This window comes from Methyloversatilis sp. XJ19-49 (assembly GCF_024580145.1).
Lineage (GTDB): Bacteria > Pseudomonadota > Gammaproteobacteria > Burkholderiales > Rhodocyclaceae > Methyloversatilis.
On the sequence record NZ_JANINI010000001.1, the window covers coordinates 445803 to 503322 of the forward strand.

The following is a 57520-nucleotide window of genomic DNA, read 5'->3' on the forward strand; positions in this document are numbered from 1 at the left end:
CGGGCGCCCGTTGCGCCACATTCCTGCAGCCGAGCTGGCCACGCTGCGCGCGGTGCACGCCCAGCACCAGCGCAGCGATCTCGACTACACCGCGCAGCAGGTGGTCGCCCTCGGCCGCTTCCCGCATCACGGCGGCCGGCCGGGTGCCGACGACCGCGCCATCGCGCGTGCCGCGATGGCGCTGACCGGCTGCGAGGTGATGGCCGATCGGCTGTGCAGCACATTGTCCGGCGGCGAGCAGGCGCGCGTGCATCTGGCGCGCGCACTGGCACAGATCTGGCGCGGCACGCCCGGCGAACATTTCCTGCTGCTCGATGAACCGGTCGCCGCCCTGGACATCGCCTGGCAGCACCGCGTGCTGGCCTGCGCGCGCGATCGCGCGCACAGCCGCATGACCGGCGTGCTGGCCATCGTGCACGACCTCAATTTCGCCGCCCGTTATGCCGACCGTCTGGTATTGCTGGCCGACGGCCGCATCCGGGCCGACGGTGCGCCGTTCGAAGTGCTGCAGTCGGCCGCGCTGGCGGACGCCTTCGGACTCGATTGCCGCGTCTGGATCGACCCGCAGACCTCACGCCCGCTGCTGATGGCCGAGCCGGCCGCCTGACGCGCACTCAGCGGCGTGACGCGCGCCCCGGGCACTGACGGCAGCCATGGCAGCCGTCATCTCCTCCATCGCCGGCCGAGTCTGCATCCGGATTGCTTTCCGACTCGGCAGGCGGACTCAGCCGCGCCCGGGCGACGCGCATCACCTTCCACGCGGCCAGACCGACGATCACCAGCGCCAGCAGATCGGTCACGGAAAGGATCATGGGCAGCAGGCCAGCGCGATGCGGTAGGTGACGAACGAGGCCGCATACGCCAGCGCGAACAGATAGCCGGCCATCAGGAGCGGCGCGCTCCAGCCGCCGGTTTCGCGCCGTACCGTGGCGAGCGTGGACAGGCACTGCGGCGCGAACACATACCAGGCGAGCAGCGACAGCGCGGTCGGCAGACTCCAGCCGGCGACGATCAACGGCACCAGGGCCTGCGCGGTATCGTCGGCCGTGGCCGACAGCGCATAGACGGTGCCGAGCGCACTGACGGCGACTTCACGCGCCGCCATGCCGGGCACCAGCGCCACCGCGATCTGCCAGTTGAAGCCGATCGGCTCGAACAGCGGCAGCAGGAAATGGCCGAGCCGGCCCGCGAAGCTGTATTCGATCGGCGCACCTGCGAAGTCAGCCGGCGCGCCCGGAAAGCTGGCCAGAAACCACAGCAGCACGGTGAGCGCGAGAATGATGCCGCCAACCCGCTGCAGGAATATGAGCACGCGCTGCCACAGGCCGATCGCCAGATTGCGCAGCGACGGCCAGTGGTAGTCCGGCAGTTCCATCAGCAGCGTGTGCTGCCGGTCTTTCGAGCCAAGCCGCTTGAGCAGCCAGGCCACCAACACGGCCGACACGATGCCCGCGAGATAGAGCGCGAACAGCACCAGCCCCTGCAGTTCGAGTCCGCCGGCCACGCGGCGCGCCGGAATGAAGGCGCCGATCAGCAGCGCATACACCGGCAGCCGGGCGGAGCAGGTCATCAGCGGCGCAATCATGATGGTCACCCAGCGGTCACGCGGATTCTGGATGGTGCGCGTGGCCATGATGCCGGGAATGGCGCAGGCAAAGCTCGACAGCAACGGAATGAAGGCTCGCCCGGACAAGCCGACACCGCCCATCAGCCGATCGAGCAGGAAGGCGGCGCGCGGCAGGTAGCCGGACTCCTCCAGCACCAGGATGAAGAAGAACAGGATGACGATCTGCGGCAGGAACACCAGCACGCCGCCCAGTCCGGCAATCAGTCCGTCGGCCAGCAGGCTGCGCAGCAGGCCGTCCGGCAGCACACGGCCGACGGCATCGCCGAGGAGTGCCGTGGCCGATTCGATCCAGCCCATCGGCGCTTCGGCCCACGCGAACACGGCCTGGAAGATCAGGAACAGCAGCGCGAACAGCAGCAGCGGACCGACCAGTGGATGCAGCAGCACACGGTCGGCGCGATCGGTGAAGGCGTGCGCCGGCACGCGATCGAGGCCCAGCGTCGTCAGGATGTCCTTCACCTGCCGGTAGTCATCAGCCACGCTGCCGGCGGAGGCTGCGGGCGGCGCCGAAGGCAGCGCCGCATCGAGCAAGCTGAACAGCGCATCGGCACCGCCGCCGCGTACCGCGACGGTCGATACGACCGGGACGCCAAGTGCGCGCGACAGCGCCTCGACATCGACATCGACACCGCGCGCCCGTGCGATGTCGGTCATGTTGAGCACGACGACCAGCGGCAGACCGAGCCGTCGCAGGCCCAGCACGAGCCGGAGCTGGCGCGCCAGCTGGGTCGCATCGACCACCGCCAGCACCAGATCGGGGCGACGCTCACCCGGCAGCCGGCCGGCGAGCACATCGCAGGTCACCTGTTCATCCGGTGAATTCGGCGCCAGGCTGTAGGTGCCGGGCAGGTCGAGCACCGCCAGGCGTCTGCCGGCCGGCGTACGCAGCCAGCCTTCCTTGCGCTCGACCGTGACGCCGGCGTAATTGGCCACCTTCTGGTGACTGCCGGTCAGCAGATTGAACAGCGCCGTCTTGCCGCAATTCGGATTTCCCACCAGCGCCAGCATGGGCGGTGCCAGGCGGCTACTGTCGATGGGCAGTGCGCTCATCACGCACCGTGCCTGGCGGCGACGCGTACGCAGGCGGCTTCGATGCGGCGCAGTGCAAAGGTCGATGCGCCGATGCGCACGGCCAGCGGCTCGCCCCCCGGTTGCCCCCGGCGCAGCACGCACACCGGTTCTCCCTCCATGAAGCCCAGCTCGCGCAGGCGCGTCTGCAGATCCGGCAGTCCGGCACGGTCGTCCAGACCGATCACCACCATCGGCGCGCCGGTCTCGGCATCGCTCAGGCGCAGTTCATTCTCAGGCAGGGTCATTCAGGGCATCCGGATCCGGGCGCAGACGACATGCGCAGGTTGCACAGTGTGCGGCGAAGCGCACCATTCTGGCGCGTTTCGGGCGCCCCCTGGCGAATGACGCAAACGGGAGACCCGGATGGATGGCGGCCGCGCCGCCGACGCCGATCGGTGAAGTGTTGCGCTCACGCACCAGATGATTACAACGCTAATTGTAACAAGAATCATTCTCGATTATAGTCCGCTCCGCGTCGCTGCCGGGTGTTTTCACCGGACAGACCGCGGACCAGCCAGCCCCTCTGCAAGCCAGTCCCGACAACTTCACTCCAGGACTGACTCAGATGACCCGCACTCCCCCGCAGCAGCCGCTGTCGCTGGCGGCCGCCATGCTGATGGCGCTGTCGACCGGCAATGTCGCCCAGGCACAACAGACGACCCCCGTACTGCCAGAAGTTCAGGTAAGCGACACGCGTGAACGCCCGAATTCGCCAAACAACGGATACCAGTCGGGCATCGTCCGCTCGGCCAGGACGAATCAGCTGTCCAAGGACATTCCGCAGGCGATCACCACCGTGACCGAACAGCTCATGCTGGACAGCAACTCCGACACGATGAAGAACGCGCTGCGCCATGTGGCCGGCCTCACCTTCAATTCGGGCGAAGGCGGCCGCATCGGCGACAACATCATGCTGCGCGGCTTCTATTCCTTCGGCGACCTCTATCTGGACGGCATCCGCGACGTCGCCCAGTACAACCGCGAAGTGTTTCACGTCGAGCAGATCGATGTGCTGCGCGGCTCGGCCGCGATGCTGTTCGGCCGCGGTCAGGCCGGCGGCGTCATCAACCGCGTCAGCAAGCAGCCGGGGCTGGTCGATCGCACCGAAGTGTCGGCCACAGTCGGCAGCTACGAGTACGGTCGTGTCACGGCGGATGTGAACAAGGTGCTCGGTGAAAACATGGCATTTCGCATCAGCGCGATGAAGACCGATGCCGAAAGCTCGCGCAATGGCGTCGAATCGGACCGCGAAGGCATCGCGCCGACGCTGCGCTGGGGTATCGGCACCGCCAACGAATTCTCGATCGGTCACCTCTACTACACGACGAAGAACGTGCCCGACTACGGCGTACCTTTCGTCGCCCGTCCGGGCACCCTCACCCGCTCGCAGGTCACCCGCTCGCCACTCGATGTTTCGGCCAGCCGCTTCTACGGCACGTCGTCCGATTACGAGCAGAACGACACCAACATCACCACCGGCATCTGGACGCACCGTTTTTCGTCCGACACCGAACTGCGCACCGTTGCCCGCTACGCGGACTACAAGCGCGATCTTTGGGGCGTTGCGCCACGCCTCGCCGGCGGCACGACCACCGCCACACTGAACGACGCCACAGTCATCAACCGCGGTCGTCAGGCGCGCGGCGGAGAGGAAAACACCTACACGCTGCAGAGCGACCTGACGACAAAGTTCGAGCTGGCAGGCATGAAGCACGAAGCCCTTCTCGGACTCGAACTGCTGCGCGAAAAGGCGAATCGCTGGTCTTACACCTCGGTCAACGTCACCGCGCCTGCCACGACGGTCGGCAACCCCGACCCGGATGTGGCGGTGCCGGCCGCCTACGGCAACCGCGTCCGGTTCAATCCTGCGGGTTATGAAGGCGACTCCATCGGCGTCTATGCGCAGGACCAGATCGAATTCATTCCGAACTGGAAGCTGTTGCTCGGACTGCGTCATGACCACATGGACGCCGATTACCACACGTTGAATTCGACGACGCTGGCGTCGACCGCCTTCAACCTGAAGTACAGCGAATGGAGCTATCGCAGCGGCCTGCTGTTCCAGCCGAGCGATGTCGAAACCTACTACTTTGCGTGGAGCGATTCGTTCAACCCGACGGCCGACCTGTACCAGCTGAACAACGGCATCCGCTATGACGCCGAGCGCAGCCGCACGGTGGAACTGGGCACCAAGTGGGAACTGCTCGACGGTGCGCTGTCGCTGCGTACCGCGCTGTACCGCGCCACCAAGTTCAACGAACGCAACACCGACCTCGAACAGGCGAACACCGCCGTGCTGTCGAAGGAGCGCCACACCGACGGCTTCGAGATCGAGGCGGCCGGCCGCATCACGCCGCAGTGGGACGTGTTTGGCGGCATTGCATTGATGCGGGCGGAAATCGACGAAGTGTTCGCGGCGAACAACCCGAACATCCTGGGCCTGCGCCCGCGCAACACACCGCGCTATACCGGCAATCTGTGGACCACCTACCGCATCACCCCAGCCTGGCGTGTCGGCGGCGGCATCGAGGCCAAGGGCAACCGTCTTGCCTACGGCACCGGCGGCACCGCCCCGGTCGCCATCGCACAAGCGCCGAGCTTCGTGCGCGCCGACCTGATGCTGGCCTACGAACAGCGGCGCTACGATGTTCGTCTGAACGTGCTCAACGTCTTCAACAAGCGCTATTACGAGGCGCTGTACGAAAACGGCGGCTTCGCCGTGCCGGGCACCGAACGTGCCATTCAGCTGACGGTTGCCGTGAGGTACTGAGCTGCCGGGAACAGTGAAGCCGGGGCGGTGGTCTGCGGACTGCCGGCCCGGCTTTTTTTCGTTCAGCGACCGCTCAACCTGCGCCAGCCCGCCAGCGTCCGTTCAACCAACGCCCATCCGGAGCCGCTCTCGCACAATCCATAGCGGAATGGCAGGCTGTCGCGCCCGGGTGTCTCGAAGCGCAGGTCGCGAAAGCTGACGCAGGCGCCATCTGCTGAGCCACCGACACTGTCAAGCACCGGAAACATCGCAAACCAGCGGAAGACCGCGAAGTCCGGCGCTGACCAGACGGCGCGCACCTGTTCCCGCAGTTCGCCCTGTCCGCCATTTCCGAAACGTTCGCGCACCTGCCACTGCGCCATCGCCACCGGCCGGTAATGCGACGAGAAGCGACGGATGAGGTTGTCGTCCGGCCCGGCTTCCAGGGTTTCAGTGCGCCGTGTATTGATGTGTGCGATGTGGAAGCGCTCGCCGTCGTCGATCACCGCGGTCCAGTTGAAAGGCGAAGCCGGACGGGGAATCGCGTCGATCGCGACCGCGGCGATGCCCTGCTCCGCAGCATGGCGCCGCGCGGCGTCGATGGCTTCCGACTTTCCGACTGCGCCGACGCCGATCCATGCGCACACCGCCACCAGCCCGAATGCGGCCGGTGCGCGGCTGCGCCGCCACAGCGCGCTCGCGGCCAGACCGGCAATCAGCAGCCCGGTCAGCGGCAGATCGATGATGAAGGTGGTGCCCCAGCCGAAACGTCGGTCGGAGAAGGGGGCCAGAATCATCGTGCCGAACTGCGTGATCAGGTCGCCCAGAATGTGGATGCCGATGCCGGCACACACCACGGCGTAGAAGGACCGCCAGTCGATGCCCGGCGCGCGCATTTTCGGCACCCGCGCAAGCAGCCAGGCGATCAGCAGCCCCCACAGCGGCAGCAGCACGATGGAGTGGGTCACACCGCGATGGCCGCGCAGATAGGTGAGCTCCGACACATAGCCGAGCACGAAATCGAGATCGGGAAAGGTCGCGGCCGCGGCGCCGGCGACGACCATCTGCCACGGTTTCGGCCCCCGATGTGCCGGGTCGGGCGGGCGGGCAATCAAGCGTCCGAGCAGTGCGCCGGACAGGGCGTGCGTGAGCGTATCCAAGAGTCGTCCTGAACAGGAGGTGATGTGGCGGACCGGCGAAAGTTCTGTCCGGGCAGGAATGCGGACTGCCGGTGGACGGTTATCGGCGCATATCGTTTCCGGTCTGGCGCAGTGCACAACCGGCGGACGTATAATGCCTCCCCGAACCTCTACACGGCTTGTTGATGGAATCCGCCACCGCGCTCATCGATTTGCAAGCTTCGCGCGAACCTACCCGACTGCGCGAAATACCGTACAACTACACCTCGCTGTCCGATCGCGAAATCGTCATCCGGCTGCTGGGGGCGCCCCTGTGGGACACCCTGGCCAGCCTGCGCGGCGAACGTCTGACCGGCCGCTCCGCGCGCATGCTGTACGAGGTGCTGGGCGACATCTGGGTCGTGCAGCGCAACCCGTATCTCGAAGACGACCTGCTCGACAATCCGAAGCGGCAGGCTGCGCTGGTCGGTGCAATGCACCATCGACTGGGCGAAATCGAACAGCGCCGCCAGCGCAGCGGTGATGCGGCAGCGCTGGAACGCGATCGCAAGGTGGGCGAGTTGCTGGTGGCCGCGCGCGCCGCAGTGGACGCCTTCGCGGCGCATTTCGCCACCGTGCGCGAACTGCGCCGGCGCATCGTCAAGGTGCTCGGCCGCCACACGCGCGAAGCGAACATCGCCTTCGACGGTCTGGCCCGCGTGTCGCACGTGACCGACGCCACCGACTGGCGGGTCGAATATCCGATGGTCGTGCTGTATCCGGATACCGAAGATGAAATCGCGCCGCTGGTACGTGGCTGCATCGAACTCGGGCTGACCATCATCCCGCGCGGCGGCGGCACGGGCTACACCGGCAGCGCGGTGCCGCTGACCGCGACGTCGGCGGTCATCAACACCGAAAAGCTGATCGATATCGGAGCGGTCGAATCGACCGTACTTCCCGGTCTGGCTACGCCCTACGCCACCATCCGCACCGGCGCCGGCGTGGTCACGCGACGCGTGATGGACGCAGCGGAACACGCCGGACTGGTATTCGCCTGCGATCCGACATCGGCCGACGCCTCGTGCATCGGCGGCAACATCGCGACCAATGCGGGCGGCAAGAAGGCCGTTCTGTGGGGTACCGCGCTCGACAACCTCGCGAGCTGGCGCATGGTCGATGCCGATGGCTTTCCGCTCGAAGTGACGCGGCTCGATCACAACCTCGGGAAGATCCATGACGCGGCGCGCGTGCGCTTCGCCATCCAGCACTTCGAGGCGGACGGCAGAACGCCGCGCGGCGACGCCGAAACGCTCGAAGTGCCGGGCGCGCGCTTTCGCAAGGAAGGGCTGGGCAAGGACGTCACCGACAAATTCCTGTCCGGCCTGCCCGGTGTGCAGAAGGAAGGGTGCGACGGCCTGATCACCAGCGCGCGCTGGATCCTGCACAAGCTGCCGCCGGTCACCCGCACCGTCTGTCTGGAATTCTTCGGTCAGGTGCGCGAGGCGGTGCCGGCGATCGTCGAAATCAAGGATTACCTCGACGCCCTGCCCAAGGCCGGCAAGGCGCGCGTGCTGCTCGCCGGCCTGGAACACCTGGACGAGCGCTACGTGCGCGCGGTCGGCTATGCGACCAAGGCGCGCCGACACGGCCGGCCGAAGATGGTGCTGATCGGCGACATCGTCGGCGACGACGAAACGACGGTCATGGCCGCCGCGTCGGAAGTCGTGCGCCTGTGCAATCAGCGTGGTGCCGAAGGCTTCATCGCGGTGTCGGCCGAATCGCGCAAGACCTTCTGGCTCGACCGCGCTCGCACCGCTGCCATCGCACGCCACACCAACGCGTTCAAGATCAACGAAGACGTCGTGATTCCGCTGCCGCGCATGGGTGACTACTGCGACGGCATCGAACGCATCAACATCGAACTGTCGATCGCCAGCAAGCTGCGCTTCTGCGATGCGCTGGTGACGCTGCTGCGCGGCGAGCTGCCGCTGCACGCGGGTGATGCCAACATCGACGCCGACCAGCTGCTCGGCGACCGCCGCACGCAGGCGCTGCAGCAGGTGGCCGCGGTGCGCGGACGCTGGCAGTGGCTGCGCGACAACCTCGACATGCCGCTGGAGCGGGCCGAAGCGATCATTCTTTCGCTCGGCGTCGAAGTCGGTCCGCTGCTCAACCGGGCGGCGTCGCCGACGCTGTTCCACCGGCTGCAGGACTATTCGGTGCGCGTGTCGTGGAAGCGCGAATTGAAGCCGCTGCTGGAAGAGATTTTCGACGGTGCGATGTACCGGCCCATCCTGGAACGCATCGAGGCGGAGCAGAAAGCGGTGCTGCGCAGCCGGGTGTTCGTCGCGCTGCACATGCATGCCGGCGACGGCAATGTGCACACCAACATCCCGGTGAATTCCGACAACTACGACATGCTGCAGGAAGCCAATGCGGCGGTCGCCCGCATCATGGCGCTGGCGCGTTCGCTCGGCGGCGTCATTTCGGGCGAGCACGGCATCGGCATCACCAAGCTGGAATTCCTGACCGACGACGAACTGGCACCCTTCATCGACTACAAGCGGCGCGTCGATCCGGATGGCCATTTCAACGCCGGCAAACTGCTGCCCGGCGGCGACCTCACACGCGCCTACACGCCGTCATTCTCGCTGCTCGGCACCGAATCGCTGATCATGGAAATGAGCGACGTCGGCCAGATCGCCACGTCGATCAAGGACTGCCTGCGCTGCGGCAAGTGCAAGCCGGTGTGTTCGACCCATGTGCCGCGCGCCAACCTGCTGTACTCGCCGCGCAACAAGATTCTCGCCACCTCGCTGCTGATCGAAGCCTTCCTGTATGAGGAACAGACGCGGCGCGGCGTGTCGCTACGTCACTTCGACGAATTCAGCGACGTCGCCGACCACTGCACCGTGTGTCACAAGTGCGCCAATCCCTGTCCGGTCGACATCGACTTCGGCGACGTGTCGATCGCCATGCGCAACGCCTTGCGCAAGCAGGGCAAGCGCAAGTTCAATCCGGGCACGGCCGCGTCGATGGCCTTCCTGAACGCCACCGATCCGGCCACCATCAAGGCGCTGCGCGTGGCGATGATGGGCGTCGGCTACAAGGCGCAGCGACTCGGCCACACGGTCGGCAAGGCGCTCGGCCTGATCGACCGGCAGACGAAGAATCCGCCGCCGACACTCGGTCGACCGCCGATCAAGGCGCAGGTGATCCACTTCATCAACAAGCCGATGCCGGGCAAGTTGCCGAAACGCACCTCGCGCGCGCTGCTCGACATCGAGGACGCGGCCATCGTGCCGGTCATCCGAAATCCGAAGCGTGCGTCGGAAGAGCAGGAAGCGGTGTTCTACTTCCCGGGCTGCGGTTCGGAGCGGCTGTTTTCGCAGGTCGGGCTGGCCACACAGGCCATGCTCTACCACGTCGGTGCGCAGACCGTGCTGCCGCCGGGCTATCTGTGCTGCGGCTATCCGCAGACCGCCGGCGGCGAAGCCGAAAAGGGCCAGCAGATCAGCACGTCGAATCGCGTGCTGTTCCACCGTGTGGCCAACACGCTGAATTATCTCGACATCAAGACGGTCATCGTGTCCTGCGGCACCTGCATGGATCAGTTGCAGAAGTACGAATTCGACAAGATCTTCCCCGGCTGCCGGCTGCTCGACATCCATGAATACCTGATGGAAAAGGGCCTGAAGCTCGAAGGCGTCGAAGGCGTGCGCTACATGTATCACGACCCCTGCCACACGCCGATGAAGACGCATGCGCCACTGAAGGTGGTCAATCAGCTCATCGGTACGGCGGACGGTTCGAAGGTGACGCTGAACGACCGCTGCTGCGGCGAGAGCGGCACGCTGGCGGTCAGCCGGCCGGACATTTCCACCCAGGTGCGCTTCCGCAAGGAAGAAGAGATGCGCAAGGGTGCAGACGTGCAGCGCGCGGACGGTTTCAAGGGGGACGTGAAGATCCTGACGTCCTGCCCGTCCTGCCTGCAGGGCCTGTCACGCTACGACAACGACAGCGGCACGCAGGCCGACTACATCGTGGTCGAGATGGCGCGCCACCTGCTCGGCGCCGACTGGGCGGAGCGCTACATCGAGCAGGCCAACAACGGCGGCATCGAGCGCGTGCTGCTGTAACGCCGCCGGTCGGCCGTCACCGGCGTCGCGCCGGTGACGCGTCGCGCCGGTTCAGGTCCTGCATGAAGGCTTCCAGCGCCTGTTCGTCGCGCGGGCCGGCGGGCGCCATTTCGAGCTTCATGGTGCCGCTGCCCCCCGGCTGATCGGCAGAACAGACGCGGTGGGCGAGCATGCCGCCATGCCGTTCCGGGCGCCCTTCTCGATCCAGGTAGATGTTCTGCACGCGGTAGGCTTCGCGCTCGGAACGCAGCGTGGCGACGCAGTCCTGCTGATACGCGGCGCCCGTGTGGCGCGCTTCGAGCACATGGACAAACTCGTGCACCAGAAAGGAATTGTCGGCCGCGTCCTGCAGGTCGAGATCGGAACTCATCAGCACCTGATGACGTTCGCGATCGTAAAGCGCGACCAGCTTCTCGCAGTCCGACGGCGCGTCCGGGCAGACTTCCTCGACCAGCGCCGCGGGCGTCAGCAGCCTCAGCAGCGGTCGATCCGGTTCGGCTATCGCCGGGTAGCCCGAGAGGGCTGCCGCCACGCTGAAGAGGTGGGCGATGATTGCGCTGTCAACCATGTGTGCATCCTTCGGGGCTCGCGGGGTGCCCGATGCGGGCAGTCAGCGCCATGTGTGGAAAGATATCCGCGCAATTCGACAGCGCCGCGAGAAATCGTTCCGCTCCGCACGAACTCGGGCACGGCGCCCGTGTCGGAATGTGCGGTCATTGCCAGAATGCGCCATCCAGCCCGTCCCTCACACACCCCGCACCGGAGTCCGTCATGCCTTCACCTTCCCTGAAGCTCGTCTGCCTGCTGTCCTTCGGCCTGCTTGCCGCGCAGACCGCCCTGGCCGTCCCGGCCGATGCCGAGCGCGCAGCATCGCCGGTGCCGCAGCTCACCGGTGCATGGAGCTGGACAGATCCGGCGCAGTGCAGCGAAACGTACGAGTACCGCCTGGACGGCAGCGGTTCGGTGCAGAGTGGCGAAGAGCGCAGCGAAATGGCCTATGTATTCGATCCGAAGGGATCGGACACGGGCTTCTACAAGCTGGAGGCAACCATCCTGAAGGACCACGGCGGCACCGACTGCGCCGGCTCGAAGGAGGACGACACGAACCGGCTCTATACCGTTTACGTGAAGTTCAACCCCGAAGGCGACCAGCACATCGTGTGTGTGGCGCCGGAGGTGAAGCAATGCTTCGGGCCGCTGCGCCGCACCGGCGCAGCGCGCTGACGCTCAGCGCAGCAGCAGGTCGACGCGGTCGAACTCTTCCGGCGTGGCGACCAGCTTGACGACTTCACGCAGGTCGGCCTGATCGATGAAGTGATGCGCGCGACGCGCCACGATGTCACGCCGCACGACACCGCCGAATCCGATTACCGTCGCACCGGCGTCGCCGGCTTCCAGATCGGTGATGCCGTCGCCCACCATGACGACGCTGTCCACCTCGCCCAGCACCGCCCTGCACACTTCGGCCTTGCCGCCGCTGCGCGCCAGCGGAGATGAGCGGTCGAAGCCGGCATAGGCACCGGCGTCGTCGAACTGCAGGTCGACCGCATGCACGCGCTCGTCCGGTACGCCGAGGTGGCGCGCCAGCGCCAGCACCGCCTGCCGGATGCCGCCACTGACCACATGCACCTGCCAGCCCAGCGCACGCAGTGCGGCGACCGCCTTGCACGCACCCGCCACCCGCGTATCGATGTAGCGCTGGCCGAGCGCCTCGATGGCCGCAGCGTCCGGCCGTATCAGATCAAGCCGCGCCGCGTAGGCGTCTTCGAGTTTCAGCCGGCCGTCCATCGCCGCGGTGGTCAGCGGCACGACCTGATCGACCACGCCGGCCTGTTCGGCCAGCACGTCGATGCCTTCAATCGTCGACAGCGTGCTGTCGCAGTCGAACAGGATGGCGCGGTTCATTCGGAGGATTCCTGCTTCACGGTTTCATAGGCCCAATCCAGCCAGGGCGTCAGGGCGACGACATCGGCGGCGTCAACGGTGGCGCCGCACCAGATGCGGAAGCCGGGTGGCGCATCGCGGTAGGCCGCAACGTCGAAGGCGGCCTCTTCCTGCTCGAGCAGCGCGCACATGCGGCGCACCCGCGCCCACTGCGTAGCCTGTGGCTGCGCGGTGAACCACGGATCGACAATCTTCAGACAGACCGAAGTATTCGAGCGGGTCGCCGGGTCCTCGGCCAGGAAGGCCGCCCAGTGACTGCGATCGATCCAGCGCGCGAGCACGTCGAAGCTGGCCATGCTGCGCGCAATCAGGCCGGGCAGACCGCCGATGGACACCGCCCAGCGCAGCGCATCGATCTGGTCCTCGACACACAGCATCGACGGCGTATTGATCGTGCTGCCGGCAAACAGGTCTTCGATCAGGCCCGCCTTGTTGGTCATTCGGAACAGCTTCGGCAGCGGCCATGCAGGTGCATGGCGTTCGAGCCGTTCAACGGCGCGCGGGCTGAGCACGATCATGCCGTGCGCGGCCTCGCCGCCGAGCACCTTCTGCCATGACCAGGTGGTCACGTCGAGTTTCGGCCACGGCAATTCCATCGCGAAGGCGGCCGACGTGGCATCGCAGATCGACAGGCCGCTGCGGTCGTCGGCGATCCAGTCACCGTCCGGCACGCGCACACCGCCCGTCGTGCCGTTCCAGGTAAACACCACATCGTGCGTCCAGCTGACGGCGCTCAGGTCAGGCAGGCAGCCGAACGGCGCTGCAAAAATGCGGGCACCGGCCAGTTTGAGCACACTGTCGACGTCGATCACCCAACTGTGACCGAAGGTCTCCCAGGCAAGACAATCGACGTCGCGCTCGCCGAGCAGCGACCAAAGCGCCATTTCGACCGCCCCGGTATCCGAGCCTGGCACGATGGCAATACGGTAGTCATCGGGCACGCCGAGCACAGCGCGGCTGAGGTCGATGACCGCTTTCAGCCTGGCCAGGCCCTGCGGTGCGCGGTGCGATCGGCCGATGAATGCGTCGCCCAGCGCCGCCAGCGTCCAGCCGGGGCGCTTCACGCACGGTCCGGAAGAAAAAGACGGCCGCAACGGACGGATCAGGGGCTTATCGGCGGTCATGGCGTGACGGTAACTGTTCATTGAATGAAAAACCGGCACCGACACGTGAGCCGGCCCGGTGCCTGGATGCGCCGGACGCGCGCAAATCGCGGCGAAGTATAGCGGCAGCGATGCTGTGGCGCAGAACGGACCGGGCAGGCGCAACGTGCAATGCCGACGGCGTGTGCGAGCATGCGCTGCATGCAGGGGCCTGGTGCGCCTCAAGGTGCGCCGGAAGGCCGGTTGTAACAATAATTGGCATTCCCGGAGGCCTGCATGAAAAAGGCTGTGACAGGTGTCATGCCTGTCGGCAGACACATAACCTAGGTTGTATTACATAATCGCTCTGAAACGCAGTCATGGCGCAGTAACGCATGCGTCCGATGCTGCAGGACTTCGCTCTATCCGGACATCACAATCATGAAAATCACACTTTCGACCTTGCTGGCGACGGCCTTGGCGGCACCGCTTGCCGCCTTCGCCGTCGACCTGGCCCCTGCACTGCCTGGAAGCTATGGCACGGGTGGCGGCTCGGATGCGCTGTTCGTCAAGATCGATGACAACTGGCAGGGCAGCACCGTGCTGTGGGATGAAGCCACGCAGACTTTCGGCAGCGGGCAACCGGTCTCCACCTTCGCATGGGGCACCGGCATATGGGGCATCTCCGACTGGCATGCGCTGATCGACCAGCCGGTCGGACAGTCCGCTGTCATCGAGCGCTGGACCGGTATCGCGAGCCAGGTGAATTTCGGCAACGCGCTCTACAACGACATGTATTCGTCCCAGTGGGGCAGCACATTGCCGCTGCCGCTGAGCGAGTCAGAGACCAACTGGCTGTCGCGCTTCGACGGCTACATCCGCATCACGGAGAAGAGCCACTACAACTTCGGCGTACTGTATGACGACGGCTTCTTCTTCAACCTGTACGGCGCTGATGGCGCGATGCTGTCGCTGGTCAAGGACGGCGTGAACCCGCGTGACCGACTCGGCTTCGAACAGGACATCCTGCTCGACGTCGGCCTGTACCGCTTCCAGCTTGGCGCCTACAACCGGCTGGAAGCCGGTGTCGTCGACCTGCGCTGGTCGCGCGAGGGCGCCACCGACTGGACGCTAGTGCCGACCGAAAACCTGCTCAGCCTGACACAGCCGCTGCCGGTACCCGAGCCGGCGACCTGGTGGATGCTGCTGGGCGGGCTGGGTCTGATTGCCGTTGCCGCCCGGCGACGTGCCTGATGCGCCGTGAGCCGCTGCGCGGCGCGGGTCAGCGACTGATGCATGTCGTCGTCGTCGCCGCTGGGTGGTTCCTGTTCGGCTGGGCCTGGCTGCTGGTCGGTCGCGACCTGCCTGACTACGGCGTACTGGCCTGGATGATCGTTGCCACACTGATCATCAGCCCGGCGGTGACGCTGTACTGGGTGCTGCACAATCTGGCGATTTTCAAGCTCAAGGGCCCCCGGCGCCAGTTGCCGGACACGAAGGCCGAATACCTGCACGACTGGGCCGGGCGCCCGGTGGTGGCCGACTGGGACATGCTCCGCACCGCGCCCATCACCGTGATCGGCATCGTCGATTCCCGAAAGCTGTACCGCTGTCTCGCGCCGCGCAGCGTCGATCCAGGAGTGTCGCGACTGTTCGGCAAGGGCTGACCCGCAGTCATGCAAGCGCTTGAAGGCCTGCTGATCAGCTTTCAGTACACCGGGACCTATTCGGTGGCGCTGTTCTTCTTTGCTGCCTACCCCATCATTTCCAGCCTGGTGTGGATCACCACCTCGCTGTTCTTCGTGTTCCGCTGGGAACGTGACGAGCCGGGAGCGGCGGCGCCCGACCGCAGCTTCGCCCCCCCGGTCAGCATCCTCATTCCGGCGCACAACGAAGATGCGGTGATCGCGCGCTCGCTGGTCGCGGTGTGCGCCGTCGATTATCCGGACTACGAAATCGTGGTTGTGAATGACGGCTCCAGCGACGGCACGGTGCGCCAGGTGCTGCCCTTCGTGCAGACGGGCCGGGTGCGCCTGATCGACAAGCGCATCAACGAGGGCAAGGCGATGGCGCTGAACGACGCGCTGCCGATGCTGCGCGGCGACATCGTGCTCATCATGGATGCCGATGCGGAGCCCGAGCCCGACATCCTGTGGCATCTGGTCCCGCACTTCCAGAGTGCCCGCGTCGCTGCGGTCACCGGCAACCCGCGGGTGCGCAACGCCGACAACTTCCTGAGCCGGCTGCAGGCGATCGAATTCACGTCCATCGTCAGCCTGCTGCGGCGCTCGCAGCGCATCTGGGGCCGCATCGTGACGGTGTCGGGTGTGGTGGCCGCCTTCCGCAAGAGCGCCGTGCAGTCGGTCGGCGGCTTTTCACCCGACATGCCGACCGAAGACATCGAACTGACCTGGAAGCTGCAGCGCCACTTTCACGACATCCGCTACGAGCCGCACGCCATCGTATGGATGACCGTGCCGACGCACTTCCGGGCGCTGTTCCGGCAGCGGCTGCGCTGGGCACGCGGCCTGATGCAGGTGCTGCGCCGCCATCGCGACGTCATCCTGCACTGGCGTTACCGCCGCATGTGGCCGATGTTGATCGAATCGGTGCTGTCGATCTGCTGGGCCATCGTATTCGTCGCGATGACTGCCCTGTGGATCGCGTCGTGGGCGATCGGCTTCCCGCCGGTCGGCGCTTCCCCATTGCCCAATCTGTGGGGCATGGCGATCGCTACCCTGTGCCTGATACAGCTCGCCCTCGGTACGCTGATCGACCACCGGTATGACCGTGGAATCTGGCGCTACTTTCCGTATGCCGTGTTCTATCCGCTTGTTTACTGGGCCTTCCTTGCGATCACCACCTGCATGTCGCTGCACCACCTGTTTGTTGCGCCTGCGCGACAGTCGATCACGTGGAACACGCCGCGCACCGGGCGCGAGGCCTGATACTTTTGTTATACGACTCGCCCGCAACATCCCGCTCCATGACGCGCGCACTGCCTGCCCTGACGCTCGCCCTGACCCTGATGCTTTTGCTGACCGCAGCAAAGCCCGCCGTCGCCGCTCACCCGCAGCGGGAGGAAGCGCGCAGGCTGGTCGACGCGCGCGAGTACGCACCGGCGATCGAGCTCTACCGCGGGCTGGTGAGCCAGTTTCCGGAAGACACCGATCTGCTCATCGAAGCTGCCAGGGTCGAAGGATTTGCCGACCGGAACGAGGCCGCCGCCGACCTGTATGAACGCGCCCTGCGCGTGGCACCCGCCCGGCAGGCTGACATCCTCCCTTCACTCGCCTGGCAGTCGCTCTGGGCGGGTCGCTTCGAACGCGCCGCAGCGCTGTTCCAGCAGCGGATGAATGGCTGGTCCGATGCAGCCTCGGTCAGCGACAGCCGGCGCGGCCTGATCGAATCCCTGCTCGGTCTGGCACGTTCGCGCACCGAAGCGCAGGACTACGCCGGTGCGCTCGACATCTATGCACGACTGGCACAGGTCGACCGCGCGGATGCAGCACGCACGGCGGAGGTCGCGCGCGTGCTGGGTTATGCCGACCGCAACGCCGAGTCGGCACTCGCCTGGCGACAGGCGCTTCAACTGGCGCCGGAGCGGCGTGCCGACTGGTTGCTGCCGCTGGCCTGGCAGACCTTGTGGTCAGGCGATGCCGCAGGGGCCCGTACGCTGTTCTCGGAAGCGCACGCCGAAGGAATCGGCTTGCCTGAAACCTGGCGCGGCCTCGCGCAGGCCTGCACAGCGCTGGACCGTCACCCCTGTGCGGCCGAGGCGTGGCGCAAGCTGCTCGCCGCCCGGCCGGACGACCGCACGGCGCAACGCGGCCTGGCGCGCGCCTTGCTGTGGTCGGACGATCCGGCCGGTGCGAGCGCGATCTACGCCGCCCTGCTGCAGACCGATCCGGACGACGCCGATGCACAGCTCGGTCTGGCGCAGGCGGAGAACTTCTCAGGTCGGCATCGCGCCGCAGTTGGTGAGTTCGACCGGCTGGGCACCTCTGCGGATCCCGGTCTGAACGTCGCCAGGGCGCGCGCACTGTACTGGGCCGGATACGCCGACGAGGCGATGCCGCTGCTGGCCGACATCACCGACGAAGGCGCACTGTGGCTGCGCGATTACCGCATCCGGCGCGATACGCAGCACTACGCTTCGGCCGGCATCGACTGGTCGGACGACGCCGACCGGTTGCGCATCGTCACGCCATTCGCGCTGGCCGGCTGGCGACGTTCGCCGACAGAACTGTTCGAGGTCGGCGTGCGTCTGCCGCAGATCAGCGGCTACGAAACCGGAACACGTTCGCCGCGCCGCACGGTCAGCGGCAGCGAAATCAGCGCAACCTGGGGATTGCGTCTGGGCGAGGTGCGAGGCAGCCGCGGCACGCTGTGGCCCAGCTTCACGCTCGGCCGACGCGATTACGACGGCTGGCAGAGCACCGTATGGCGAGCGCGCCTGCGCTACGTCCCCGCGGATCTGTGGCGCATCGACGCAGAAACCGGCAGCGGCATCATCGACACCATCAGCGCACTGCGCAACGAAGTGAGTTTCCGCGACGTGTCGATCGGTGCGACCTATACGCCTGCGCCGCGCTGGAGCTTCGCCGGCAGCGTCGCGCGGCTCGAATTCGACGACGACAACCAGCGCACCCGCATCGCCTGGCGCGGCGACTACGCGCTGTGGACGCGTCCGCAGATCCGGCTGGGCATCGAAGGTAACCGGTTCGAAAACAGCCGGCCGTGGGACGTCAACCGTGCCAATCGCGGTTACTACAACCCGGACCGCTACCTCGAATACCGGGCCTTCATGTCGATCTACGACGACGTCCGCCCGTGGAGCTATTACGCCAAGGCTGCGTTCGGTCGCTACGACGAGACCGATGGCGACGGCAACGGCGCGTCCGGTCGCAACTACCTGCTCGAAGGCTGGGTCGCCTACGACCTTGGGCCCGGCTGGCAACTGCGCGCCGCAGCCGGCATTTCCGACAGCGAGGCCGGATCGCCGGGCGGCGGCAGTGGCTACTGGCGCCGTTTCGGCAGCATCACACTGAACGCCTGGTTCTGACCCGCCCCGGCCCGATCGGAACGCGAGGTTCGCGTGTTCTACTGGATCGCAAGGATGGCAGCACGCGTTCGTCAGTGGGCCGCTGCCTCGCCCGGTGTCGAATGACGCTCACCCAGAGATCGAATCACCGACGACCAGCACGTCGCAGTCGGACTCCGACAGTACATGTCGGGTCACGCTGCCCAGCAGCATTTCCTTGATGCGGTTGCGACCGTGCTTGCCAAGCGCGATCAGATCGCAGTGCTCCTGCTGCTGCACCTCGCGGATCAGCGAGCACGCATCACCATGGCGAACGATGCTGCGCGATTGGTCGGCAATGCCGGCGCTTGCCTGCAGTGCCTCCATCTGCTGGAAAGCCGAGCTGCGCTCGGCAATCCGCAGCGCATGTATTGCCGCGTCGTCGATGCCTGCGTAGCGCAGCTTGCCTTCGAACGGCAGTTCGAAGCCGTGCAGCAATATGATCTCAGCGTGCGGAGCGAATGCGCGAACAGCCTGCAGCGACGGCTCCGACGCCATCGAGAAATCAACCGGCACGAGCACGCGCCGGTACGCTGCATGAGGCTGCTGGCGTACCACCAGCACCGGCCTCTTCATCACGCCGAGCATGCGCTCTGCCGTTGAGCCCAGCATCACGTGGCGCATGAAACCCTCACCGCGCGCGCCCACCACCAGCAGATCGGCATCGAGCTGATCGGTCTGGTCAACGATTTCCTGCACGACCGCACCGGTCAATACGCGCACTGCGGCGGATACTCCGTGCGTCTGCCCCAGTTCGTCGGCGAGCTCACGCAGTGTTTTGCAGGCATCATCGACGATGCGCTGTTCGACCGTCGGCGCGCCGGTGCCGAGCATTTCATGCAACGCCGCCATCACGCCGATGCTCACTGCATGCATCAGGGTCAGCTGCGCGCCCGTTTCCGAAGCGAGCTGAAATGCGCGTGCAAGCGCCTCCCGGGCCGGCGCCGACAGATCGGTTGCCGCGAGAATGTTACGGATTGGCTTCATGTCGCTCCTCCCTCTTGCGTATCAGATCGAACAGGTGGTCCACAACGTAGTCCACCGCGTTGCGGAACGGATACAGCACGATCGGAGCACCCGCGCGCTTGAGCTGCTCACCCTGCACATCATCACGGGCCACGATCGCCACCTCACCGGGAAAGTTGCGCGACCTCAGCGCCGCCAGCCACTCGCGGTTCGACTCGAAGTCAGGCAGGGTACTGATGGCCCACTGGACCATATCGAGCGGCAGGCTGTCGAGGAAGTGCGGATCCTGGGCATCGCCGAAATCCACCTGCACTCCGCGCCCGCGCAGCTCGATCACAACTTCCGGATCGAAATCGATGCCGCGCACGGTCAAGCCGGCGTCGGCAAGCTGCATTGCGAGCCGTTTGCCGTAGCGCCCAAGCCCGAACACCATCACGTCGGTCGCACCGGAACGCTCGACCCCGCTCTCCACCGTCTCCTCGCGGTGCGGATGCATGCGCTCGAACATCGACAGCCAGGGCGACAGCCTCTCGAACAGCGGCTGTGAATGAATGATCATGTAAGTGGACAGCGCAATGGTGACGAGTCCGACCAGCGTCGTCAGCCCCAGCGCCTCGCGGCCGATGTGGCCCAGCGTAATGCCCATGGCAACGAACACGATGGAGAATTCGCTGATCTGCGCGACGGTCAGGCCGGCGAGAAAGCCCGTGCGCTTGCGATAGCCCATATACCCCATGATGGCCATCACGATCAGCGGGTTGCCGATCAGAACGAAGGCGCTGAGCACAATCGCCGGCACGACTTCATCACTCAGCGTCGACAGATCGAGTCGGGCGCCGAGATCGATGAAGAAGAACAGCAGCAGGAAGTCACGCACGCCGGTCAGGCGGGCGCTCATGGCTTCACGGTAAGGGGTCGACGCCAGCGAAAAACCCGCCACGAAGGCGCCGGCTTCCTTCGAGAAGCCGGCCCCTTCGCCCAGTGCGGCAAGGCCGGTTCCCCAGGCAATCGCAAACAGCAGCAGCAGTTCCTGCGAGCGGGCCATGGTGCGCACCAGCGGCGGCAGGATGTAGCGCATCAGCACGAAGATGAGCAGCGCGGCGCCCGACACCCGCGCGAGCAGCGACAGAACGACTTCCATGGCGCCCGCATCGCCCGCGCCGCGCAGTGCACTCATCGCCATCATGGCAAGCACGACGGCAATGTCCTGCACGATCAGGAAACCGACCGCGATGCGTCCGTGCAGCGAATCGAGCTCGTGCTTGTCGGACAGCAGCTTGACTATGATGATGGTGCTGGAGAAGGTCAGCGCTACCGCGACATAAAGCGCTTCCATCGCGCCCCGGCCGAGCAGCAGCACCAGGACGAAACCGAACAGTATCGTGAAGCACAGCTGGCCCAGACCGGTTGCCAGTGCAACGGGTCCGATGCGCCGGACATGCGAAAGATCCAGCTTGAGTCCGACCACGAACAGCAGCACCGCGACGCCGATCTGCGCCAGCAGGTCGATCTGGTCATGCGCCTGGACAAAGCCGAATGCCGCCGGCCCGGCCAGTATGCCGACCACGATGTAGGCGATCAGCACCGGCTGGCGCAGACGAACGGCCAGCGCACCGGCGGCCGTGGTCATGCCGAGCAGCAGTGCCATTTCGGAGAACACGCCGGTCTGCATGCCTTCAGTCACCATGAAGCGCTCTTCTCACTATCCTTGCCTTCCTGCCGATTCCGCATCCTGCACAGGGGATCGCCGACGGAAACGGCCGCCGTCGGCCCGCCGCGACGACGCATGCATGCCGCCTACTCTGCAATCAGGTGCATCCGGCTTTCATCCGGACTCATCGCATCGTCATTCATTTCGATCCGGTGCAGCAGTTGCAGCACCTTCCCGGCCTGCTCCGCAGCAAGACGCATCGCGCGCGCCCGCTCCAGCAGTGCATCCATGCGCGCGATGTCCAGTGCGTCGGCAGCGGCGGCACGCAGAATTGCGTCCTTCAGGGCGGCATACGCGGCAACGAGCGCATCGGGCAACACTGCGGCAGCGGGCAGACCTGGCGCATCCCCGGCCGGCAGCACCGACTCGATCCAATCGCGAACGTGCGTGCGAAATCGCGTCTCGCAGCTCACCACGTCATCCGGAAGCGGTCCCGAAGGAACCGGTTCAGCCATCAGGGATGCCATACGGGCGACCGTTTCGTAGTACCGCAACTCGCGCAGGACGCGCGGCAGGCGCTCACCGCTGGCGGCACTCATCGTACTGCGGTGGATGCTGACGACGAATCCGGCGACTGCCCGCGTGAGCCGGTCGAACGAATCACGCTGATGGGCGATCGACGCGGGTGCAGCGCCATCCCCCTGCCCATCGCGCCGACCCGGCGCGCCTCCAGCGCCAGTGCATCCAGTGCCAGCGTAGGCACCGAAAGCACGTTCGCGTCGAGGTGCTGCGGACGTCCGGCGTCTTCGTCTGGAGTAACGAAGCGCGCCGACAGGGCTCGCTCCAGCCGCATGGACAGGGGCCACATCAGCAGCACGCCGAGCACATTGAACGTCGTGTGAAACGTCGCGAGAACGGTGGTCGCCGTCGGCTCGAGTTCCAGCACCTCCGTCATCCACGCGACCAGCGCAAGCAAGACCGGCAGGCTCAGCAGCGCAACAAGCGCGGTGATCAGATTGAACGCCACGTGTGCGGCGGCCGTGCGTCGGGCATTCGGTGTTGCACCCAGCGCAGCGATGATCGCCGTGACGGTGGTGCCGAGGTTGACACCTATCACGCCAGCGGCGGCCACCGACAAGGGCACCACGCCACCGGCCACTGCGGTCAGCACGACGGCCATGGCGGCACTCGACGACTGCATGAGCGTGGTCAATACGATGCCCACGAGCACCGCCGACAGCACGCTGCCTGCTCCGCCGCCCGCCCAGGCGTCGAAACTGACAGCGCTTCCGATCCCTCCGAATGCCTCCCGCAGCACATCGATGCCCAGGAACAGCGCACCGAAGCCGGCGATCGTCATGCCGATCGCCCCGCGGCGCGACCCTTCGCCGGTCAGACGCAGCAGCATGCCGACACCGATGAGCGGCAACGCGAACAGCTCGATAGGCATCTTGAAGCCGACCAAGGCCACCAGCCAACCGGTCATCGTGGTGCCCACATTGCTGCCGAAGATCACCCACATCGACTGACCGAGTGTCAGCAGGCCCGCATTGACGAAGCCGATGGTGGCGACCGTCACCGCACTCGACGATTGCACCAGACCGGTCACCAGCACGCCGGACAGCAGTGCGCGCAGCCGGGTGCGTGTCCATTCGGCCAAGATGCGCTCCAGCGCGGGGCCGGCTGCCAGTTTGAGTCCGTCCGTCATGAACCCCATGCCGAGCAGGAACAGGCCGAGCCCGCCAAGAAGGTGAAAGAGCGATTCCATGAGGTCAGCCGCTCTGCCGCCCGCGGCGTGCCCAGGAGCGCACCGCCAGTTTCTCGAGTTCGATGATGACCATCAGCAGTGCGCCGAACACCAGGACCGGCCACCAGTCGTTCGTCTGCGGCGGCGCAGTGCCGAAAAGCATCTGCGCCGCCGGCAGATAGTTGAACAGCCCCTGCAGCACCAGCAGCACCAGAATCGCGAGCAGCACATAACGGTTGCCCGTGACCCCTTCGAAAGTCAGCGAGCTTGCGGTGAGGTGGCGCACATTGAACAGATACACGATCTCGCCGAACACCAGCGTATTCACGACGACCGTGCGCGCCAGTTCGAGCGATCCACCCTCATCGAGGATTCGCAGGAACAGGAACAGACCGCCGGTCACCAGCAGCAGCGACACGAACACGATGCGCCACAGCAGGAAACGGGTCAGCAGCGGTTCATCCGGATCTCTCGGCGGGCGGCGCATGATGTCCGCTTCCGGTGTTTCGAATGCGAGCGCGAGCGACAGGGTGACGGCGGTCACCATGTTCACCCACAGGATCTGCGCCGGCGTGATCGGCAGCGTCAGGCCGAGCAGGATGGCCGCGACCAGGATGCCGGCTTCGCCGCCGCCGGTCGGCAGGATGAAGATGACCGACTTGCGGATATTGTCGAACACTGTGCGGCCCTCTTCCACCGCGGCGGCAATCGACGCGAAATTGTCGTCGGCCAGCACCATCTCTGCCGCCTCCTTGGCGGCTTCCGTACCCTTGTCACCCATGGCCACGCCGACATCTGCGCGCTTCAGGGCAGGCGCGTCATTGACGCCGTCGCCGGTCATCGCCACGACGTCGCCGTTCGCCTGCAGCGCCTGAACGATGCGCAGCTTGTGTTCCGGGCTGGCACGGGCAAATATTTCGGTGCCACCGACCGCGGCGCGCAGTTGGCCGTCATCCATCTGTTCGATCTGCGGGCCGGAGAGCACGCGCACCGTGTCGCCCAGACCCAGCTGTTCGCCGATCGCACGGGCCGTGACGGCATGATCGCCGGTGATCATTCGCACGGCGATGCCGGCACCGCGACAGCGCGCCACCGCGGCGACGGCCTCCTCGCGCGGCGGATCCGCGAGCCCGAGCAGCGCAAGCAATGTGAAGCCGCCCGATTCGACATCGGCAAATGTCAGCGTGCGCACCGACGCATCCATCGGCTTGACGGCCAGCGCGATCAGGCGCATGCCCTCGCCTGCAATGGCTTCGCTGCAGGCATGCCAGTAGCCCGGATGTAGCGGCTTGGCATCGCCGTCCTCGCGTTGTTCGCGGCAAAGTTCGAACACGCGCTCGGGCGCGCCCTTCAGCAGCATGAAGGCATGCCCCTGATGATCGTGATGCAGGGTCGCCATGAATCGGTGTTCCGATTCGAACGGAATGGTGTCGATGCGCGGCAGCCTGTCCGATTCGCGGCGCGCATCAAGGCCGGACTTGAGTGCCAGCGTGATCAGCGCACCTTCGGTCGGATCGCCTGCAAGTACCCATCTGCCCTCCCCATCCGGGTTCAGCGCGGCGTCATTGCAGAGCAGCGCGGTGCGGCCGATCTCGACCAGTTCGGGACAGTCGGTCAGTTCGCATTCGCCGTCGCCGCGCGCAAACCCGCCTTGCGGCGCGTAGCCCGCACCACTCACCCGGAAGGTGTCGCGCGCCGTGACCACACGCTGCACAGTCATTTCATTGCGCGTCAGCGTGCCCGTCTTGTCCGAACAGATGACCGTGACCGATCCCAGCGCCTCGACCGCCGGCAGGCGCCGGATGATGGCGTGACGCTTCGCCATGCGCTGGACGCCGATGGCCAGCGTGACGGTCATGATCGCGGGCAGCCCCTCCGGAATGGCCGCCACGGCCAGACCGACCGCGGCGAGAAACATGTCCGCCACCGAATAGTCACGGACGAGTATGCCGAAGCCGAAGGCCAGTGCGGCAACCCCGAGGATGGTCCAGGTCAGCCATGCACTGAAGGCTGCCATCCTGCGCGTCAGCGGTGTGGCCAGTTCCTGCACACCCGCGAGAAGCGTGCTGATGTGGCCGATCTGGGTACTTGCGCCGGTCGCGACGACAACCCCCGTCCCCTGACCATAGGTCACCAGCGTGCCCGAAAAAGCCATCGATCGGCGATCGCCGAGCGCCGCGTCATCCGCGCACACCTCGGTGTGCTTGTCGACCGCCACCGACTCACCGGTCAGCGCAGACTCGTCGATGCGCAGGTTGCGCCCGTCGAGCAGTCTCAGATCGGCGGGAACCCGGTCGCCGGACGCGAGAAACACGATGTCGCCGCGGACCAGTTCCGCGGCGGGCAGATCGATCCGGCGACCGCCGCGCAGCACCTGCGCGCGCGGCGAAAGCATCTTCCGGATGGCATCGAGCGCTGCTTCGGCCTTGCCCTCCTGCAGAAAGCCGATCAATGCATTGATGAGCACCACGCCGGCAATGATTGCGCTGTCCAGCAGGTGCCCGAGCAGCGTCGTCACCACGGCAGCACCGATCAGCACACGGATGAGCACATTTTCGAACTGGGCAAGCAGGCGTTGCACAACACTGCGCCCGGCCGGCACGGGCAGGCTGTTGGCGCCATCGGCCGCGAGTCGGCGCGCCGCCTCGTCGGTTGTCAGTCCGGCCTCGCGCGCGCCGCCGACCGAAGTCAGGGTGGCTGCGCCGGTGAGCGCGTGCCAGTTTTCCGGCCGCGCAGGCGTGTCTGTCGGCTGCCGCATTTCAAGGCTCCTTCGGGTTCAACCTGAAAACCTTTTGACCGCTTGCCATTCCGCTAAAAGCCCTGCGCATCAAGGAGATCGGCGCTTCTTGCTTGCTTGCCGTCCAGGCGACACCGCTTCGACCTCGCGCGCACTGCCGGCGGGGTGCCCGGCTGCGTTGCTCGTCCTTGCAGGGTGCCATCCTGCCGCGTCCTCGCGCCTTGCCGTACGCCCCGCCAACCATGCCCACGAAGCCGATCAACTGAGGTTTTCAGGTTCAACACAATGCTAACCGCGCTGCGCGACGATTTAATTCGCGCGCTCAGCAAATGCAGGCAAGCTTGAGGGCGATCAAGAAAAGCTGAAAACCCGGAGGGATCAGGGAACAAACAGGGCGTCGGCGTACGCCCGATGGACGTCAGTGTGTGCCTGTCAGCGGCAGGTTGAGCAGCAGATTCTGCGGCTTCATCTGAACCAGACCGTTTTCATCCATGGCCAGTGCCAGCCAGACCGGACGCGCCGCACCGTCACGGCGCAGTTCGGCGCGCATGTCACGCGCATCGAGGAAGTCGAGGCGGAACAGCGCGACGATGCGCGACAGGCGGTCGGGCGCCAGTTCACCGCCTTCGTACAGCGTGTTGAGCAGGTCCATCGCTTCGCGGTCAAGTCCGATGTGCCAGGCCCAGTGTTCGTCGCGGATGTCCTGCTGCGGCGTGATGCGGACGGCAGCACCGTAGAAGTGGGCGATCCAGCGTTCCATCACGCGACACAGCGCGTCCAGCGCAGGTTGGCCGTAATTCAGCGGCAGCACGGCGCGGCGCCCGGCGCGCGCATACAGTTCGGCGGCGTTGCCGGCATCGAGCACGTCGAGCTCGGCCGCACGCGGAATCGCCCCGGCCTGCCGGATCAGGCGGCCGATGTTGCCGAAGCCGCCGGTTTCGGCATAGTCGCCCAAAGTTTCCGCGTCGGCCATCAGGATGCGGCCCGCGTGCGGTGTCGCCCGCTGGCTGCGGAAGAACAGTTCGGCGGCGCGCCACATCAGCGCGCCGTCATTGCCGGTGCAGTCTTCGAGCAGGCCGTGCAGGATGAGCTGGGTGAGCTGCGGCACGAACAGTGGCGCGATGCCGCTCAGACCGTCGAGAAACAGTTCCAGCCACGCCGATTCGATGTCCGGCCGGGCGAGCACGCGGTCGCGGAAGGCGATGAAGGCGAACCAGTTGTCGCGCGCGTCCGCGTCGGCAATCGAAGCGATTTCGGCGTGATCAACGATGCGCGCCGGCGCATCGTGCAGGCTGGAATGCAGCGCGCGCTCGGCGTCGCAGCTGTCCGCCACGAGCGCCAGTTCGGGCCTGGCCAGCCAGTCGCGCAGCAGCGCGTCCGTCACGACCAGACGCCCGGCTGCGTTGCGCCTGACCCGCCCGAAGGCCGAGTCAGGCCACCAACCCGCCGCCGTCATCAGCCGCGTACGAGCAGTTCGCCGCGTCCGCCAACCGCCATGTCGCCCATGTAGCGACGCACCGTGCACGCACCGGCGTCGAGCGTGCCGAACGGTCCGGGCAGCCCTTTCCAGCTCGCGTACAGCAGACTCAGGAAACCGAGCCGGTGCGCACCGCAATCGACGACGGTGGGCAGCATCTGCGCCGGCAGCGCGTTGAGGATCAGCGTGCCGCGCTTCATGCCGTACGCCGGATAGGCGCCCAGCGCGCCGGCTACCGCAATGGTGCCGGCGATCATGCGGGTGCCGCAGTAGTCGCCCGCATTGCCGCCGACCAGTATCTGGCCGCGCCGCATGCGGTCGCCCAGACGATCGCCGGCATGGCCACCGACCAGCAGCAGGCCGCCGGCCATGCCTTTCATCTCGCCAGGAATGGCACCGCCAGCCGATTCGCCGACGTCGCCGGCGATGTCGATGCGACCGCCCTTCATGCCGGTCGCGCAGAAGGCCCCAGCCGAACCGGAGACGGTGATCGTGCCGCCCAGCAGTCCCTGGCCGACGTAAGGCCCGGCGTCGCCGGCGACGGTGACGTGGCCGGACTTCATGCCGGCGCCGATGCGTTCGAGCTTGCTGCAGTCACCGCGGAACACGATGTCGGTCGCGTCGTCGCCGGCGATGTCGAACAGCTCGTCCGCGCGCACGACGCGCTTGCCGACGTTCAATACGATGGCTGCGATGTCGGACGCCGCCTGGCCGGCCAGTGCGGCAGGATTCAGCATGCCGACATCGACGCGCTGGGCCGGTGCGCTGCGCAGCGTGAATGTCAGGGCGCTCATTTCAGGATCTCCCGCAGGTGGTACTGGAACTGGCCGAGCTTGCCGCCGTAGTTTCCGGCCGACAGGCGGCGGATGCCGCCGGCGGCACCGATCCGGCACACCGCGCGCATGCCGACCTCCATCGCCTTTTTCACCGACGCGTCGGTCAGGCCGTCGATGACGATTTCGAGTACCGCGCCGATGCGCTCATCGAGTTCGGATTTGGTCGCGCCGCGCAGCGTCGGGCAGAAGGCGTCATTGGTCGAGGCCGACAGCGCCTTGTACTTGGAGCCCACCTTGGAGCCGGAACGCACGACGCCGCCCGGAAAGGGCATGACGATTTCGCGCAGCTTGCGCATGTCGACGATGGCCGCCTCGCACGCTTCGAGTGCCTGGACCTGGGTATCTGCGAGCACCAGGAAGTTGCCGCCGCCGACCGCCTTCACCATGCGCGCCGTGTCCTGCACGAGGAACTCGCCATCCATCACCGGAATGCGCCAATAGCGCTTGCCGGCGATCTGCTTCGAAGTCTGGAAGCCGTCGCCGAAATAGCGCAGCGTCTTGCCCAGCGGCACCGGGTCGCCTTCGTCCAGCCCGGCGAAGATGGCGCTGGTCGGGCTGGTCAGCACGCACTGGCCGACCCGCCGCTCGATCTGCTTGATCAGTTCCTTGCTCGACACGGCAAACAGCAGCACCGATACGCCCGGACGGCCGTCCGGCGTTTCGTCCGGCGACATCATGCGTTCGATGCCCGCCTCGGCGCCGCAGGCGATGACCGAAGTCGCGAATCCGGTCAGTGCATTGGCCGAATGCAGGGCCCAGGTTTCGTTGTAGGCCGTGATGATGAGGCGGATGCCCCGCATGCCGAATGCTTCGGCAAAGGTGTCGTCGATTGCTACGCCATTGATGATCATCGGTTCAACCCCGCTTCCGGCAGGCATGGGCGATCAGCTTCGAGCCGCCACCGCACTCGCACAGTTCGTCGTCACTGATCTTGAAATTGTTCATGCGCACCGAATGGAAACGTTCGAAATAGGGTTTGATCTTCTTTTCGATGCCGATGTCGAATTCGGGCTTCACGGCATGCGTGCCGCCGCGCACGACCTTGACGATGCGGCCGTCACGCACCACCAGTTCGCCGTCCTTGAACACCAGTTCCGGCTTCTCGAACATGCGCTCGCGGTCGGCATCTTCCTTGTAGACCACGATGTCGGCCGCCGCACCCGGTGCCAGGTGACCGCGATCGGCGAGGCCGATCAGCTTCGCCGGACCGGCGCGCGTCATGATCGCGATCTCGTACAGCGAATATTCGCGATCGAGTCCCGCCAGGTTGCTCATCGCGCGCGCATCCGGGTTGATCGTGTCGAGCATCGCGTTTCGGAAGCTGCGGTCCATCAGCAGCTTGATCAGGTGCGGATAGGTCGTGAACGGCGCGCCGTTCGGATGGTCGGTGGTCAGGAAGATGCGCCACGGGTCATCGACCATCAGGAAGATCTCCAGGCCGATGGCCCACTGCAGCGCATTGACGAAGTTCTGGTCCTTGTACTTGAACGGCACCACACCGCAGCCGGCGTCGCACTCGATGTCCATGATTACCGACTTCTTCGGCGAGCCGTGACCGGCGTTGCGGTACTGCACCATGTTGTCGCCGGACGCGGTCACCGTCTGGCCGAACAGGATCTGACCGACGTCGGCCGACACGTTCTTCTTCTGGTTGATCGCCTCGGCAATGCGGGCCGCAGCACTCGAAAACTTGCGCTCGCCCTCGGTGCCGTAGCTGTGGAACTGGATGTGCGTCAGGTGGACCGGCAGGCCTTCGGCCGCGTCCATCGTGCCCAGCGTGGTGTCCACATTGCCCGGCACGCCCAGATTGCTGGCATGCACGTGCAGCGGCTTGGCCACGCCGAGATCATGTACGGCACGCGACAGTACCTTCACGATCTCGCGCGGCGTGATGCCGTAGAAGGCGTTCTGCTCGTCGAGGTCGAGCTTGCGCTGGTTGAACTTGAAGGCGGAAATCGCACCCGGGTTCACCACCTTGATGCCGACCGTCTGCGTCGCGTGCAGCGTCCACGCCACGTAATCGTTGATCGCCTGCTGGTCTTCCTTCGCCGCCAGCATGCGCAGCAGGAAATCATCGCTGCCGAGCATGGCGTAGCCGCCGGTGTCCAGCATCGGCGTGTCGCCCATTTCCATGTGGGCCTGGCGCGCGTTGATCGGCAGCAGCGCCGGCTCGAACGCTGCGGTGTAGCCCATTTCGGCGTAACGGTAGCCGGCCGCCAGGGTGCCGGGCGCGGCGTGACCGCAGCTGGAACGCGTCAGTTCGGTGCGCTCGACCGGATCACCGCGATGGTCTTCCGGCAACATTTCGCGCGCGATGTTCACCTTGCCGCCACCGATGTGGCTGTGCATGTCGATCGCGCCCGACATGACGATGCGGCCGGAAATGTTGTACTCGGCGCTGATCCTGTCATTCGCGTCCGGCGCGGCGATCAGCCGGCCATCGCGGATGTAGAGGTCGCGTACCTGATCATCGACGCCATTTGCCGGATCGATCACCCGGCCGCCGGTCAGCTTGATGACGTTCACGACTGAACCTCCTTCAAACGGGTGGCGATGGCGACCGCCACCTCGCCGGCCGCCGGCAGCGCGCTCCTGCGCAGGGCCTGCAGCGGCAGCGTCACGACCTTGTCGGTACGCACGAAATGACCGGTGTGATGCATGCCAGGCGTCGCGACAGGAATGTAGACCTGCGGCTCTGCGGCCAGCTTCAGCGACGGCGGTGCGATAACGATGGTGGGCACGCCGGTGGCCGGCGGCGACTGCAGGTCGTTCAGACTGGACAGCCACACCAGCGCATCCGCTTCACCGTTCGCGAGCAGGCGGTCGATGCCGTTGTGCAGCGGGTCGAACTTCGGTGCGCCGCTGGCATAACTGGTACGCATCGGATAACCGGTCTGCCAGGTATGCACGGCGCCCATCGACAGGTCGCCGTCATTGCCGGCCAGCGGCAGGCTGTTGCAGCGGGTGGTCACATTGAGCCGACGCACCAGCGACACGATGGCGCCGACATTCAGGTCGAGCTGCGACACCTCGAATGCCGGTCCGGCCCACACGACCACGCTGTACCGTGCGCCAAGCAGCGCATCGGCCAGTGCCTGCCAGCGCGCCAGCGCAATGCCCAGCGGGGCATCGCCGGCCACCGGTTGCTGCGCCACCAGCGCGTTGAGCACCGACAGCGCTTCGGGCATGCGGCCGGGCTCGAAGTCGAACACGTCGGGCCCACGCCCGTCCGGCGAGTGGCCCGGCTGCGTATCCAGACCGCCGCCGAGATAGACGATGCGCCGGCTGGCCGGCTGCAGGTCGAACATCGTTTCCTTCACCCACACGCAGCGTTCGAAGAAGCGTGGCTGCGCGCTGACCGCATCGGTGCCGACCAGCAGGATCAGGTCGGCGCGATTCTTCACTTCGGCCAGCGTGGTGTTGATGCCGCCGCCGTCCTGGACCACGCGACTGGCGCGCCAGCCGAATTCGTTGTTCATGTGGTCGATGACGCCGCCGGCGCGATCGACCAGTTCCATCGCACCGCGTGCGCCACTCACATCGAGCGCCATGCCGCCGAACACCGGCTGGGCCGACGCGGCGAGCAGACGAGCCGCTTCGGCGCAGGCTTCGTCCAGCGTGGCCGGACGGCCGGCGATGCGCGGCGTCGCGGCAGTCGAACCGGCGCCCAGGCGGGCAAATCCGCTGACAGCCCGATCGCAGCCATGGGCCACCACCGCCAATGCAGCGCCGGCGGTATCGACGCTCAGGTCGTCGCAGGCATGGCCGCACAGCGGACAGGCCACCTCGGTGACGACAGTCGAAGTCGCTTCATGGGTCATGAATCATCCGTTTCATCAGTTGGGTCACACTCAGCACTCGCCACGATACAACATGCAAAAAGCGGGTGCGGACTGACGTTCGGGTGCCGCAGTGCAGCATCGAAGTCACGACGAAGGGGTGAGATCAGTCTGTTTCACATGCGATACAGCACGATCCGAAAACGACGTCACCCGGCAGCACCAAACTCCGCCGCTGGGCCACATCATTCAAGCCTTCCCTGCGCTGCAGGCGAATTTGGGATAATCGATGCCTCTTCGGACCACGATTGACGCGATGAACTCCAGACACGCAACCGCCGCCGCCCTGACCGTCCGGGCCCCCGCGCGTCTGCACCTGGGCTTTATCGACCTCGATGGCAGCATGGGGCGGCGCTTCGGCAGCGTCGGTCTGACGCTTAACGGGCTGAACACGGTGGTCGAGATCGAGCCTTCCGAGACGCTCCAGGTGACCGGCCACGACGCCGAACGCGCCCATCGCTACGCCCACGATCTGAGCACGCGCTTCGACCTGCCGCCGGCGCGCATCACGCTGACCGAGGCCATTCCGTCGCATTCGGGTCTGGGCTCAGGCACCCAGCTCGCCCTCGCGGTCGGCATGGCACTGGCCCGGTTGTACGGACTCAATCTGGATTCACGCGAAGTCGCCAGCCTGCTCGACCGGGGTGCCCGCTCCGGCATCGGCATCGGCAGTTTCGATGGTGGCGGCTTCATCGTCGATGGCGGTCGCGGCGCGGTCGATGCACCGCCCCCGATCATCGCGCAGATGCGCTTTCCGGCCGCCTGGCGCATGGTGCTGATTTTCGATCACGCATGCCGCGGCCTGCACGGCAGCGCCGAGAAGGAGGCGTTCCGCGTGCTGCCGCCCTATGCGCCGGGCGTGGCCGACCGGCTCAGCCGGCTGGTGCTGATGCGCGCATTGCCGGCGCTGGCCGAGGAAGACATCGACCTGTTCGGCGCCGCGATCAACGAACTGCAGCATTGCGTCGGCGATTATTTCTCGCCGGCACAGGGTGGCCGCTACACCAGCAAGCGGGTTGGCGAGGTCGCGCTGACCCTGCAGGAACTGGGCGCAGCCTGCATTGGCCAAAGTTCGTGGGGGCCGACCGGCTTTGCGCTGGCCGCATCGGAGGCCGATGCGCAGGCCATGGTCCGGGCGGTGCGCGAACGCTACGCGGATGCAGCCGGACTCGACTTGATGATTTGTGCTGCGCGCAACGAAGGCGCGCAGTGGTCATCGCGACAGACTTCAATTGCTGCCTCAACCAGCCGTGAATAGGTACCGGGCACATCTGTTGCCCACGCAAGCACGCACCTGACAACGACGTAACCAGAGTACGCAGCCTTCGGGCGGAAAGAGTGAGACAGACCATGGAAAACCCCTACATCCTTCACATGTTCAGCCCGACCAACAACATCAGCCCGTTCGACGTGAACATGGCGTGTGATGCGGGCTACCAGGTTCTGATGCCGTATTCCGGCGTCGGCCTTGACCAGATCTACGGCCTGACGCAGGACGCAATCTTTTCGCGCGGCCCCAATGGCGTGAAGCGCACCGGTCTGTTCATCGGTGGCCGCGACATCGGTCTGGCGGCCGACATGCTCGATGCCTGCCGCAATGCGATGGTGCCGCCGTTCGAAGTGTCGGTGTTCGCCGACCCCAGTGGCGCCTTCACCACCGCCGCTGCGCTGGTCGCCTGTGTCGAACGCCAGCTGCGCAAGGCGCACAACACCGAACTCGAAGGCAAGACCGTGCTGGTCCTCGGCGGAACGGGCCCGGTGGGTACCGCCGCGGCCGTACTCGCCTCTAGCGCCGGCGCCAAGGTGCTGGTCGGCAGCCATTCGAGCGCCATGCGCGCCCGCGTCGCATCCGAAGTGGTGAATACCCGCTACGGTTCGTCGGTGCTGCCGGTCGAGGCAGGTTCGAATGAACAGAAGGAAAACCTGATGCCGCAGGCCAACATCATCCTGTGTACGGCGAAGGCCGGCATCCAGGTGCTGAGCAAGGCGCAGCTGATGTCCGCGACCTCGCTGCTGGTGGCTGCCGACGTCAACGCGGTGCCGCCTGCCGGCGTCGAAGGTCTGGGCGTGATGGACGACGGCAAGCCGCTGGAAGCCGGTTCCGGCAAGGCGGTCGGCATCGGCGCACTGGCCATCGGCAACGTGAAGTACCTGTGCCAGCGCGGATTGTTCCAGCGCATGATCAATACCGACAAGCCGGTCTATCTCGACTTCCGCGACGCCTTCGCCACCGCCCGCGAACTGGTGGCCTGACCGTAACGGGCAGGAAAGCACGCCGGTGCCGCACTGGCTCATCGTGTCGGGCAGCGCACGCGCGCTGGCGCACTCATGCGTCGCGGCAGGCTGGACCTGCGATGTGATCGATCCGTTCGCCGACACCGACACACGGGCGCTGGCCCGACATACCGTCAGGGCGGATTTTCGCGACGGCGCCTTCGATGACGACTTGCCTGCGCTGATCGCCGGACTGGCAGAAGACTGCGACGGCATCGTCGCCGGATCGGGCTTCGAACGGCGGCCTGATCTGCTTTCCGCGCTGGACCTCGCACTTCACGCATCAGCCCCGCGCATCGGCAACGCTGCGGCGACCGTACAGCGCTGCAAGGCGCCGGATTCGCTGGCCGCGGGCCTGCAGCAGGCGGGCGTGCGCTTTGCGGCGATGCGCAGTGAAGGTCGGGCGCCCGAGGGCTGGCTGATGAAACAGACCGGTGCCTGCGGCGGCGCACATGTGCGCCCGACGCGCGGCGGCGAAGCGATACCGGCGGGCTGGCACGCGCAGGCACACGCGGCGGGCGTTCCCGCTTCGGTGCTGTTCCTCGCCGATGGCCATCGCGGTCGCATCATCGGCGTCAGCCGGCAGTTTCCAGGGGCGATTGCCGGGCCGTACGCCTGGTGCGAAGCGGTGAGTGACCTGCCGCTGGACGACGCGCAGCTGACCGCACTGGAACGCGATGTCGACGCCATCGTGCAGGCGTTCGGACTGCACGGACTGAACGGTGCCGATCTGGTGCTGCAGGGCGGCCGTCACGTGCTGCTGGAAATCAACCCGCGGCCGACTGCGACACTCGCGCTGTACGAAGACCGGGTTGAAGGCGGCCTGTTCGCAGCCCATGTTGCCGCCTGTGCCGGGCGACTGAACGATGTGGTGCTGTCACCGTCGCGCACGCTGCGCGGCCTCCGCGTGGTCTATGCGCCCCACGACCTGGTCATCGGCGACGGCGTCCGGTGGCCCGGCGGCTGCACCGATCTGCCGGCTGCCGGCAGCCTGGTCGCAAAGGCAACACCGGTCTGCACAGCCCACGCGGTGGGCCATGATGAAACCAGCGTTCGCACGCAGTTGCAGCAACGCCAGGAAGAAGTGCTGTACCGGATCGCTCCGTCCGCCGGAGCGGTCGCAACAGACCATAACAACGATCTTGTATTCCCGAGGAGAAGCGCATGAGCACTGCAGAACACGGACCGGTCCTGACCGGCGCCCAGCCCAGCGTGGGCCGCTACGTCATGGATCTGGTCGAGGGCCTGGTACGCGACGCCGACGCGCTGCGCATCAAGGTTGATGCCCTGCCCGGCGGCGGCCGCGTCATCGACGCCGGCATCCACTGCCACGGCGGCATCGAAGCCGGTCGCCGCATCACCGAAATCTGCATGGGCGGTCTGGGCACCGCCACCTTCAACACCCGCGATGCGCACTGGCCACTGACCATCAACGTGCATTCGACCCATCCGGTCGTCGCCTGCCTGGCCAGCCAGTACGCCGGCTGGAGCCTGTCGCACGGCGAAGGCAAGGATGCGTTTCATGCGCTTGGGTCCGGGCCGGGCCGTGCGCTGGCCGTCAAGGAGCCGCTGTTCGCGGAACTGGGCTACAAGGACGACGCGAAGCACGCCGTGCTGGTGCTGGAAGTCGATCGTCAGCCGCCGGCCGAGGTGCTGGCCAAGATCCGCCGCGACTGCGCTGTCGCCGACGACGCCGTGACGCTGATCCTGACGCCGACGCGCAGCCTGGCCGGTACGGTGCAGGTGGTCGGCCGCGTACTCGAAGTCGCGCTGCACAAGGTGCATGCGCTGGGCTTCCCGCTGACCCAGGTGGTCGACGGGTCCGCCAGCGCGCCGGTCGCACCGCCGGCGCCCGACTTCCTCAATGCCATGGGTCGCACCAACGACGCCATCCTGTTCGGCGGCGTGGCACAGCTCTATGTGGACAGTGACGACGATTCGGCTGCCGATCTGGCGCAGAAACTGCCGTCTTCCTCGTCGCGCGACTATGGCCGACCGTTCGCCGAGGTGTTCAAGGAAGTGAAGTACGACTTCTACAAGATCGACCCGATGCTGTTCGCCCCGGCGCGCGTCATCGTCAGCAATCTGCGCACCGGCAGGAGCTTCCGTGCCGGCCAGATCAATGCCGAACTGCTCGGCCGTTCGTTCGGCGAAGGCAAGTAAGCGCCATGGGTGCGCAGCAGGCCGACATCGCCATCGTGACCGACGAGCCGGGCTGGCACGGCAAGCGCCTGGTCGAGGCCTTCCGGGCGCGCGGCCTGCTGGCGCGCTATGTCAGTCTGGGCGAGTGCCACATCGACCTGCAGCGCGGCGTGTCGGGTGTCGTCATGCCCGGCTTCGAGCAGACGTTGCCGCAGGCCGTATTCGTGCGCGGCGTGGCCGGCGGCACGCTGCAGCAGGTGGTGTTGCGCATGGATTTCCTGCACTACCTGGGCGAGCTGGGCATTCCGGTCTACAACCACGCCCGCGCCATCGAAAAGAGCGTGGACAAGGCGATGACCAGCGTGCTGCTGCACCACGCCGGCATTCCGACGCCGCCCACCTGGGTGGCCGAGAGCGAAAGCGAGGCGCGCGCGGTGCTGATGCGCGAATTCGCCGCCGGTCACGACGTGCTGGTCAAGCCGCTGTTCGGCTCGCAGGGCGAAGGCATCGTGCGCCTGACGGCCGGCGATGCGCTGCCCGACGCGGAAAACGTCGGCCACGTCTGGTACATGCAGCGCTACAGCGCCCGCTCGCGCGACGCACTGGGCGAGTGGAGCGACTGGCGCATCATGGTGATCGACGGCAAGCCGGTCGCCGGCATGCTGCGCAAGGGCCGCAGCTGGCTGAACAACGTGTCGCAGGGCGGACGCTGCGAAGCCATTCCGCCCGACGAGGCACTGACCCGGCTGGCGGTCGATGCGGCCCGCGCCACCGGCATGGACTACGCCGGCGTCGACATCCTGCGCGACGACCACGGCCGGCTCACCGTACTTGAAGTCAACAGCATTCCGGCCTGGAAGGGTCTGCAGGGCGTCACCGGCATGAACATCGCGCAGGCGCTGGCGGACGACCTGCTGCGCCGCTGCCCGGCAGCGGGCGAGATCGCATGCTGATGACGCTGCCGCCCGACACCGGCCGGATCGCGCCTCAGGCGGCGCTGGAAAACGCCTTTCTGACTGCGTGCAGGCTCGACATCGAGGCGCTGAAGCCGGGCAACGTCGGCCGTCATGGCGACGGTCACCGCATGCAGGTGGTCGATTTCCTCGCCAGCGCGGAGGCGGCCGCCGGGCCGATCTGTCGCGCGGACGCGACAGTCGGCGAACGCATCGAAGAAGCGATGCGCGCCACCTGGCAGGCGGTCGGATGCAACACCAATCTGGGCATCGTACTGGGCTGCGCGCCGATCGCCCATGCTGCACTGCACCGCCAGCCTGACGAGGACTTGTCGGCGTCGCTGCAGCGTACGTTATCCGGCCTGACTGTCACCGACGCGTCACACGCGTATGAGGCAATCCGTCTGGCGCAGCCTGCCGGACTGGGTCGGCGCGACGATCACGACGTGGCGGGCGATGCGCGGATCACGCTGCTGCAGGCCATGCAGATCGCCGCGCACCGCGACAGCATCGCCGCGCTGTACGCATGGCGCTACGAATTGGTCCTCCGCCACCTGTTGCCGATCCATCTGGCGGCGCGTGATCGATGGTGCAGTGAAGCATGGGCAGCGGCCAGAGTGTTCATGTTCTGTCTCGCATTGATTCCCGACACCCACATCATGCGCAAACATGGTCCGGAAACGGCGCTAATGGTGCGCAACACGGCGATACGCCTGCTGGACAGGTTTGAACGGGCGGATGATCCGGTTATGATGCAAGACACGCTGAGGGAATGGGATGAACGTCTTAAAACGGCGGGTATCAATCCCGGAACGAGCGCAGACCTGACGGTTGTGACAGCCTTCCTGGCCGGCGCGCTGGAAATTGCCGGCGCATGACGGCGCCAGGATGCAACCAAAAGCAAGAAAGCATCACAAAGGCACCAGAAACGCACCGCAACGAAGTTTTTATCCTGTGTTTCGTACCCCGGAACGCGGGCTACCACAGGGGGTAAACCCCTATAACTTGCCTAGTAATGAGGAGATTCGATATGGCGAAGATTAATGGTCTGTGTGTTGGTGAATCCCTGGTTGGTGACGGCAATGAAGTCGCTCACATCGACCTGATCATGGGCCCGCGTGGCAGCGCTGCAGAAGCCGCTTTCGCCAACGCCCTGGTCAACAACAAGGACGGTTTCACGTCCCTGCTGGCCGTCGTTGCACCGAACCTGCTGTGCAAGCCGGCAACGGTCATGTTCAACAAGGTCACCATCAAGGGCGCCAAGCAGGCTGTCCAGATGTTTGGCCCGGCACAGCGCGGCGTCGCGATGGCCGTTGCCGACAGCGTCGCTGACGGCACGATCCCGGCTGACGAAGCCGACAACCTGTTCATCTGCGTCGGCGTGTTCATCCACTGGATGGCCGAAGACGACGCAAAGATCCAGGACTTCAACTACCGCGCGGTCAAGGAATCGATCGCTCGCGCCGTTGCCGGTACCCCGACCGCTGCTGAAGTGGTTGCCAAGAAGGGTTCGGCCACGCACCCGTTCGCCGCAAACTAAGCCTCACGGCTTAGTTGCGAAAAACGCCCCCGGCCAGACGGCCGGGGGCGTTTTTTTTGTCCGGTGCGCAAGCGCGTTCGTCAATTCGCTCGACCGCAACGTGGAGGCTACACTGCGGCGCAGAGACCACCCGCAGCTCGGCCATTCCAACGAAGGGAGCATCATGATCGATCTCTACACCGCGGCCACACCCAACGGCCACAAGGTTTCCATCGCACTGGAGGAACTTGCGCTGCCCTACACGGTACATGCGCTGTCGCTGTCGGCGCGCGACCAGAAGGAACCGTGGTTCCTCGCGATCAATCCGAACGGTCGAATCCCGGCCATCATCGATCGCGCGGAGGACGACTTTGCGGTATTCGAATCCGGCGCCATCCTGATCTATCTGGCGGAAAAAACCGGCCGCCTGATGCCGTCGGACATGAAGGGCCGCTCGCGCGTGCTGCAGTGGCTGATGTTCCAGATGGGCGGCGTCGGCCCGATGATGGGTCAGGCAAACGTGTTCTTCCGCTACTTCCCGGAGAAGCTGCAACCGGTCATCGACCGCTATCAAGGCGAGTCGATGCGGCTGTTCCGCGTGCTCGACGGTCATCTGAAGGAACACGAATTCCTGGCCGGTGACTACTCAATCGCCGACATCGCGAACTGGGCGTGGGTGCGCACTTATCCGTGGTCGGGCCTGAACATCGACGAGTTGCAGCACCTGAAGCGCTGGCTTGATGTCATCGACGCGCGGCCCGCCGCGCAACGCGGTGTGGTGATTCCGCCCTCCGACATCGATCTGTCAAAGCCAGAGGGTGACAAGGCGGACGCCTTTGTCCAGGGCGCACGGAACATGGTCGAAACCGGGAAATCCAGGAAGGACGGGGTCTGACCGACCGCTAGAGGTGCCCGGCGGACACCTGGGCCTCTGGTATCCGCCGTCATGCCCCCACGTCAGGCGAAGGTGTCGTCGAACAGGCGTTCGGCCCACTTGAACATTTGCTCGAAGTTCTTCGTTGAGTGCCGTTCCGCTTCGCCGAAGGACGCATCGACGCGCTTCATCAGCCCGCTGCCGGCGTCGTAGGCGAACACCGCGTTCAACCACGAGGCCGTCGTGTAGGTGATGGGACTGTAACAGGCCGAATTGAGCACCAGGCTGGACAGCCTCGCCGGCTCATCGATCGGCCAGCCGTTGAGCATGCGCACGACCGCGTCAGCGCACACCTTGGCTTCGCAGTTGGCGATGTGGCCGGCCTTCGGCAGCCCCGTGCCCTGGGCATCACCGATGACGTGAATATTGGGGGCGACCGCCGATTCGAATGACAGCGGATCGACGCCGGCCCAGCGCCCACCGACATTTGCCAGCCCGAGGTGATGCACGAGCGGTGCCGCGGTATTGCGCGGAATGTGGTTGAGCACATCGCAGCGGTACGCAATCTCGCTGGCGCCATTGCGAACCCACGCCACGCGCCGGCTGCCTTCGAAGCTCACCCGCACCACCTCCGCGTTCGGCACATATTCAAGCCGGCCGGCGTACAGCACATTGAAGGCGTTCAGGAATGCCGAAGGCTCCGCCTGGATGACCGGGTTGGCGTCAAGCACGACGATTTTCGAGCGCGGCTTCTTGCGCTTCAGATAATCCGCGATGACACAGGCCCGCTCATAGGGGCCGGGCGGGCAGCGATACGGTGCTTTCGGGATCGTCAGGATAACGGTAGTGCCGTTCGCCATCTTCATCAGCTGGTCGCGCAGCGTGAGCGTCTGGCTGCCGGCGATCCACGCATGCGGCACCATCGCCTGCAGGGCCGGCGTGCCCAGACCGGGTACCGGGTCAAAGCCGATACCGGGCGCAACGATGAGGCGATCGAAGGCCAGGGTCGAACCGCTGGCCAGATCGAGTTTCCCGGCGACTGGATCAGCGGCGACCGCCCGGTCGCGCACCAGTTCGACGCCGTAGCGCTGATGCAGCATCGAGTGATTGAAACCCAGCGCCGCATATTTGACGCGATCGTTCAGCACGAGATTGCTGAGGATGCACGACACGTGCGTTGCATCGGGCTCGACCAGACTGACCGACACACCGGGGCCGCCCCACTGCGCAACGTACTTGGCTGCGGTCGCGCCAGCGAAACCACCGCCAACCACCACGACCCGCGAGGTCGCGGCACGCGCGTGACGCACATGACCCAGCAAGGGCAATGCGGTTGCTCCGGAGGCTGCCTTGAGAAAGGTTCTGCGATTGAAATTCATGGACATGTTCTCCCTCAACGACGCGTGGTCGGCGACACGCGCCGACCGCTGGCCGACTTCGCCTTGGCTCTATGCTCCGACTCGTCTTCGTCGTCATCACCGCTGCGACCGCTGACCGGCGAACCGGCATTGACGGCAAACCACTGCGCGATGCGCTGGATCTGATCGTCGTCGTAGCCGCGTGCCTGCAGGTGCATGATGTTCTTGGCGCCAGACTTGGCGCGCATCTCGATCATTTCTTCGGCGATTTCGGCAGCGGTCTCACCGGTCAGTCGGTCGAATCCGCCCCGACCGGTGCGATCGGCGGCGTGACAACCGAGGCATTGCGACGCCAGGAGCCTGTCGTCCTCGGGTGCAGCCAGCGCAAGCGCTGACCATGCACACAGCGCAAGCGCCACACTTTTTCCCATCTTCTGCATTGCGTCTCTCCTCGGTTGGAACAAGGGAAACGGTCTCACGCAGCTAAAGACCCTTCATTAATTAGGGGTTATCGCAAGATTAAATCTTGTCCAGATGAGGCCGCTGAAGAAAACGGCAGCACCTTGTCGTGCTTCCGCGCACCGGCGGGTGTGTCGATGTGAGCTCAAGGCTTCCGCACGCGCGCTACGCAAACAAACGTCAAAGCCGCGCCGATCCAGCAGGACCGGCGCGTCTGCGGGTTCAGACGCAGGCCCACGCAACCGTTACAGGCTCAGCCACGCACAAGAACGTGCTGGCGCGGATTCCCCGGGCACCTGTCCGAGGCCGAACCCAAGCGGGGCGACCATGAGCCAGGCCAGTCGCAGCAAAAACACACGCACTGCAAAGCACCCGGCGCACGACCGCAACAAGCCGATCCTTCCTGCGGACGGTGGCGGGCGCCATCCCGATGCCCAGACGACGATAGCCATGCGCAACGTGGCACCGGACGACTATGTGGCCGATGTAATCGCCACGGCTAGCCGCGAACATCTGATCATCGTCACCAACGGCCAGCGATTCGCGCTGTGTTCGGTGATTCCCGCCGGTTGGCGGTCATTCGGGCCGCTCGAGTACGCACCACCCCCGGTGCGCTGAACCGCTGCGACGGATCAGCGTGCGGCCGACGATAGACGAGGCTTGGAGCGGCTCGCCTCTTCTCTAGCCGGGTGGCGCGGCGCCCGGCGTATTGCCCGCATCCGGTCTGCCGGTGCCCCCAGCGCCGCCGTTGCGCGCCACCATGTGCCGCGCCACCGTTTCATACAGCGGCTGGCTGAAGATGCGCGATACCCCCGATGACAGCAGCGATACCGCCATCAGGCCGATCACCACCGAATAGCCGTCGACCATTTCCATCACGATGATGAAGGAGGTGATCGGCGACTGGGTCACCGCGGCGAGAAAGCCGGCCATGCACAGCACCAGCAGCATGCCCGGCGCGTCCTGCTGGCCGATCAGCGGCGCGAGATCGTGACCGATGCCGGCACCGATCGCCAGGCTGGGCGCAAAGATGCCGCCCGGCAGACCGGACAGGTAGGCGATCAGCGTGGCGAGGAATTTGGCCGGGCCGTAGTACCACTCGAGCGACGTGTCGCCTTCGAGCAGCGCACGGGTTTCGCCATAGCCGCTGCCGAAGCTGCTGCCGCCGGTGACGTAGCCGAGTGAGGCGACCAGCACGCCGCAGGCGGCGGCAAATCGGATCGGATGGTCGCGTCGATAATCCGCCATCCGTCCCTTCCACGACGTGGAACTGATGATGAGCATGCGCGAGAACAGGCCGCCCGCGACGCCGCACACCAGCGCGGTGATCGCCACGGCAAGCGCCATTTCGCGGTCGGTACCGGCGATGGCGATCTGGCCGAAGTAACTCGCCTTGCCGAGAAAGGCCTGCGACACGATGCCGGCCAGCACGATGGCAGTGATGATGAGACCGCTCATGCGCGACTCGACATTGCGCGAAAGCGTTTCAATGGCGAACACAATGCCCGCCAGCGGTGTGTTGAAGGCCGCAGCAATGCCGGCGGCGCCGCCGGCAACCAGCATGTGGGTGCGCGGAATGTGCAGACCGCCCGGCAACAGACGGTGCAACGCATTGAGCATCGATGCACCGATCTGCACGGTCGGACCTTCGCGGCCAAGCGAAAACCCGCTGCCGACGGCCGCTGTGCCGATGACGATCTTGCCGACAATGATGCGCAGCGACAGCAGCGGCTTCCAGCTGCGGTCTTCCGGTCGTGACATTTCGGCGATGGTCTGTGGAATGCCGCTGCCCTCGGCACCCGGAAACCAGCGCCGCGTCGCCCACACGCACAGCGCGCCGCCGAGCGGCGTCAGCAGGAACGGCCACCACGGATTCTCGCTTGCCATGGCACGGAAGTAATGAATGGCCAGGTCGGACAACTGCGCGAAGCCGACCGCCAGCATGCCCACCACGACCGCACCGCCCCACAGCACGAGACGGCCGAGCCATACCTTGAAATAGGCCTGATTGCGCCGGCGCAGGGTCGGCGACTTGAAATCGAACCAGGCAAGCCGCAGTCGGTTACGCCAGGCAGACAGCGAATACTTGTGACGCATCGATACTTTCCGTATGCAGATATGGCGCAGTATGCCGTCGAAGATGATTGCAGGACGCAAGATGCATGCCGCCAGCCGCGATGCCCGCATGCAGACTGTAACCGTGTTCAGGCGGCCGTTTGCCTGGGAAAATCATTGAAAACCGCGCAGGCGATGCCGCTTGATGCACCATACAGGGGCATTAGAACCCGCCTGTGCGGCCGCCCATGGAGATGCCCCGATGAAACCCACTGCCCGCGGCATCGCGGTCGCCCCCCATCACCTGGCCAGCGAATCGGCGCGCGACGTACTGCGCGAAGGCGGCAACGCGATCGAAGCCATGATCGCCGCGGCCGCGACGATCGCCGTCGTCTATCCGCACATGAACGCGCTTGGCGGCGACGGCTTCTGGCTGATCGCCGAACCGGGCCAGCCGCCGCGCGCGATCGACGCCTGCGGCGCCGCGGCGGTGATCGCCAGTCGTACCTGGTACGCCGACCACGACGTCCGCAACCGCCTGCCGACAAGAGGTCCGCTGGCCGCACTGACGATGGCCGGCACGGTGTCGGGCTGGCAGCTGGCGCTTGAAGCGGCGGCTCAGGCGGGTGGGTGCCTCCCGCTGTCGCGCCTGCTGCGCGATGCCGAACACCATGCGCGGACCGGCACGCCGGTTTCGCGCAGCCTGGCACGCGGCCTGCGCGCGAAGCAGGACGAACTGCGCCATCAGCCCGGCTTCGCCGCACATTTCATGCCGGACAAAACGGTACCGCAGGCCGGCGACGTGCTGTGCCAGCCACGTCTGGCCGACACGCTCGCCCAGCTGGCGCGCGCCGGGCTCGAAGATTTCTACCGCGGCGACCTGGCGCGCCGCATGGCCTCCGCGTTGGGAGCCGCCGGCAGCCCGTTGCGGCTGTCCGACTTCCTGACGCATCGCGCGCAATGGCGCACGCCGTTGAAGCTCGCGCACAGCCTTGGCCATGTTTACAACACACCACCACCCACCCAGGGTCTGCTGTCGCTGCTGATACTCGGTCAGCTCGACCGTCTCGGGCTCGACGGACTGCATGGCCAGTCTGCCGAATTCATCCATCGCGTGGTCGAGGCGACGCGCCAGGCCTTCGTGATCCGCGACCGTCACCTGACCGATCCGGCGCGCATGCGCACAGACGCGCAGTCGCTGCTGTCGGACGACTGCCTCGACATGCTGGCCGACAGCATCGACTTGCAGCGCGCCGGTGGCTGGGTCAGCGGCGCGCCGGGCGATACGGTGTGGCTGGGTGTGGTCGACGCCGAAGGCCGCGCTGTGAGCTTCATCCAGAGCATCTACCACGAGTTCGGAAGTGGCGTGATCGCCGGCGACACCGGCGTGCTGTGGCAGAACCGCGGCATCAGCTTTTCGCTGGCGACCGGCGCGCTCAACGCACTGGAACCCTGTCGCAAGCCGTTCCATACGCTCAACCCGCCGATCGCCCAGCTGACTGACGGGCGCACGGTCGTCTATGGTTCGATGGGTGGCGACGGACAGCCGCAGTTCCAGGCCGCCGTGCTGCTGCGCCACCTGCTGTTCGGCGACGACGTGACGGCCGCTGTCGCGGCGCCGCGCTGGTTGCTCGGCCGTACCTGGGGCTCGGACAGCGACACCCTCAAACTGGAGTCGCGCTTTGCGCCCGAAGTGTTCGACGCGCTGCGCCAGCGGGGTCATGTGGTCGAGTCGCTGCTCGAGTTCGACGAAAGCGCCGGCCATGCCGGCCTCATCGTTCGCCACGCCGACGGCCGCATCGAAGGTGCCGCCGATCCGCGCTCGGACGGTTCGGTCGAGTACGCCTGAGGCGGCAGAGCACACCCGCGAGCGCCCGGCCTCGCCACCGCTGCGCCTGCTTCCGCCGCATCGAACCGCAAGCCGGCGGGAACCCATGGCCCAGCCATTCGATTGAAAACGTTCGCAATTCGACCGCGCACGGTGAATGCATCGGAATGTCGTTAACCCCTACTTAATGCAGGGTTTTTGTCCGCGTACGACGATTGCTCCACGTCTGCAGACTCGCGCCACGCGCGCTGCCGACGCCAACCAATCAAACACAAGGATAAAAACGTGAACAAGAGGTCATCCCACAACACCCGCTGGATCGCTGCGGCACTGCTCGCCGGCAGTACCGGCGCGGCCATTGCCAGCCCCAACTTCTACGGCAGCCTGAGCAACTTCGACGTCTACAACGACACCGGTTCGGAAACCCATGGCTTCGAGATCGAACTTCATGGGGTGTCCGGTTCGGACGTGACCTACACATTCGGCGGCGACTACAACCGCTACGGCAGTCCGCGTATCGACACCTTCGCCGGCGGCATCTTCGTGCGCTATCTCAGTGCCTACGATATTGCCAATGGCGCTTTCATGACCGCGACGCCCGTCCCAACGAGCTTTTCGCCGACCGACGGCCACAGCTGCTGGTCGGGCGGAGGTGCCGGCTACGCGGGCAGCGGCTGCGAGCACTTCGGTCTGGGTCTCAACAAGAACGCGACCAGCACCACCTACCGCTGGCTCAAGGGTGATGCGGCAACCGGACAGATCACGCCGGTCGGCGGCAATGTGCTGATCGCTGCACCGGTCTGGCAGGTCATCGATCCGGCGCCGGCCGATCCGGGTCAGCCGGCCGCCGTGCCCATCGTGCAGGCGGTGATTGCGCCGGAACCCGCGGAGAACCACGAACAGTATGGCGAAGCGCAGTGGGTCAAGGTCTACACGACCGAAATCGAGCGCGAGGTGGAACTTGAAGAGTTGCTGAGCGACAACGAAGTCGTGCCGCGCGAACAGTCGGAAACCGAAATCGAATGGGTGCTGTTCCAGGCGAAGCCGGAAGGCAAGGACGACGGCGAAGGCGACGAACTGCTGCTGGAAAAACCGCTCGCCGGCGACCTGGGCGGCAAGAAATCGATCATCCGGCGCTACGAGTTCTATGAATATCTCGGCGCCTACAATCCCGAGGATCACGAAGCCCAGCCGTTCGACGAAGCAGATCCGGAGGGTGCCGGCGAGGTCGGCCGTTACATCGGTGCGCAGATGGCGGCGGCCAATCTCGCTGCGGCACCGGTGCCCGAGCCATCGATCTGGCTGTCGATGTTGGGCGGGCTGGCAGTCGTCGGGCTGCTGCGTCGCCGCCCGAGGTAATGATGCCGCGCCCGGTCCGATGACACGAGCGCGCCGCACAGGACACGTAAGGACGACGTATCGACACCGGTCATCTGCGCATACTCATTGCCGGAGACCGTCCATGTCGCTGCGTCTTGTCCTGCCTGGCCTGCTGGCTGCCGCGCTTCCTCCTTTCGTGCTCGCACAGAGCGCACCACCCTGCCAGGCCACCCGCAGCTGGGTACCGGTGGTCGAGCTCTACACGTCGCAGGGCTGCAGCAGTTGCCCGCCGGCCGACGACTGGCTGCGTTCGCTGAAACAGGCGGCCGACGCGCAGCTCATCGTGCCGCTGGCCTTCCATGTCGATTACTGGGATTACCTGGGCTGGCGTGACCCGTACTCGTCCGGCGCCCATTCGGCACGACAGCGCCGGCTGGCACGCGCCGAGGGGGGCAGCGTGGTCTATACGCCGCAGGTCAGGCTGGCTGGAGACGACTTCCGCGGCTGGCGTTCGGCCGACACGGTGCGTTCGATGCTGGCGCGCAAGTCGCCGGAACCGGCCGCCGACGTGATGCTTTCGCTCGATCTGCGCGGCAATGTGCTCAAGGTCGATGCGCGCACCACGCTGCCGGGCGCCACGGTGGGTTACGTCGCCGTGTACGAGCGCATGCTGGCGTCGAAGATTTCAGGTGGCGAGAACGCGGGGCGTACCTTGCAGCACGACTTCGTCGTGCGCACCCTGATCGGCCCGTTCACGCCGGACGCACAGGGGCGTTTCAATCTCATGCGCGATATTGCGCTCGACCCGGCCTGGAAGCGCACCGATCTTGGCGTGGCACTGGTGCAGGCCGACGCCGACTCCGGCGCTGCGCTGCTCGGCGCTTCCCTGGCGCTGTGCAACGCGCCAGGGTCAGCGCGCTGATTTCCAGCGCGCCACACCGATGAGCGCCTGAAACAGCGCCTCGACCGACGCCGCCGACATCGTGTAGGGATCGAATTCCGGGCGCGGGCAATACTTCAGGAACAGCGCCCGGTTCTCGGCGGTGTAGCCGACGTACCCCATGCCCCAGTCGGTGAAGTCGCGCTGCGCGATTTCCTTGAGCCCCACCAGAAGCGGATCGCGGTGCCGCGCATCGGCCACGATGCGGTGATAGGCCGCATTCACCTGATCGCGGCCGCCTTCCAGGCATTGCAGGAACACGCTGCCGGTGTAGCACAGGGCGCCGGTGATGCCGTCCCGCGCATTGTTCGCCTGCGACACCTGCAGGATATGTTCGATGTCGCCCGGCCCGACGTCGGGCTGGACGCGGCTTGCGTAGATCAGTCGGACCAGCATGGTTCTCTCCTAGGCTCCACCGCCATTCAATCACGGTCGCCCTGGCGCTGCGACAAGAGATTGTGCAGCGCGGCGCCCGCAGCCGGTCGACCGGTAGAATGGTGGCCTTATTCCGTTGTCTGTCTCACATGTCCATCCAGTGGTTCCCCGGTCACATGACCGCCGCGCGCAAGCACGCGACCGACGCGATGAAGTCGGTCGACGTGGTGGTCGAGGTGCTCGACGCACGTCTGCCCGACGCGAGCAGCAATCCGCTGATCCACGCCATCCGCACGCATCGCAACCGGCCGTGCCTGAAACTGCTGAACAAGGCCGATCTGGCCGACCCGGAAGCGACGGCGGCCTGGCTGAAGCATTTCAACGCCCAGCCGAACACGAAGGCAGTCTCGATTTCGGCACGCAAGCCGGGCGACGCGAAGCGCATCGAACAGCTGGCGCAATCGCTCGCACCGCATCGTGACGACAACCTCAAACCGCTGCGCCTCATCATCATGGGCATCCCGAACGTCGGCAAGTCGACGCTGATGAATGCGCTGGTGAAGAAGCATGTCGCCGCGACCGGCGACGAGCCGGCGATCACCAAGAGCATCCAGCGCATCCACCTGACGCCGCGGCTCACGCTGTACGACACGCCGGGCCTGATGTGGCCGAAGATCGAGCATGAAAGCGACGGCCTGATGCTGGCGGCCAGCCATGCCATCGGCCGCAACGCCATCATCGACGAAGAGGTGGCGACCTTTCTCGGCAACCTGCTGCAGGCGAAGTATCCGGCACTGATGACCGCCCGCTACGGCTGCACGCCGGACATGGACGGCGTGTCGGTCATCCAGCACATCGCCGCGCGGCGCGGCTACCGCATCAAGGGCGGCGCGCCGGATTACGAGAAGGCGTCGTTCACCCTGCTGCAGGACTACCGCGACGGCGCCATCGGCCGCGTCAGCCTCGAAACCCCGGAATCGCGCGCCCGGATGCTGGTCGCCGACCGTGCAGCCAAGGCAGAGAAGGCGAAGCAGAAGGCGCCGGACGACGACACCACGTCGGCGGACTGACGGGAACGGGGCCTGCGAAGGGAACTGCAGGGTTCAGGGCTGTGCTCCTGGACTGTGCTCCTGGGCTGTGCTCCTGGGCTGTGCTCCTGGGCTGTGCTCCTGGGCTGTGCTCCTGGGCTGTGCTCCTGGGCTGTGCTCCTGGGCTGTGCTCCTGGGCTGTGCTCCTGGGCTGTGCTCCGGGGCTGTGCTCCTGGGCTGTGCTCCTGGGCTGTGCGCCTGGGCTGTGCTCCTGGGCTGTGCTCCTGGGCGGTGCTCCGGGGCTGTGCTCCTGGGCTGTGCTCCTGGGCTGTGCGCCTGGGCTGTGCTCCTGGGCTGTGCTCCTGGGCGGTGCTCCGGGGCTGTGCTCCTGGGCTGTGCTCCTGGGCTGTGGGAGCGGCGGCCTCGCCGCGATACGCACGCTGCACAACGACCATCGCGGCACTGATCGCGGCGAGGCCGCCGCTCCCACAGCCGCTCCCACAGGCCGCTGCTCCCACAGGGGCCGCTCCCACAGGGCGCACTGCATTGACTGTGGTCGCAGCAGCAGGAAGGGCTGCGGCGAGCGAACGCCGGAAGGTGCCGATGTCAGTCCAGCGACTCGTCCAGCGTCGCGACTGCCCCCTGACACACGACATGCGCCAGTCCGGCACACTGGCTCAGCACATGGTCGGCGTAGAAGCGGGCGCTGACGATCTTGGCGCGATGGAAGTCTGCGTCGTCGCTGCCGCCGGCCAGATGACGATGCGACAGCAGCGCCGCACGCGCCATCTGCCAGCCGCCGGCGGCGCGGCCGAACAGCCCGAGCAGCGGTACGGCCCCAGCCAGCACGGCACGCATATCGCTGCGGAAGTGTCCGACCACGAAGCCCACGCCGCGCTCCAGCGCCTGCGCCGCGTCGCGCAGGGCGGCTGCGATCACGGCCAGCGCCGCGTCACCGGTCGCGTCCAGCGCAGCGCACTGCGCATGCATGTCGGCGATCACCGCGCGGGCGGCGCTGCCGCCGTCACGCGCGATCTTGCGGCCGACCAGATCGTTGGCCTGGATGGCCGTCGTACCTTCGTAGATCGTGGTGATGCGTGCGTCGCGCAGGTACTGCGCGGCACCGGTTTCCTCGACGTAGCCCATGCCGCCATGCACCTGCACGCCCAGTGAGGCGATGTCGTTGGCGGTTTCGGTGCTCCAGCCCTTGACCAGCGGAATCATCAGTTCGACGAAACCCTGCGCGCGCGAACGCGCCTCCGGGTCGGGGTCATGTTCGGCGCGGTCCAGCGACGCCGCCGTCACGGCGGCCAGCGCGCGCATCGCCTCGACCTGCGACTTCATCAGCATGAGCATGCGACGCACATCCGGGTGGCGGATGATGGCGACGCGCTCGCCCGACTTCACGCCCGCTTCGGTACCCTGCACCCGCTCGCGCGCATAGTCCATCGCGCGCTGCAGCGCGCGCTCGGCGACCGCGATGCCCTGCAGGCCGACCGCGTAACGCGCGGCATTCATCATGATGAACATGTATTCGATGCCGCGATTCTCGTCGCCGCACAGCCAGCCGACCGCGCCACCGTCGTCGCCGTAGGCCATGACACAGGTCGGACTGGCATGGATGCCCAGTTTGTGCTCCAGCGACACGCAGCGCACGTCGTTGCGCGCGCCCGGCCTGCCGTCGGCGTCGGGAACGAACTTGGGCACGATGAACAGCGAAATACCCTTGACCCCATCAGGTGCGCCCGGCGTGCGTGCCAGTACCAGATGCACGATGTTGTCGGCCAGTTCGTGTTCGCCGAAGGTGATGTAGATCTTCTGGCCGAACACACGGTAGCTGCCGTCTGCCTGCGGCTCGGCGCGGGTGCGCACGGCGGCAAGGTCGGAGCCGGCCTGCGGCTCGGTCAGGTTCATGGTGCCGGTCCATTCGCCGCTCACCATCCGGTCCAGATACAGGTGCTTCTGTTCATCCGAACCACACAGCGACAGCGCTTCGATGGCGCCGGCGGTCAGCAGCGGGCACAGCGAAAATGCCATGTTCGCGCCCATCACCATTTCCTGGATCATCGCGACCACCACATGCGGCATGCCCGCTCCGCCGTGTGCCGGGTCGCAGCCCATGCCGTTCCAGCCGTTCTCCGCGTACTGCCGGTAGGCGTCGTTGAAGCCCTCCGGCAGCGTCACGCGGCCATCGGCGCCCAGCGTGGCGCCGGCGCGATCGCCGATCCAGTTCAGCGGCGACAGGACTTCGGAGGTGAAGCGCGCGGCCTCGTCGAGCACGGCATCGACCACGTCGGGGCTCGAATCCTCCAGCCCGGGCAGCGCCACCACTTCGGCCAGCGCGGCCAGTTCCAGCGCGAAACGCATGTCGCGCAGCGGGGCAATGTATTCACTCATGGCTCACTCCTCCGGGGCGCTGCCGGCCCGTTGATGCTGCGCTGCGGATCGCCGCGGCGAAAGACGCTACCACGACGCGACAGCGACACTGGCGACCTCCGGGAGACTGTCAGGCGCAGGCTACCCCAGCTCCGCAACCAGTTTCGGCACCAGTTCGAACAGGTCGCCGACCAGGCCGTAGTCGGCGACCTGGAAGATCGGCGCGTCGGCGTCCTTGTTGATGGCGACGATCACCTTCGATTCCTTCATGCCGGCCAGGTGCTGGATGGCACCCGAAAGACCGACGGCAATATAGAGATCGGGGGCGACGATCTTGCCGGTCTGACCGACCTGGTAATCGTTCGGCGCATAGCCCGAATCGACCGCGGCACGGCTGGCACCGAGCGCCGCACCGAGTTTGTCGGCCAGCGGTTCGAGCACGCTGTGGTAGGCCTCACCGCTGCCGAGCCCGCGTCCGCCGGACACGACGACGCGTGCCGAGCCGAGTTCGGGGCGCACCGACTTAGACAGTTCCTGCGACACGAAAGTCGCCAGCCCGGTCGCTGCCGGTGGCTGGATGGCTTCGACTGCCGCGCTGCCGCCGGCAGCCGGCGCCGGATCGAATGCGGTCGCCCGCACCGTGATGACCTTGGTCGCGTCGCGGCTCTGCACCGTGGCCAGCGCATTGCCGGCGTAGATCGGGCGCACGAAGGTGTCTGCCGACTCGACCGCTACGATGTCCGACACCTGAGCGACGTCGAGCAGCGCCGCGACGCGCGGCATGAAGTTCTTGCCGAAGCTGCTGGCCGGCGCCAGCAGGTGGGTGTACCCGGCCGCCAGCGTCAGCACCAGCGCGGCCACGTCTTCCGCCAGCGCGTGTTCGAACTGCGGCGCGTCGGCCACCAGCACCTTCGTAACGCCAGCGACCGCCGCCGCGGCGCTCGCTGCGGCGGCGCAGCCCCGGCCGGCGACCAGTACGGTGATGTCGCCACCGATCCTGGAGGCGGCGGCAATCGTGTTCAGCGTCGCCGGACGCAGCGCGGCGTTGTCGTGTTCGGCAATGACCAGAATGTTCATGTCAGGGATTCCTCAGCGCAGCACTTTGGCTTCATTGCGAAGCTTCGCCACCAGTTCGGCAACGTCGGCCACTTTCACGCCGGCCTGCCGCTTCGGCGGTTCGGCAACGCTCAGCGTCGTCAGGCGCGGCTTCACGTCCACGCCCAGTTCGTCGGGCGTCAGCGTATCGAGCGGCTTCTTCTTCGCCTTCATGATGTTGGGCAGGCTGGCATAGCGCGGCTCGTTCAGGCGCAGGTCGGTGCTGATCAGCGCCGGCAGCGCGACGCTGACCGTCTCCAGCCCGCCGTCGATCTCGCGCGTGACCACGGCGCGACCGTCGGCCAGTTGCACCTTCGATGCGAAGGTCGCCTGTCCCCAGCCGAGCAGCGCGGCCAGCATCTGACCGGTCTGGTTGGCGTCGTCGTCGATGGCCTGCTTGCCGCAGAAGATCAACTGCGGCGCCTCGCGCTTCGCCACCGCGGCAAGCAGCTTGGCCACCGCGAGCGGCTGCAGTTCGACCTCGGTACCGACCAGGATGGCGCGGTCGGCGCCGATCGCCATCGCGGCACGCAAGGTGTCCTGGCAAGCAGAAGTCCCGCAGGACACGACAACCACCTCGCTCACCGTACCGGCCTCGCGCAGCCGCACCGCCTCTTCCACCGCGATTTCGTCGAACGGATTCATCGACATCTTCACATTGGCGGTTTCCACGCCGCTGCCATCGGCTGCCACGCGGATCTTCACGTTGTAATCGATCACCCGTTTGACCGGAACCAGTGCTTTCATCGTTCGCGCCTCCTGCGCCGATAGGTGCTGCCGCGTCCATACGGATGCGTATGTCCAGTTCCGTACGCTACCGTATGCCTGAATCCATGGTCAATACCCGAATGCGGAATAGCCTTATGCCGGAATCCGAAACGCTCGTGCCGCGGCCGCAGACAGACCGCGACACCTGGCTGCACGCAGCCACCCAGACCCTGGCGGACAGTGGCGTCGACGGCGTCAAGGTCGAAAGCCTCGCGCGTCAGCTCGGGCTGACCAAGGGCAGCTTCTACTGGCACTTCAAGGACCGGCGCGCGCTGCTCGACGCCCTGCTCGACCACTGGCGAACAGGCCGCATCGACGACATCACGCAGCGCACGCAATGTGCGCCCGGCCACGAGATCGCGCAACTTCACCACGTGATCGACACCTACAGCCTGGCCCGAAACCAGCGCGGCATGCGCGTGGAACTCGCGATCCGCGACTGGGCGCGCCACGACGCTGCAGCGCAGTCGGTGATCGACGCCGTCGACGCGGTGCGGCTGGACTGCGCCACCGCACTGTTCGCCGCCGCCGGCCACGGCGCCGATGAAGCCGCCAGCCGCAGCCTGCTGCTGTACGCGTATGTGTTCGGCCTCGGCATGATGGACGGCGAACGCGAGGCGCTGCGTCCGGCCGCCTCGCGCACCTTCATCGCGCGCCTGATTACCGGCGGATGAGTGTTGGCGCACTGAAATACGCGCCGGACTGCGCAATGATGCGCGTCACCCTCGCGGCTGCCGACGGATAATTGCCGCGCTGCCGCATGGCACCCGATGCACCGTGCCGCCCCCGAATCCAGAGAAAGGAAAACAGATGTCCTTCCCCGCACCCGAAATTTTCAAGGCCTACGACATCCGCGGCATCGTCGACAAGACGCTGACCGCGGAGGCGGTTCGCGCAATCGGCCACGCGCTTGGCTCCGAAGCCGTCAAGCGCGGCCAGCGCACCATCGCGGTCGGCCGTGACGGCCGGCTGTCGGGGCCCGAACTGGCTGGCGCACTGGCCGCCGGCATTAATGCCGCCGGTGTCGACGTGCTGGACATCGGCTGCGTGCCGACACCGCTTTCTTACTTCGCCGCCTTCGATCTGGGCACCGACAGCGCGGTCAGCGTGACCGGCAGTCACAACCCGCCCGACTACAACGGGCTGAAAATGGTGCTCGGCGGCCAGACGCTGTACGGCGACATGATCCAGGACCTGCGCCGGCGCATCATCGAGAACGATCTGGTGCATGGCGTGGGCACCACCCGCCATGCCGACGTGCGCGATGCCTACATCGCCCGCGTGACGTCCGACGTGAAGCTCAAGCGGCCGATGAAGATCGTCATCGACTGCGGCAACGGCGTAGCCGGCGACATCGGCCCGAAGCTGTTCGAAGCCCTGGGCTGCCAGGTGACGCCGCTGTTCTGCGAGGTCGATGGCCACTTCCCGAACCACCATCCGGATCCGTCGAAGCCGGAAAACCTGGAAGACCTGATCCGCGTGCTGGCCGCGGGTGACGCCGAAATCGGTCTCGCCTTCGACGGCGACGGCGACCGTCTGGGCGTGGTCACGCGCGACGGCGAAATCATCTACCCCGATCGTCAGCTGATGCTGTTCGCCGCCGACGTGCTGTCGCGCCAGCCCGGTGCGCAGATCGTTTATGACGTCAAATGCACGCGTCTGCTCGCACCCTGGGTGCGCGAACACGGCGGCGAGCCAATCATGTGGAACACCGGTCACGCGCTGATCAAGGCCAAGCTCAAGCAGAGCGGCGCCGCGCTGGCCGGCGAAATGAGCGGCCACATGTTCTTCAAGGAACGCTGGTTCGGTTTCGACGACGGCCTGTACGCGGCCGCCCGACTGCTGGAAATCCTGTCCGCGTCGCCGGACGGCAACGCCGTGCTGAAGGCACTGCCGACCGCGATTTCGACGCCTGAGCTCAACCTCAAGATGAACGAGGGCGAACCGCATGCATTGATCGCCGAAATGCAGCAGTCGGCGGTGTTCGACGGCGCGCGCGAGATCATCAAGATCGACGGCCTGCGCGTCGAGTACGCCGATGGTTTCGGCCTGATGCGCGCCTCGAACACCACGCCGGTCGTCGTGCTGCGCTTCGAAGCCGACACCGATGCCGCGCTGGCCCGCATCCAGTCCGATTTCCGCAGCGTGTTGCTGCGCGCACGGCCGGACCTGAAGTTGCCGTTCTGAGTCGGTTGCAGCACCGTCGGCCGGTCGTGCGGATCGGTCGACGGTGCTGCAACCGGATGCAATCGGTGACACATTTCGTGTCGTGTGCAAAATAAGAGCTCAAGACCCTCAATCTTGAGTCCGGCATGCCGAAACCGGTACATGCCGAATAACAACACCTCCACTTCCATCTTCGTCGGGCGCCAGCCCATCCTCGACAGGAAGGGCGCCTTGTACGCCTACGAACTGCTGTTCCGCTCGGGCCAGATGGATCATGCGGAATTCAGCAGCGACATGAGTGCAACCGCCCGCGTGATCACCACGGTGTTCAACGAACTGGGTCTGGAAAATTCGCTCGGCAACGCCTTCGGCTTCATCAACGTCAGCGAAGAAATGCTGATGTCCGAAGCGATCGAGTTGCTGCCGCCGGACAAGATCGTCATCGAACTGCTGGAAACGATCCCGCCGACGCCAGTGGTCATCGAGCGCGCGCGGGACCTGGTGGCCAAGGGCTTCCGTCTGGCGCTCGACGACGTGCTCAGCCTGGAAGACGACTTCCGGCCGCTCATCGAAATCGCATCCTTCGTCAAGATCGACCTGATGGGCGTTGATCCGGACATGCTGCCAGGCATCGTCAACAGCTTCAAACCCTACAAGGCGAAACTTCTGGCCGAAAAGGTCGACAGCGCCGAACAGGCCCAGCGCTGCAACGAACTCGGCTTTGCCTACTTCCAGGGTTACTTCTTCGCCCGCCCCAGCGTGCTGAGCACACGCGCACTGAAATCGAGTGAAACGACGCTGCTGCGACTGCTCGGCCTGGTCATGGGCGACGCGGAAACGATCGAAATGGAACCGCTGATCAAGCAGGAGCCGGCACTGCTGGTGAACCTGATGCGGGTTTCGAACTCGATCGGCAATGGCGGCCGCCAGATTTCGTCCGCGCGCGAGGCCATCACGCTGCTCGGGCGCACGCAGTTGCAGCGCTGGCTGCAATTGTTGCTGTTCTGCCCGCAAGGCAGCGAGCAGGCCGGCGGCCCGCTGCTTGCAATGGTGGCCACCCGCGCCCGCACCATGGAGCTGCTGGCGGAAAGGTGCGACAGCCGTGATTGCGACCCGGAATGCGCCTTTCTGACTGGCATCCTTTCGCTGCTGCCGGCGCTGCTCGGCGTGCGGATGGACGAAATTCTGAAGACCCTGACGGTGGCATCCTCAATCCAGGATGCCCTGAATGATGGCTCGGGCAACCTCGGCGCACTGCTTACGCTGATGCGCAACTGGGAGAACAACGCGCTGCACGAGTTCGCGCTCACGCTCAGTCGATTGCCGGCGCTCGGTCTGAGCGATTTCACGAACGCGACCTCCGAATCCATGACCTGGGCGGCAACGCTCGGCCAATAACCAGAACGCACAAAGGACGATTGCATGAACGCAATGGAACGCATCTTCAGTGCCACCGCGCAGCTCCCGGTCATTCCACGGGTGGTGCAGAAGATGATCGACACGCTGAAACATGAAGATGCCGATCTGCAGCCGTTGATCGCCGATATCCGGCTCGACCCGGTCATCAGCGCGCGCGTGCTGCGCATTGCCAATTCGGGCTTCTACGGCAGCCGCCGCACGGTGGGCTCGATCGACGATGCAGTCCGCCTGGTCGGTACGCGCGTGCTGCGCACACTGGTCATTTCGGCCGGGGTCAGCAGCGCATTTCCGAAGGTACCGGGTGTTGACCTGAAGGACTTCTGGCGCCACGCATTGATGACCGCCAGCGCCAACGCACTGCTGGCGCGCCATGCCGGCGAAAATGCCGACAACGCCTACGTCGCCGGCCTGATGCACCGGCTGGGCCAGCTGATGATCCACATCGCATTTCCGCGCATGGCCGAGGAAATCGCAAGTGACTGTCATGGATTCAGCGTCAGCG

General features: G+C 66.0%; 49 protein-coding genes (1 of these 49 running past the window's edge). 25 read left to right on the forward strand and 24 right to left on the reverse strand.

The annotated features are described in order from the left end of the window. Positions 1 to 607: ATP-binding cassette domain-containing protein (locus NMQ16_RS02060; RefSeq protein ID WP_257078814.1), on the forward strand; the 607-nt coding region annotated here is incomplete at its 5' end. Between the two features lie 7 nt (positions 608 to 614). Here NMQ16_RS02060 and NMQ16_RS02065 read toward each other — a convergent pair. From NMQ16_RS02065 to NMQ16_RS02075, 3 genes are read right to left on the reverse strand one after another with little or no spacing between them, the layout of a single operon-like run. Next, the gene (locus NMQ16_RS02065; protein WP_257078815.1) at positions 615 to 812 is read right to left on the reverse strand and encodes a hypothetical protein; all 198 of its coding nucleotides are present in this window, start codon (positions 810 to 812) and stop codon (positions 615 to 617) included. After that, a complete protein-coding gene (locus NMQ16_RS02070; protein WP_257078816.1) occupies positions 809 to 2677 on the reverse strand; it encodes a ferrous iron transporter B in 1869 nt (622 codons plus the stop codon). Before NMQ16_RS02070 ends, NMQ16_RS02065 begins: the two co-directional genes overlap by 4 nt. Further along, entirely contained in the window at positions 2677 to 2943 is a 267-nt protein-coding gene (locus tag NMQ16_RS02075) for a FeoA family protein (protein WP_257078817.1), read from the reverse strand. The genes NMQ16_RS02070 and NMQ16_RS02075 overlap by 1 nt, the downstream gene beginning before the upstream one ends. A 320-nt stretch (positions 2944 to 3263) precedes the next feature. Here NMQ16_RS02075 and NMQ16_RS02080 point away from each other — a divergent pair, with 320 nt between their 5' ends. Continuing rightward, entirely contained in the window at positions 3264 to 5468 is a 2205-nt protein-coding gene (locus tag NMQ16_RS02080) for a TonB-dependent siderophore receptor (protein ID WP_257078818.1), read from the forward strand. Between the two features lie 62 nt (positions 5469 to 5530). Here the strand turns inward: NMQ16_RS02080 and NMQ16_RS02085 are convergent, their stop codons facing one another. After that, positions 5531 to 6607, reverse strand: a complete 1077-nt coding sequence (locus NMQ16_RS02085; protein WP_257078819.1) for a metal-dependent hydrolase — start codon at positions 6605 to 6607, stop codon at positions 5531 to 5533. Between the two features lie 164 nt (positions 6608 to 6771). Here NMQ16_RS02085 and NMQ16_RS02090 point away from each other — a divergent pair, with 164 nt between their 5' ends. Continuing rightward, a complete protein-coding gene (locus NMQ16_RS02090) occupies positions 6772 to 10707 on the forward strand; it encodes an FAD/FMN-binding oxidoreductase (protein WP_257078820.1) in 3936 nt (1311 codons plus the stop codon). Positions 10708 to 10723: 16 nt separating this feature from the next. On the opposite strand, the gene NMQ16_RS02095 is transcribed toward NMQ16_RS02090, so the two are convergent. Further along, entirely contained in the window at positions 10724 to 11275 is a 552-nt protein-coding gene (locus NMQ16_RS02095) for a hypothetical protein (RefSeq protein WP_257078821.1), read from the reverse strand. Positions 11276 to 11478: 203 nt separating this feature from the next. Here NMQ16_RS02095 and NMQ16_RS02100 point away from each other — a divergent pair, with 203 nt between their 5' ends. Continuing rightward, positions 11479 to 11931: a hypothetical protein gene (locus tag NMQ16_RS02100; protein ID WP_257078822.1), complete on the forward strand. Its 453-nt coding sequence runs from the start codon at positions 11479 to 11481 to the stop codon at positions 11929 to 11931. A gap of 3 nt (positions 11932 to 11934) precedes the next feature. On the opposite strand, the gene NMQ16_RS02105 is transcribed toward NMQ16_RS02100, so the two are convergent. Together NMQ16_RS02105 and NMQ16_RS02110 are read right to left on the reverse strand one after the other, a co-directional pair. Next, a complete protein-coding gene (locus tag NMQ16_RS02105) occupies positions 11935 to 12612 on the reverse strand; it encodes an HAD-IB family phosphatase (protein ID WP_257078823.1) in 678 nt (225 codons plus the stop codon). Then, positions 12609 to 13796: a phosphoserine transaminase gene (locus tag NMQ16_RS02110; RefSeq protein ID WP_257078824.1), complete on the reverse strand. Its 1188-nt coding sequence runs from the start codon at positions 13794 to 13796 to the stop codon at positions 12609 to 12611. The genes NMQ16_RS02105 and NMQ16_RS02110 overlap by 4 nt, the downstream gene beginning before the upstream one ends. A 378-nt stretch (positions 13797 to 14174) precedes the next feature. Here NMQ16_RS02110 and NMQ16_RS02115 point away from each other — a divergent pair, with 378 nt between their 5' ends. The 4 genes from NMQ16_RS02115 to NMQ16_RS02130 are packed head-to-tail and all read left to right on the forward strand — an operon-like array spanning position 14175 to position 18798. Continuing rightward, entirely contained in the window at positions 14175 to 14987 is an 813-nt protein-coding gene (locus tag NMQ16_RS02115; RefSeq protein WP_257078825.1) for a PEPxxWA-CTERM sorting domain-containing protein, read from the forward strand. After that, entirely contained in the window at positions 14987 to 15400 is a 414-nt protein-coding gene (locus NMQ16_RS02120) for a hypothetical protein (protein ID WP_257078826.1), read from the forward strand. The genes NMQ16_RS02115 and NMQ16_RS02120 overlap by 1 nt, the downstream gene beginning before the upstream one ends. A 9-nt stretch (positions 15401 to 15409) precedes the next feature. Then, positions 15410 to 16681 carry a glycosyltransferase gene (locus tag NMQ16_RS02125; RefSeq protein WP_257078827.1) on the forward strand — a complete coding sequence of 424 codons (1272 nt, stop codon included), beginning with the start codon at positions 15410 to 15412 and terminating at the stop codon, positions 16679 to 16681. A gap of 38 nt (positions 16682 to 16719) precedes the next feature. Next, on the forward strand, positions 16720 to 18798 hold the full coding sequence (locus NMQ16_RS02130) for a tetratricopeptide repeat protein (protein WP_257078828.1): 2079 nt from the start codon (positions 16720 to 16722) through the stop codon (positions 18796 to 18798). Between the two features lie 108 nt (positions 18799 to 18906). On the opposite strand, the gene NMQ16_RS02135 is transcribed toward NMQ16_RS02130, so the two are convergent. The 10 genes from NMQ16_RS02135 to NMQ16_RS02180 all read right to left on the reverse strand — a co-directional run bounded on the left by NMQ16_RS02135 (position 18907) and on the right by NMQ16_RS02180 (position 32051). Further along, the gene (locus NMQ16_RS02135; RefSeq protein WP_257078829.1) at positions 18907 to 19803 is read right to left on the reverse strand and encodes a universal stress protein; all 897 of its coding nucleotides are present in this window, start codon (positions 19801 to 19803) and stop codon (positions 18907 to 18909) included. After that, on the reverse strand, positions 19787 to 21469 hold the full coding sequence (locus tag NMQ16_RS02140; RefSeq protein ID WP_257078830.1) for a cation:proton antiporter: 1683 nt from the start codon (positions 21467 to 21469) through the stop codon (positions 19787 to 19789). The genes NMQ16_RS02135 and NMQ16_RS02140 overlap by 17 nt, the downstream gene beginning before the upstream one ends. Positions 21470 to 21579: 110 nt before the next feature. After that, complete coding sequence (locus tag NMQ16_RS02145; protein ID WP_257078831.1) at positions 21580 to 22032, reverse strand: hypothetical protein; 453 nt, start codon at positions 22030 to 22032, stop codon at positions 21580 to 21582. Next, the gene (locus NMQ16_RS02150) at positions 22029 to 23201 is read right to left on the reverse strand and encodes a Na/Pi cotransporter family protein (RefSeq protein WP_257078832.1); all 1173 of its coding nucleotides are present in this window, start codon (positions 23199 to 23201) and stop codon (positions 22029 to 22031) included. The genes NMQ16_RS02145 and NMQ16_RS02150 overlap by 4 nt, the downstream gene beginning before the upstream one ends. A gap of 4 nt (positions 23202 to 23205) precedes the next feature. After that, positions 23206 to 25938 carry a cation-transporting P-type ATPase gene (locus NMQ16_RS02155; RefSeq protein ID WP_257078833.1) on the reverse strand — a complete coding sequence of 911 codons (2733 nt, stop codon included), beginning with the start codon at positions 25936 to 25938 and terminating at the stop codon, positions 23206 to 23208. 397 nt (positions 25939 to 26335) lie between these two features. Further along, positions 26336 to 27373 (reverse strand): DUF6352 family protein, encoded by a 1038-nt coding sequence (locus tag NMQ16_RS02160; protein ID WP_257078834.1) that lies wholly within the window; start codon positions 27371 to 27373, stop codon positions 26336 to 26338. Then, positions 27373 to 28188 (reverse strand): formylmethanofuran dehydrogenase subunit C, encoded by an 816-nt coding sequence (locus NMQ16_RS02165; protein ID WP_257078835.1) that lies wholly within the window; start codon positions 28186 to 28188, stop codon positions 27373 to 27375. Before NMQ16_RS02165 ends, NMQ16_RS02160 begins: the two co-directional genes overlap by 1 nt. After that, the gene (gene fhcD, locus NMQ16_RS02170) at positions 28185 to 29081 is read right to left on the reverse strand and encodes a formylmethanofuran--tetrahydromethanopterin N-formyltransferase (RefSeq protein WP_257078916.1); all 897 of its coding nucleotides are present in this window, start codon (positions 29079 to 29081) and stop codon (positions 28185 to 28187) included. Before fhcD ends, NMQ16_RS02165 begins: the two co-directional genes overlap by 4 nt. A gap of 4 nt (positions 29082 to 29085) precedes the next feature. Next, the gene (locus NMQ16_RS02175; protein ID WP_257078836.1) at positions 29086 to 30756 is read right to left on the reverse strand and encodes a formylmethanofuran dehydrogenase subunit A; all 1671 of its coding nucleotides are present in this window, start codon (positions 30754 to 30756) and stop codon (positions 29086 to 29088) included. Next, positions 30753 to 32051, reverse strand: a complete 1299-nt coding sequence (locus NMQ16_RS02180; protein ID WP_257078837.1) for a formyltransferase — start codon at positions 32049 to 32051, stop codon at positions 30753 to 30755. Before NMQ16_RS02180 ends, NMQ16_RS02175 begins: the two co-directional genes overlap by 4 nt. Before the next feature lie 274 nt (positions 32052 to 32325). Between NMQ16_RS02180 and NMQ16_RS02185 the strand changes: the two genes are divergently transcribed. The 8 genes from NMQ16_RS02185 to NMQ16_RS02220 all read left to right on the forward strand — a co-directional run bounded on the left by NMQ16_RS02185 (position 32326) and on the right by NMQ16_RS02220 (position 39852). Continuing rightward, positions 32326 to 33327: a beta-ribofuranosylaminobenzene 5'-phosphate synthase family protein gene (locus tag NMQ16_RS02185; RefSeq protein WP_257078838.1), complete on the forward strand. Its 1002-nt coding sequence runs from the start codon at positions 32326 to 32328 to the stop codon at positions 33325 to 33327. Positions 33328 to 33419: 92 nt separating this feature from the next. Further along, positions 33420 to 34322 (forward strand): NAD(P)-dependent methylenetetrahydromethanopterin dehydrogenase, encoded by a 903-nt coding sequence (locus NMQ16_RS02190; protein WP_257078839.1) that lies wholly within the window; start codon positions 33420 to 33422, stop codon positions 34320 to 34322. 25 nt (positions 34323 to 34347) lie between these two features. Further along, positions 34348 to 35511 (forward strand): ATP-grasp domain-containing protein, encoded by a 1164-nt coding sequence (locus tag NMQ16_RS02195; protein WP_257078840.1) that lies wholly within the window; start codon positions 34348 to 34350, stop codon positions 35509 to 35511. Then, positions 35508 to 36506 (forward strand): methenyltetrahydromethanopterin cyclohydrolase, encoded by a 999-nt coding sequence (gene mch / locus NMQ16_RS02200; protein WP_257078841.1) that lies wholly within the window; start codon positions 35508 to 35510, stop codon positions 36504 to 36506. Before NMQ16_RS02195 ends, mch begins: the two co-directional genes overlap by 4 nt. Positions 36507 to 36511: 5 nt before the next feature. Continuing rightward, the gene (locus tag NMQ16_RS02205; protein ID WP_257078842.1) at positions 36512 to 37438 is read left to right on the forward strand and encodes a RimK family alpha-L-glutamate ligase; all 927 of its coding nucleotides are present in this window, start codon (positions 36512 to 36514) and stop codon (positions 37436 to 37438) included. Further along, positions 37432 to 38316, forward strand: coding sequence for a triphosphoribosyl-dephospho-CoA synthase (locus NMQ16_RS02210; protein WP_257078843.1), 885 nt, complete (start codon positions 37432 to 37434; stop codon positions 38314 to 38316). Before NMQ16_RS02205 ends, NMQ16_RS02210 begins: the two co-directional genes overlap by 7 nt. A gap of 152 nt (positions 38317 to 38468) precedes the next feature. Next, positions 38469 to 38978 carry a formaldehyde-activating enzyme gene (gene fae, locus NMQ16_RS02215; protein WP_257078844.1) on the forward strand — a complete coding sequence of 170 codons (510 nt, stop codon included), beginning with the start codon at positions 38469 to 38471 and terminating at the stop codon, positions 38976 to 38978. Positions 38979 to 39141: 163 nt separating this feature from the next. Then, positions 39142 to 39852, forward strand: a complete 711-nt coding sequence (locus NMQ16_RS02220) for a glutathione S-transferase family protein (RefSeq protein WP_257078845.1) — start codon at positions 39142 to 39144, stop codon at positions 39850 to 39852. 62 nt (positions 39853 to 39914) lie between these two features. On the opposite strand, the gene NMQ16_RS02225 is transcribed toward NMQ16_RS02220, so the two are convergent. After that, complete coding sequence (locus NMQ16_RS02225) at positions 39915 to 41210, reverse strand: FAD/NAD(P)-binding oxidoreductase (RefSeq protein ID WP_257078846.1); 1296 nt, start codon at positions 41208 to 41210, stop codon at positions 39915 to 39917. Between the two features lie 14 nt (positions 41211 to 41224). Beyond that, on the reverse strand, positions 41225 to 41629 hold the full coding sequence (locus NMQ16_RS02230) for a hypothetical protein (RefSeq protein WP_257078847.1): 405 nt from the start codon (positions 41627 to 41629) through the stop codon (positions 41225 to 41227). A 346-nt stretch (positions 41630 to 41975) separates the two neighbouring features. Here NMQ16_RS02230 and NMQ16_RS02235 point away from each other — a divergent pair, with 346 nt between their 5' ends. Next, positions 41976 to 42266, forward strand: coding sequence for a hypothetical protein (locus NMQ16_RS02235; RefSeq protein ID WP_257078848.1), 291 nt, complete (start codon positions 41976 to 41978; stop codon positions 42264 to 42266). Between the two features lie 63 nt (positions 42267 to 42329). On the opposite strand, the gene NMQ16_RS02240 is transcribed toward NMQ16_RS02235, so the two are convergent. Beyond that, positions 42330 to 43745, reverse strand: a complete 1416-nt coding sequence (locus NMQ16_RS02240; RefSeq protein WP_257078849.1) for a chloride channel protein — start codon at positions 43743 to 43745, stop codon at positions 42330 to 42332. 220 nt (positions 43746 to 43965) lie between these two features. Between NMQ16_RS02240 and NMQ16_RS02245 the strand changes: the two genes are divergently transcribed. The 3 genes from NMQ16_RS02245 (at position 43966) to NMQ16_RS02255 (ending at position 47773) form a co-directional block, all read left to right on the forward strand. After that, complete coding sequence (locus tag NMQ16_RS02245; protein WP_257078850.1) at positions 43966 to 45552, forward strand: gamma-glutamyltransferase family protein; 1587 nt, start codon at positions 43966 to 43968, stop codon at positions 45550 to 45552. A 264-nt stretch (positions 45553 to 45816) separates the two neighbouring features. Then, the gene (locus tag NMQ16_RS02250) at positions 45817 to 46890 is read left to right on the forward strand and encodes a PEP-CTERM sorting domain-containing protein (protein ID WP_257078851.1); all 1074 of its coding nucleotides are present in this window, start codon (positions 45817 to 45819) and stop codon (positions 46888 to 46890) included. Between the two features lie 103 nt (positions 46891 to 46993). Next, positions 46994 to 47773 carry a thioredoxin family protein gene (locus tag NMQ16_RS02255; protein WP_257078852.1) on the forward strand — a complete coding sequence of 260 codons (780 nt, stop codon included), beginning with the start codon at positions 46994 to 46996 and terminating at the stop codon, positions 47771 to 47773. On the opposite strand, the gene NMQ16_RS02260 is transcribed toward NMQ16_RS02255, so the two are convergent. Beyond that, positions 47762 to 48187, reverse strand: coding sequence for a BLUF domain-containing protein (locus NMQ16_RS02260; RefSeq protein WP_257078853.1), 426 nt, complete (start codon positions 48185 to 48187; stop codon positions 47762 to 47764). The genes NMQ16_RS02255 and NMQ16_RS02260 overlap by 12 nt on opposite strands. Before the next feature lie 128 nt (positions 48188 to 48315). On the opposite strand from NMQ16_RS02260, the gene ylqF reads away from it, so the two are divergent. Continuing rightward, on the forward strand, positions 48316 to 49236 hold the full coding sequence (gene ylqF / locus NMQ16_RS02265; protein ID WP_257078854.1) for a ribosome biogenesis GTPase YlqF: 921 nt from the start codon (positions 48316 to 48318) through the stop codon (positions 49234 to 49236). Between the two features lie 564 nt (positions 49237 to 49800). Here the strand turns inward: ylqF and NMQ16_RS02270 are convergent. From NMQ16_RS02270 to NMQ16_RS02280, 3 genes are all read right to left on the reverse strand, one after another. After that, positions 49801 to 51591, reverse strand: a complete 1791-nt coding sequence (locus NMQ16_RS02270; RefSeq protein WP_257078855.1) for an acyl-CoA dehydrogenase — start codon at positions 51589 to 51591, stop codon at positions 49801 to 49803. 120 nt (positions 51592 to 51711) lie between these two features. Next, the gene (locus NMQ16_RS02275; protein ID WP_257078856.1) at positions 51712 to 52647 is read right to left on the reverse strand and encodes an electron transfer flavoprotein subunit alpha/FixB family protein; all 936 of its coding nucleotides are present in this window, start codon (positions 52645 to 52647) and stop codon (positions 51712 to 51714) included. Between the two features lie 12 nt (positions 52648 to 52659). Continuing rightward, on the reverse strand, positions 52660 to 53412 hold the full coding sequence (locus NMQ16_RS02280; RefSeq protein ID WP_257078857.1) for an electron transfer flavoprotein subunit beta/FixA family protein: 753 nt from the start codon (positions 53410 to 53412) through the stop codon (positions 52660 to 52662). A 116-nt stretch (positions 53413 to 53528) separates the two neighbouring features. On the opposite strand from NMQ16_RS02280, the gene NMQ16_RS02285 reads away from it, so the two are divergent. The 4 genes from NMQ16_RS02285 to NMQ16_RS02300 form a co-directional block, all read left to right on the forward strand. Beyond that, the gene (locus NMQ16_RS02285) at positions 53529 to 54107 is read left to right on the forward strand and encodes a TetR/AcrR family transcriptional regulator (protein ID WP_257078858.1); all 579 of its coding nucleotides are present in this window, start codon (positions 53529 to 53531) and stop codon (positions 54105 to 54107) included. A 136-nt stretch (positions 54108 to 54243) separates the two neighbouring features. Further along, complete coding sequence (locus NMQ16_RS02290) at positions 54244 to 55620, forward strand: phosphomannomutase/phosphoglucomutase (protein ID WP_257078859.1); 1377 nt, start codon at positions 54244 to 54246, stop codon at positions 55618 to 55620. Between the two features lie 141 nt (positions 55621 to 55761). Continuing rightward, positions 55762 to 56997: an EAL and HDOD domain-containing protein gene (locus NMQ16_RS02295; RefSeq protein ID WP_257078860.1), complete on the forward strand. Its 1236-nt coding sequence runs from the start codon at positions 55762 to 55764 to the stop codon at positions 56995 to 56997. A gap of 24 nt (positions 56998 to 57021) precedes the next feature. After that, positions 57022 to 57520, forward strand: the 5' portion of a protein-coding gene (locus NMQ16_RS02300; RefSeq protein ID WP_257078861.1) for an HDOD domain-containing protein. 329 nt of this gene lie beyond the right edge of the window; only the first 499 of its 828 coding nucleotides appear in the window; it begins with the start codon at positions 57022 to 57024; the stop codon falls past the right edge of the window.

Coding starts and splice junctions, on each gene's coding strand:
- NMQ16_RS02095 (WP_257078821.1), bottom strand. CDS start 11,275: ATGGTTGACAGCGCAATCATCGCCCACCTCTTCAGCGTGGCGGCAGCC.
- NMQ16_RS02140 (WP_257078830.1), bottom strand. CDS start 21,469: ATGGTGACTGAAGGCATGCAGACCGGCGTGTTCTCCGAAATGGCACTG.
- NMQ16_RS02110 (WP_257078824.1), bottom strand. CDS start 13,796: ATGAACAGTTACCGTCACGCCATGACCGCCGATAAGCCCCTGATCCGT.
- NMQ16_RS02185 (WP_257078838.1), top strand. CDS start 32,326: ATGAACTCCAGACACGCAACCGCCGCCGCCCTGACCGTCCGGGCCCCC.
- NMQ16_RS02255 (WP_257078852.1), top strand. CDS start 46,994: ATGTCGCTGCGTCTTGTCCTGCCTGGCCTGCTGGCTGCCGCGCTTCCT.
- NMQ16_RS02080 (WP_257078818.1), top strand. CDS start 3,264: ATGACCCGCACTCCCCCGCAGCAGCCGCTGTCGCTGGCGGCCGCCATG.
- NMQ16_RS02120 (WP_257078826.1), top strand. CDS start 14,987: ATGCGCCGTGAGCCGCTGCGCGGCGCGGGTCAGCGACTGATGCATGTC.
- NMQ16_RS02270 (WP_257078855.1), bottom strand. CDS start 51,591: ATGAGTGAATACATTGCCCCGCTGCGCGACATGCGTTTCGCGCTGGAA.
- NMQ16_RS02100 (WP_257078822.1), top strand. CDS start 11,479: ATGCCTTCACCTTCCCTGAAGCTCGTCTGCCTGCTGTCCTTCGGCCTG.
- NMQ16_RS02135 (WP_257078829.1), bottom strand. CDS start 19,803: ATGAAGCCAATCCGTAACATTCTCGCGGCAACCGATCTGTCGGCGCCG.
- NMQ16_RS02260 (WP_257078853.1), bottom strand. CDS start 48,187: ATGCTGGTCCGACTGATCTACGCAAGCCGCGTCCAGCCCGACGTCGGG.
- NMQ16_RS02285 (WP_257078858.1), top strand. CDS start 53,529: ATGCCGGAATCCGAAACGCTCGTGCCGCGGCCGCAGACAGACCGCGAC.
- NMQ16_RS02075 (WP_257078817.1), bottom strand. CDS start 2,943: ATGACCCTGCCTGAGAATGAACTGCGCCTGAGCGATGCCGAGACCGGC.
- ylqF (WP_257078854.1), top strand. CDS start 48,316: ATGTCCATCCAGTGGTTCCCCGGTCACATGACCGCCGCGCGCAAGCAC.
- NMQ16_RS02130 (WP_257078828.1), top strand. CDS start 16,720: ATGACGCGCGCACTGCCTGCCCTGACGCTCGCCCTGACCCTGATGCTT.
- NMQ16_RS02190 (WP_257078839.1), top strand. CDS start 33,420: ATGGAAAACCCCTACATCCTTCACATGTTCAGCCCGACCAACAACATC.
- NMQ16_RS02230 (WP_257078847.1), bottom strand. CDS start 41,629: ATGCAGAAGATGGGAAAAAGTGTGGCGCTTGCGCTGTGTGCATGGTCA.
- NMQ16_RS02205 (WP_257078842.1), top strand. CDS start 36,512: ATGGGTGCGCAGCAGGCCGACATCGCCATCGTGACCGACGAGCCGGGC.
- fae (WP_257078844.1), top strand. CDS start 38,469: ATGGCGAAGATTAATGGTCTGTGTGTTGGTGAATCCCTGGTTGGTGAC.
- NMQ16_RS02245 (WP_257078850.1), top strand. CDS start 43,966: ATGAAACCCACTGCCCGCGGCATCGCGGTCGCCCCCCATCACCTGGCC.
- NMQ16_RS02090 (WP_257078820.1), top strand. CDS start 6,772: ATGGAATCCGCCACCGCGCTCATCGATTTGCAAGCTTCGCGCGAACCT.
- NMQ16_RS02070 (WP_257078816.1), bottom strand. CDS start 2,677: ATGAGCGCACTGCCCATCGACAGTAGCCGCCTGGCACCGCCCATGCTG.
- NMQ16_RS02065 (WP_257078815.1), bottom strand. CDS start 812: ATGATCCTTTCCGTGACCGATCTGCTGGCGCTGGTGATCGTCGGTCTG.
- NMQ16_RS02290 (WP_257078859.1), top strand. CDS start 54,244: ATGTCCTTCCCCGCACCCGAAATTTTCAAGGCCTACGACATCCGCGGC.
- NMQ16_RS02115 (WP_257078825.1), top strand. CDS start 14,175: ATGAAAATCACACTTTCGACCTTGCTGGCGACGGCCTTGGCGGCACCG.
- NMQ16_RS02280 (WP_257078857.1), bottom strand. CDS start 53,412: ATGAAAGCACTGGTTCCGGTCAAACGGGTGATCGATTACAACGTGAAG.
- NMQ16_RS02125 (WP_257078827.1), top strand. CDS start 15,410: ATGCAAGCGCTTGAAGGCCTGCTGATCAGCTTTCAGTACACCGGGACC.
- NMQ16_RS02165 (WP_257078835.1), bottom strand. CDS start 28,188: ATGAGCGCCCTGACATTCACGCTGCGCAGCGCACCGGCCCAGCGCGTC.
- NMQ16_RS02235 (WP_257078848.1), top strand. CDS start 41,976: ATGAGCCAGGCCAGTCGCAGCAAAAACACACGCACTGCAAAGCACCCG.
- fhcD (WP_257078916.1), bottom strand. CDS start 29,081: ATGATCATCAATGGCGTAGCAATCGACGACACCTTTGCCGAAGCATTC.
- NMQ16_RS02220 (WP_257078845.1), top strand. CDS start 39,142: ATGATCGATCTCTACACCGCGGCCACACCCAACGGCCACAAGGTTTCC.
- NMQ16_RS02150 (WP_257078832.1), bottom strand. CDS start 23,201: ATGGAATCGCTCTTTCACCTTCTTGGCGGGCTCGGCCTGTTCCTGCTC.
- NMQ16_RS02225 (WP_257078846.1), bottom strand. CDS start 41,210: ATGAATTTCAATCGCAGAACCTTTCTCAAGGCAGCCTCCGGAGCAACC.
- NMQ16_RS02180 (WP_257078837.1), bottom strand. CDS start 32,051: ATGACCCATGAAGCGACTTCGACTGTCGTCACCGAGGTGGCCTGTCCG.
- NMQ16_RS02240 (WP_257078849.1), bottom strand. CDS start 43,745: ATGCGTCACAAGTATTCGCTGTCTGCCTGGCGTAACCGACTGCGGCTT.
- NMQ16_RS02105 (WP_257078823.1), bottom strand. CDS start 12,612: ATGAACCGCGCCATCCTGTTCGACTGCGACAGCACGCTGTCGACGATT.
- NMQ16_RS02210 (WP_257078843.1), top strand. CDS start 37,432: ATGCTGATGACGCTGCCGCCCGACACCGGCCGGATCGCGCCTCAGGCG.
- NMQ16_RS02155 (WP_257078833.1), bottom strand. CDS start 25,938: ATGCGGCAGCCGACAGACACGCCTGCGCGGCCGGAAAACTGGCACGCG.
- NMQ16_RS02160 (WP_257078834.1), bottom strand. CDS start 27,373: ATGACGGCGGCGGGTTGGTGGCCTGACTCGGCCTTCGGGCGGGTCAGG.
- NMQ16_RS02295 (WP_257078860.1), top strand. CDS start 55,762: ATGCCGAATAACAACACCTCCACTTCCATCTTCGTCGGGCGCCAGCCC.
- NMQ16_RS02275 (WP_257078856.1), bottom strand. CDS start 52,647: ATGAACATTCTGGTCATTGCCGAACACGACAACGCCGCGCTGCGTCCG.
- NMQ16_RS02145 (WP_257078831.1), bottom strand. CDS start 22,032: ATGAGTGCCGCCAGCGGTGAGCGCCTGCCGCGCGTCCTGCGCGAGTTG.
- mch (WP_257078841.1), top strand. CDS start 35,508: ATGAGCACTGCAGAACACGGACCGGTCCTGACCGGCGCCCAGCCCAGC.